Source organism: Streptomyces sp. NPDC096105, assembly GCF_044763335.1.
Taxonomy (GTDB): domain Bacteria; phylum Actinomycetota; class Actinomycetes; order Streptomycetales; family Streptomycetaceae; genus Streptomyces.
On sequence record NZ_JBIWGC010000007.1, the window covers coordinates 235,596 to 293,266 of the forward strand.

Sequence of the window (57,671 nt, forward strand, 5' to 3'; positions counted from 1 at the left end):
ACCCCACGGGTGGGGGTGGGGGGGCAAATCGTTCTCGGGGGTGTCCGCGGCGTGCCCGGGGGGGGGCCCGGGCCCCCCCCCGGCGGGGGGGGGGGCCCCGGGCCCCCGGGGCCGGGCGGACCGGCCGGGTCAGCCGGATCCCCCGCCGGAGGATCCGGCGGCGCCGGGCTCCGCGTCCTCCCCGCGCGCCAGCCGGCTGTGGCGGCGGCTGTAGAGGAAGTACACGACGACGCCGATCGCCATCCAGACGCCGAACCGGATCCAGGTCTCGGCGGGCAGGTTGAGCATCAGCCACAGCGAGGCCGCCACCGACACGATCGGCAGCACCGGCACCCACGGGGCGCGGAAGGCGCGGGGCAGGTCGGGCCGGGTGCGGCGGAGGATGAGCACGCTGATCGCGACGATGACGAAGGCGAACAGCGTGCCGATGTTCACCAGCGCGGCCAGTTCGTTGAGCGGGGTGAAGCCGGCCAGCACCGCGATGAGGACGCCGAGCAGGACGGTCGGCCGGTGCGGGGTCTTGAAGCGCGGGTGGACCCGGGAGAAGAAGCGGGGCAGCAGCCCGTCGCGGCTCATCGCGAAGAACACCCGGGTCTGGCCGAGCAGCAGGATCATGCAGACGGTCGTCAGGCCGACGGCGGCCCCGAAGCTGATGAAGCCGGCGAACCAGGGATGTCCGGTGGCCTTGAACGCGTCCGCGAGCGGGGCGTCCACGGACAGTTCGGTGTAGTGCTGCATGCCGGTGACGACGATCGACACCAGGACGTACAGCAGGGTGCAGATGAACAGCGAGCCGAGGATGCCGCGGGGCATGTCGCGCTGCGGGTTCTTGGTCTCCTCCGCGGCCGTGGCGACGATGTCGAAGCCGATGAAGGCGAAGAAGACCACCGAGGCGGCGGTGAAGATGCCCATCACGCCGAAGTTGGCCGGGGCCCAGCCGAACATCAGCTGGATCAGCGGGGAGTCGAGGCTCTGACCGGCCGGGACGGGCTGGGCGGGCGGGATGAACGGGTCGTAGTTGTCGGCGGTGATGAAGAAGGCGCCGGCGATGATCACGACCAGCACGACGGTCACCTTGACGGCGACGACGACCGAGGTGACCCGGGCGGACAGCTTCATGCCGAGGACGAGGATGCCGGTGAGCACCAGCACCAGGGCGGCGGCGAGGATGTCGAAGCCGAACACGTCGGAGCCCTCGCGGCTGCCGAGCACCGCGGGCATCTCCCACCCGGCGTTCTCCATGAGCGACTGGATGTAGCCCGACCAGCCGACGGCCACCACCGCCGTGCCGAGCGCGAACTCCAGGACCAGGTCCCAGCCGATGATCCAGGCCGGCAGCTCGCCCAGGGAGGCGTACGAGAACGTGTACGCGGAGCCCGCCACGGGGACGGTGGAGGCGAACTCGGCGTAGCAGAGCGCGGCGAGCGCGCAGACGACACCGGCCACCGCGAAGGCCACGGCGGTGGCCGGCCCGGCGTTGTCCTTGGCGACCGTACCGGTGAGGACGAAGATGCCGGTGCCGATGATGACGCCGACGCCGAAGACGGTGAGATCCAGCGCGGACAGGGACTTCTTGAGGGCGTGCTCGGGCTCCTCGGTGTCGCGGATGGACTCCTCCACCTTCTTCGTCCGGAAGAGGGGGCTTGTCACGGGTACCTCCCACGCTTGTCGTCCTCGACATGATCGAGAGGGGGCGTGGTGCGCATGCCCCGACGCGGGCGCCTTCACGCGAGCGGGCCGCGCGCGCCACTTTTCACAGTGGCACGCGCGGCCCGTCCGGACCACGTGAGCGCGACCGGCCCCGTGACGGCGTGCCGCGCGCGGACGGCGGGTCAGTCCCGGGCGGGCTCCACCGAGTCGACGGCGTCCGCGGAGGAGCGCTCGTACTTCCCGTCCAGCTTGGCCACGAGGCCGGTGACCTGGCGGGCGACGTCCGGGGCGGTCAGCCCGATCTCGGCGAGCACCTCGGCGCGCGAGGCGTGGTCGAGGAAGCGCGGCGGGATGCCGAAGTCGCGCAGCGGCATGTCCACCCCGGCGTCGCGCAGCGCCTGGGCGACGGCGGAGCCGACACCGCCGACGCGCGAGTTGTCCTCGACGGTGACGACGACGCGGTGCTTCGCGGCGAGCGGGGCCATGGCCTCGTCGACGGGCTTGACCCAGCGCGGGTCGACGACGGTGGTGGAGATGCCCTGCCGGTCCAGCAGCGACGCGACCTCCAGGCACATCGGCGCGAGCGCTCCCACGGAGACCAGCAGCACGTCGGGGGCGTCGGTGCCGGGCTCGCGCAGCACGTCCATGCCGCCGACGCGGCCCACCGCGGGCACGGCGGGGCCGACGGCGCCCTTGGAGAAGCGCACCACGGTGGGGGCGTCCTCGACGGCGACGGCCTCGCGGAGCTGGGCGCGCACCTGGTCGGCGTCGCGCGGGGCGGCGAGCCGGAGGCCGGGCACGACCTGGAGGATCGACATGTCCCACATGCCGTTGTGGGAGGCGCCGTCGGTGCCGGTGACGCCGGCCCGGTCCAGCACGAAGGTCACCCCGCACCGGTGCAGGGCCACGTCCATGAGCACCTGGTCGAAGGCGCGGTTCAGGAAGGTGGCGTACACGGCGAAGACGGGGTGGACGCCCGCGTGGGCGAGGCCGGCGGCGGAGACCGCGCCGTGCTGCTCGGCGATGCCGACGTCGTAGACCCGGTCGGGGAAGCGCTTGGCGAACTTGTCGAGGCCGACCGGCTGGAGCATGGCGGCGGTGATGGCCACGACGTCCTCGCGCTCCTCGCCGAGCTTGACCATCTCCTCGCCGAAGACGGACGTCCAGTCGGCGCCCGAGGTGGCGATCGGCAGGCCCGTGTCGGGGTGGATCTTGCCGACGGCGTGGAAGCGGTCCGCCTCGTCCTGGAGGGCGGGCTGGTAGCCGCGGCCCTTCTCGGTGATGCAGTGCACGATCACCGGGCCGTTGAACCGCTTGGCGCGGGCCAGCGCGGACTCCAGGGCCTCGATGTCGTGGCCGTCGATGGGGCCGACGTACTTCAGGCCGAGGTCCTCGAACATGCCCTGCGGGGCGATGAAGTCCTTCAGGCCCTTCTTCGCGCCGTGCAGGGTGTCGTAGAGGGCCTGGCCGACGACCGGGGTGCGCTCCAGGAGGTCCTTGGTGCGGGTCAGGAAGCGCTCGTAGCCGTCGGTGGTGCGCAGGGTCGCCAGGTGGTTGGCGAGGCCGCCGATGGTGGGCGAGTAGGAGCGCTCGTTGTCGTTGACGACGATGACCAGCGGGCGGTCCTTGGCGTCGGCGATGTTGTTGAGCGCCTCCCAGGCCATGCCGCCGGTGAGGGCTCCGTCGCCGATGACCGCGACGACGTGGCTGTCGTCGCGCTTCATGAGCTGGTTGGCCTTGGCGATGCCGTCGGCCCAGCCGAGGACGGTGGAGGCGTGGCTGTTCTCGATGACGTCGTGCTCGGACTCGGCCTGCGAGGGGTAGCCCGAGAGGCCGCCCTTCATCTTCAGCTTGGAGAAGTCCTGCCGGCCGGTCAGCAGTTTGTGCACGTAGGACTGGTGGCCGGTGTCCCAGAGGACCTTGTCCTTGGGGGACTCGAACACCCGGTGCAGGGCGATGGTGAGCTCCACCACGCCGAGGTTGGGGCCGAGGTGGCCGCCGGTCTTGGAGACCGCGTCGACGAGAAAGGTCCGGATCTCCCCGGCCAGCTGGTCGAGCTCCTCCAGGGTGAGCCGGTCCAGATCGCGCGGTCCCCTGATGCGGGTCAGCAGCGGCACCCGTGCCTCCTTGCAGTAGAGCTGATCGAGCTGTTGCCGGGCGGGTCGAGTCTAATCTTCCGCTCAACCGATCGTTCCCGGGGCGGTGCGTCGTACGTCACCCGTTCGGCAGTACCCCGCATCCCGTCCCCCGCGACACGACTGTGCCCGGCGCCTGAGGAGGCGCCGGGCACAGTCACGCCCCGAGGGGCGCGGCGCTCCGTCGGCGTGCGGCTTCGCCGCGTGGGCGCGAGCGGCCGTTGGCCGGCCCGCCGCCGACGGGCCGGGGCTAGGCCCGCCCCGCGGTCTTCTGCGTCTTCCGCGTCACCGCGTCGATGACGACGGTGGCGAGCAGCACACCACCGGTGATCATGTACTGCACCGGGGAGGCGATGCCCTCCAGCGCCAGTCCGTACTGGATGGACACGATGACCATCACACCGAGCAGCGCGTCCCACGTGCGGCCACGGCCGCCGAAGAGCGAGGTGCCGCCGATCACCGCCGCGGCGATGACGTTCATCAGGAACTCACCGGTACCGGCGCCCTGGTTCGCGGAGGCGATCTTCGAGGCGACGAACAGACCGCCCATCGCGGCGAAGGTGCCGGCGATCGCGAAGACCGAGATCCGGATCAGCTCCACGTTGATGCCGGCACGGCGGGACGCCTCGACGCTGCCGCCGAGCGCGAACACCTTGCGGCCGTAGGAGGTGCGGCGCAGCACGAAGTCCGTGAGGACCAGGAAGGCCAGGAAGATCACCACGGCCAGCGGCAGACCCTTGTACTGGTTGAACACGATCGCGACGGCGAAGGCCAGGATCGCGAGCAGCGCCGTCCGCACGATGATCTCGTTCAGCGGGCGGGAGGGCACCCCGGCGGCCTCACGGCGGCGGTTGTCGAAGAACGCGGCGAGGAAGTACGCCACGGTCGCGAACAGCGCCAGACCGTACGCGGCGGCCACGTCGGTGAAGTAGTAGCTGGTCAGCTTGACGACCAGGCCCTCGGAGTCCAGGTTGATGGTGCCGTTGTCGCCGAGGATCTGGAGCATGAAGCCCTGCCAGAACAGCAGGCCGGCCAGGGTGACGGCGAAGGCGGGCACGCCGATCCGGGCGAAGATGAAGCCGTGGATCGCACCGGCGACGGTGCCCGTGAGGATCGCCAGCACCAGGGCCAGGATCTCGTTCATGCCGTTCGTGATGTTCAGCACGGCGAACGTGGCGCCCGCGACGCCGCTGACGGAACCGACCGACAGGTCGATCTCGCCGAGCAGCAGGACGAAGACGATGCCGACGGCGATCATGCCGGTGCCGACCATGGCGACGGACATGTCGGAGAAGTTGCCGGCGGTGAGGAAGTTGCCGTTCAGGCTGGTGAAGATGGCCCAGATGACCAGCAGGCCGACCACCACGGGGAGGGAGCCGAGGTCACCCGCCTTCATCTTCCGCTTGAACTCGTTCCAGTAGCCCGCCAGCCCCTGTTCGCGCACCAGCAGCCGGGGGTCGACCGCGGTGACCGCCTTGGCGGCCGCGTCGGGGTTCGCCACGGAGTGGTCCTCGGCGGCGGGGGTGGAGGTCTTCTCGGTGCTCACTTCGTGATCTCCCCATTGGTGCGCGCCGCACGACGGGTCACGGCGTTGTCCGTGGCGCCCGTGATGGCGGAGATGATTTCTTCCTGCGAGGTCGACTTGACCTCGAAGACGCCGTTGTTGCGCCCGAGGCGCAGGACGGCGACCTTGTCCGCCACGGCCTTCACGTCCGCCATGTTGTGGCTGATGAGGATGACCGCGTGGCCGCGCTCGCGCAGCCGCTCGACCAGGTCGAGGACCTGCGCGGTCTGCTCGACGCCGAGGGCGGCGGTGGGCTCGTCCAGGATGACCAGCTTGGGCTCGCCGAGCATGGACCGGGCGATGGCGACCACCTGGCGCTGTCCACCGGACAGCGAGGCGATCGGGATGCGGACGCTGGGGATGCGGATCGACAGGGTGTCGAGGAGCTCGCGGGAGCGGCGCTCCATCTCCACCTCGTCCAGGACGCCGCGCCTGCGCAGCTCCCGGCCCAGGTAGAGGTTGCCGACGACGTCGATGTTGTCGCACAGCGCGAGGTCCTGGTACACCGTCGCGATGCCCAGGTTCTGGGCGTCGTGCGGCTTGCTGATCTGCACGGGCCTGCCGTCCCACTCGATGACGCCTTCATCGATGGGGTGCACGCCGGCGATCGTCTTGACCAGCGTGGACTTTCCGGCACCGTTGTCGCCCACCAGGGCGACCACTTCACCGGCGTGGACCTCAAGCTCGACGTCGGTGAGCGCCTGGACGGCACCGAACCGCTTGGAGACCCCGCGCAACGCCAGCACGGGCGTAGCGGACACGTGAACCATCTCCTTCGCCGCCTGACCCGGCGGGAGGTTGTGCAAGGGATTGGGGGGTGGTGTTCCGTCCGGCGCCCCGCGTAGCTTGCGGGGCTGATGTGTGCGGGGCGCCGGCGGAAGCGCGTGGCAGTCGTCCCGTCGGGGAGTCCGGGTCTGCGGACTCCCCTTGTCGACGGGCGGCGGGACTGCTTACTTGAGGCCGATCTTGTCGCAGGCGGCCTTGTACTTGCCGGCGCAGATCTCCTGGACGGTGTAGATGCCGTCCTTGATCACGGTGTCGTTGATGTTGTCCTGGGTCAGCGAGACGACCGGGACGATCACCGACGGGATCCCCTTGGTGGTGGGGCTGTCGACCTTGTCCTTGGCGATGGAGTCCAGCGACTTGCCCTGGGCCAGCGCGACGGCCATCTCCGCGGCGACCTCCGCCTCCTGCGGGTACGGCTTGTAGACGCTCATGTACTGCTCACCGGTCACGATGCGCTGCACGCCCGCGAGTTCGGCGTCCTGGCCGGTGACCGGGATGTTCTTCATGCCCGCGGCCTTGAGGGCGGTGATGATGCCGCCCGCCATGCCGTCGTTGGCGGAGTAGACGCCGACGATCTTGTCCTTGCCGAGGGCGGAGATGGCGCCCTCCATGTTGGCGTTGGCGTTCTCGGGCTTCCACTCCTTGGTGTCGTACTCGCGCCCGATCTTGACCTTGCCGTCGAGGACGGAGTGCGCGCCCTCCTTGAACATGGCGGCGTTCGGGTCGGTGGAGGAGCCGTTCATCATGACGATCTGACCGTCCTTGGCCTTGTCGCCCAGCGCCTCGAGCAGGGCCTCGCCCTGCGTCTTGCCGACGGTCACGTTGTCGAACGACGTGTAGGCGTCGATCGGGCCCTCGGCGAGGCGGTCGTAGGCGACGACGGGGATGCCCGCGTCCTTGGCCTTCTTCACGGAGCCGGCGATGGCCTTGGAGTCCACCGCGTCCACGATGAGCACGTCGACCTTGTTGGTCACCATCGTGTCGACCTGCTGGTTCTGCAGGCTGGCGTCCTGCTTGGCGTTGGCGTAGACCACCTCGCCCTTGTTGTTCGTGAGCTCCTTGACCTTCTTCTCGATCAAGGGCTTGTCGAGCTTCTCGTACCGCGCGGTCTGGTTCTCCGGCAGGAGCAGACCGACCTTGATGTCGTCGCCCTTGGCGGCGGCGGATTCACCCGAGTCGCTCTTGTCGCCGGACTCCGCGGCGCTGCCACAGGCGGCGAGCGAGACGGCCATCGCACCCGCGGCGATGGCGAAGGCGGCACGACGCATACGCGTGTTCACTTCTACAAAACCTCCCTGACGAGGCCGCGTCGTTGCGGCCGAGGTGGCTGGAAGTCAACTCGGCCACACGTGCGACGTCAAGAAGTAAATCCTTAACGAGATGGCAACGGTGCCATCCGTTCTCTAAGTGAAGGCAGGGGCGGACGCGGCGAGGGTCCCCGTCGCAGTTCCGTCCAGAAGGGTCGAATCGCCCATCTCGCTCAGCGCCAGGGCGAGGGCGCCCAGCACCTCCGCGCGGCCCCCGAGTGCCCCTGGAAGAACGGAGAGTTGACGCGCCGCACTGGGGATGGCGTAGCGTCCCACGGACTCCCTTATGGGGCCCAGGACCAGCTCGCCGGCCTCGGCCAGATCGCCGCCGAGCACGACCCGGCTCGGGTTCAGGAGATTGCACAGATTGGCGACACCGCTGCCGATGTGACGGCCCACGTCGGCGATCACCCGGCGGCATCCCGGGTCGCCGTCCCGGGCCAGCCGTACGACGCCCTCCATGGTCAAGTCCGTGCCGTGGCTGGGCTGGAGGAGCGGCAGCACGTAGCGCGCGGCCGTGAAGGTCTCCAGGCAGCCGCGGTTGCCGCAGCGGCAGACCGGGCCGGACTCGTCGAGGGTGATGTGCCCGATCTCGCCCGCGGTGCCGCCCGGACCGCGGTAGATCTTCCCGCTGATCACCAGGCCTGCGCCGACACCGCTGGCGACCTTGATGTACGCCAGGTCGCGCACGCCCCGGCCGCTGCCCCACACCATCTCGCCTAGGGCGCCGAGGTTGGCGTCGTTGTCCACGTGCACCGGCACGCCGAGCCGCCCCCGCAGCTCCTCGGCGGGACGGGTCCCGGACCAGCCGGGCAGGATCGCGGTGGACCCGAGGGTGCCGGACTCGACGTCGATCGGGCCGGGCACGCCGAGCCCGACGCCCGCGACCTTGGACCGGTCCACCCCGGTGGCCTCGATCAGCCGGTTGACCAGCTGTTCCGCCCGGCCGAAGCCCTGGGACGAGGAGGCGTCCACGTCCAGCGGCTCGGACTCCTCCGCCAGCACCTGGTGAGCGAGGTTCCCCACCGCGACCCGCAGGTGGGTGTGGCCGAAGTCGACCCCGATGACGATGCCGGCGTCCCCGCTGAGCGACACGCTGCGGGCCCGGCGTCCCCCCGCCGACGTGGGGGTCACCTCGACCGTGCCGCCGTCCTTGAGCTCCCGGACGATGTTGGAGACCGTGGCCGCGGACAGTCCGGTCGTCCTCGCGATCTCCGCCTGGGTGAGGGACCCCGCCAGACGTACTGCCCGGACGACCCGCTCCAGGTTGGCTCGGTGCAGCGACGACTGCGACCCCGGAGTCTCCACGACGACCTCCTGCGCGCGGGGCCGCTTCGGCGGGGCCCCGTTCATGTCCAACTAGTGAACTCTAAGCTGAGCCGTTCGGGTCGCCTCCCGTCAAGAGGTTGAACCGTTTCCGGGTGCATGGACACACGCGCACACGCCGCTCCCTGGGGCGGGAGCGGCGTGTGAACGGTGGATTCCGCTGCGTTACTTCAAGGTGGCGGAGGTGAGGCCGGCCTGCACCTGCCGCTGGAAGGACAGGTAGACCACCAGCATGGGCACCATGGCGATGGTCACGCCGGCGAAGAGCACCGGCAGGTCGGAGGCGTAGCCCTGCTGCTGCTGGAGCTGGATGAGGCCCTGGGTGAGCACGTAGCGCTCCGGGTCGTCACCGCTCTGCGGCTGCATCAGCACGGTCGGCAGGATGTACTGGTTCCACTGGCCGAGCGTGTTGAAGATCCCGACGCTGATCAGTCCGGGCTTGGCCATCGGCAGCATGACCTGGAAGAACGTCCGGGTGTGCGAGGCGCCGTCCAGGATCGCCGCCTCGAAGACCGCCGTGGGCAGGGTCCGGAAGAAGGCGTGCATGAAGAACACCGTGAACGGCAGCGAGTAGGCCACGTACACCAGGGCCAGGCCGTGGTAGGTGTTCAGCATGTCGAGCCGCTTGACCATGAAGAACAGCGGCACGAGGGCGAGGAAGACGGGGAACATCGCGCCCGCGACGAAGAAGTAGTACAGCAGGCGGTTGCCCCGGAACTCGTAGCGGGCCAGCACGTAGGCGGCCATCGAGCCGAACAGCATGGTCAGCGGCACCGAGATCACCAGCACGATCACGGTGCTGGTGAAGTAGTCGCCGATGCCCTTCTCCCAGGCGCGGGAGAAGACGCCGAGGTCCCAGTTCTGCGGCCAGCCGAAGGCCGAGGCGCCGATCTGCGCGTCGGTCTTGAAACTGCTCAGCACCAGCCACAGCAGCGGCAGCACGATCAGCACCGCCCACACGGCGAGGAAGCCGTGCGAGAAGACGTTCAGCACCACGCCCTCGCCGCGCCGGTCACCGGGGCGGACGGCGCCCTTGCTCACCGGGGGCGGGGGCGGGGTGGAGTCGCCGGCGGGGGCGGTTTCCTTCAGGGGTGCGCTCATCGTCGTTGCTCCGCCCTCAGAACTCGATGCGCTCGCGACGGGTGGCGCGCAGCATGACCACGGACACGATCAGGGTGAGGAGCAGCATGACCACGCCCATGGCGCAGGCGTAGCCGCTGCGGCCGTACAGCAGGAAGTTGCGCATCATCACGGTGGACATGACCTCGCTGTGGTGGTCGGGTCCGCCGCCGTAGTCGCCGGCGGTCATGGTGGAGACCAGGATGAACATGTCCATCGCCGCGATGCCGAGGTAGACCCAGGCGGTCTGCACGGAGTCCCAGAGCAGCGGCAGGGTGATGCGGAAGAACGACTGGGTGCGGCTCGCCCCGTCGATCAGGGCGGCCTCGTAGATGTCCTTGGGAATGGACTGCATGGCCGCGGAGAAAAGCACCAGATAGAAGCCGACGCCGTGCCAGACGACGACCGCCATGAGGGCCCACAGCACGACGTTCGGCTCGTTGAGCCATTCCACCGGATTGCTCGCGTCGACCAGTCCGAGTTCGATCAGGAGGCCGTTCAGCATGCCGCCGCCGTCGCTGCGGTAGACGGCGCCGAAGAGGACGGCGAGGATCGCCAGCGACAGCACCTGCGGGAAGAAATAGATCACCCGGTAGTACTTCGATCCGGCGACTCCGGAGACCCCTCCGGAACGGCCGCGTCCGCCCGCGTTCAGCATGAACGCGAAGAACAGCGCGAGCAGAATGGTGATCACCGGGATGAACACCAGGAACAGGATGTTGTGCCAGATGGCACCCATGAAGATGTCGTCCTCGAACAACGCCGTGTAGTTGTCCAGGCCGATGAACTCGAAGGTCTGCGACTGTCCCTTCCAGTCGGTCAGCGAATAGCCGAAGGTCTGGATGTACGGCCAGATCACGAAGATCAGATAGAGCGCCACGGGAAAGAGGAGAAATCCCGCGACGAACCGGTGCTGCCCTGTGCGCATGGTGTCCCTGCCCCTGGGTGTGGCCGCCGCGGACCGGGATCCCTTCCCGGCCCGCGGCGGTCGTCGGTCGAGCGAGATCAGTCGCGGCGGTTCTTCTTCGAGGCCGGGTCCTTGGCCTGCTTGTCGACCGCGGCCTGGGCCCGCTTGAGCCATTCCTTGGGCTGGATGCGCCGGGCCATCAGCTCGTTGGAGGCGTTCTCGATGGCGGCGCCCATCTCGCTGTACCACTCGGTGTACAGGTAGCGGAAGGTGTTGTCGCCGGCCGCCTTGGTCGCCTCGACCGTGGACTGGGTGCCCGGCCGCAGCTCGACGCCGGGGTCGACGCCGTCCTTGAGGATGGTCAGCGAGTTGGCCTCCTTGGCGAACAGCGTCGACCACTCCCTGGAGAGCATCATCCGCATGAACTCCTTGGCCGCGGGCTGGTTCTTGGCCTTGGACGGGATGATGAAGGGCTCGCCGGAGCCGGCCCGGATCGCCTCGAACGGCAGGGCGCTGCCGGGCAGCAGCGGCATCGGCAGGAACTTCATGTCGAAGTCGTCCGGCGTCGTCTTGAGCTGCTCGTTCTCGAGCCAGGAGCCGCTGGTGATGAACGCGGCCTTGTACTGGTTCCAGCGGGTCTGCGACTCGGTGTGGGTCAGGCCGTTGGTGCCGGGCATCAAATAGCCCTTCTCCACGACCTCGTAGATCGCCTCGATGGCCTCCGTGGCGGCGTCGGAGCCGACGAACGCCTTGGGGTCGAGGTTGTCGATCGCCTTCATGGCGTCCAGGCCGCCCTTCTTGGCGATCAGGTCCATGATGGCGACGTTGATGTAGTACGGGAACTTGCCCTGGTGGGCGAGGCCGCCGATGCCCTGCGCCTTGGCGTCCGCGCAGACGGCGAGGAAGTCCGCCCAGGTCTTCGGCGGCTCCCAGCCCTTCTCCTGGAAGAGCTTGCCGGAGTACCACAGGCCCCACACCGTGTAGATGTAGTTGAGGGCGACGACCTTGCCCTCCTGCATGCCGGTGTCGAGCGTGCCGGGGATGAGGGTGTCGCGCACCTTGGTGCCGGGGTCGTCGATCGACGGGGCGTCCAGCACCTCGGCGAGGTCCAGGAGCTGGCCGTTCCTGTACAGCACGTCGATCGGGATCTGCTGGGCGCCGGAGTCGTCGACGATGTCCGGCGGGTTGCCGGCGTTGAAGCGGGGCTGGAGCTTGCCCGTGATCTCCTGGGTGCCGGTGTGGACCGACGTCACTCCCCATTTCTTCTCGAACGAGGCTTCCCAGGCTTTCGCGTAGTCGTCGCCGTAACCGCCCTTGAAGATGACGATGTCGAGTTTGCTGCCTTCCTTGACGCCGAAGGGGTTGGATTCGGTCGTCTCGCCCTTGTTGTCACCGGAGTCGCCCTCCCCGCCGCCGCCACTGGCACAGGCGGACAGGAAGCTCATCGTGGGGACGGACAGCAGGCCGAGTGCGGCGGACCGTTTGATCAGGTCACGGCGCCCCACACCACTCGTGTCACCGGTGCCGTTGCTGCCGACGGAAGTGGATCCCATGCTCAAGTCCTCGCCTTCTCCAGGACTCAGGCGGTGAACCGGATCCTTCCCGGCACCGCGTTCGGGTCAAGCTGGGTCGTGCAGGAAGTGCGGCTGGTACGGGTCGGGTGCGGTGAAGATTGCCCCGGAGTGCCGACAGGTATAGTCCACTTCACGCCGACGGAGCAAGATCGAATGCAAGGTTCCCCTTACGTCTTTTCCGAGTTGAGACCTCACGGAAATAAGAGCCTCGGATGCCTTGCGCAGCGGAAAAGTCCGCGCCATCGTCGGCGAATGCGCCCATCAACCCCCTTGACATCATCGGTCACCTGACCCACTACTGGTCCTTGCGTACTGCAATTGACAACGTTGTCCAACGCAGGGAGGGTGCTCGCGCATGCAACAGAGGGTTCGGCACAGATGGGGAACGGCGGTCGTCGCGACGACCGCCTTCGCCTTGGCCGCGGGCTCACAGGGCGTCGCCGTGGCGCTCCCCGAGGCGCCGCCGAGGACCGACCGGGAGTTCTCCTCGTCGTTCGAGTCCGGGGACCCCGCCCCGGACTGGCTGAACACCGTGGAGACCACGCGCGGCGGCGCACGCGCCTCCGGCGTCGACGGCGGCTACAGCGCCGGCATACCCGGCAACATCACCGACGACGTCACGAAGGTCCGCGCGAGCGCGGAGAACACCAGCGGCCGGGAGGTGAAGGAGCACCTCGTCGACAGCCTGGCCGGCACCAAGTGGCTGGCCTTCGAGCCCACCGCCTGGCTGGAGTTCGACTTCGACGCGCCGGTCGAGGTGCTGCGCTACGCGCTCACCTCCGCCAACGACCACGAGGAGCGCGACCCGCGCGACTGGACCCTCAAGGGCTCCGCCGACGGCGAGAACTGGACGACCCTCGACACCCGCTCGGGCGAGACGTTCGAGGAGCGCTTCCAGACGAAGACGTACCCGCTGGACGCGTCGGCCGTCGGCGCGTACCGGCACTTCCGGCTGGAGATCACCAGGAACGGCAGCGGCAACCTGGTGCAGCTCGCCGACGTGCAGTTCGCGGCCGGCGGCGAGGACGAACCGGTCCCCGGGAACATGCTGTCGCTGGTCGACCACGGCCCGACCGGCTCCCCGACCGCGAAGGCCCGGGCGGGCTTCACCGGCCTGCGGGCGCTGCGCTACGCCGGCCGGCACCTCGCCGACGGGCGGGCGTACTCGTACAACAAGGTGTTCGACGTCGACGTGAAGGTCGAGCGGGACACCCAGCTGTCCTACCGGGTGTTCCCGTCGATGGCGGACGGCGACCTCGACTACGACGCCACGAACGTCGCCGTCGACCTCGCCTTCACCGACGGCACCTATCTGAGCGACCTGCGCGCCACCGACCAGCACGGCTTCCCGCTCACCCCGCGTGGCCAGGGCGACGCCAAGGTGCTGTACGTCAACCAGTGGAACAACGTGGTCTCCCGGATCGGCTCGGTGGCCAGGGGCAAGACGGTCGACCGGATCCTGGTGGCGTACGACTCCCCCAAGGGCCCGGCGAAGTTCCGCGGCTGGCTGGACGACGTGGCGCTGAAGCGGGTGCGGCCCGAGCCGCCGAAGGCGCATCTGTCGGACTACGCGGTGACCACCCGCGGCACCCACTCCAGCGGCAGCTTCTCGCGCGGCAACACCTTCCCCGCGACGGCGGTGCCGCACGGTTTCAACTTCTGGACCCCGGTGACCAACGCCGGGTCGGACAGCTGGCTCTACGAGTACGCGGCGGGCAACAACGACGACAACCTGCCCACGATCCAGGCGTTCAGCGCGAGCCACGAGCCGAGCCCGTGGATGGGCGACCGGCAGACCTTCCAGGTGATGCCGTCGGCCGCGAAGGGCGCGCCGGAGACCGGCCGTGACGCGCGCGAGCTGGCCTTCCGTCACGAGAACGAGACCGCCCGGCCGTACTACTACGGGGTGCGCTTCGAGAACGGCGTGAAGGCCGAGATGGCGCCGACGGACCACGCGGCGATGATGCGCTTCACCTACCCCGGTGACGACGCGAGCGTGATCTTCGACAACGTCACGGACCAGGCGGGGCTGACGCTGAACGAGGAGGACTCCTCCTTCACCGGCTACTCGGACGTGAAGTCCGGCCTGTCCACCGGCGCGACCCGGCTTTTCGTCTACGGCGAGTTCGACAAGAAGGCCATCGACGGCGACAGCGAGGGCGAGCGCGGCCACCTGCGCTTCGACGCGGGCAAGGACCGCACGGTCACCCTCCGCCTGGCCACCTCGCTGATCAGCGTCGACCAGGCGAAGGACAACCTGCGCCAGGAGATCGGGCGCAAGACCTCCTTCGAGAAGGTCAAGCGGGACGCGCAGCGCCAGTGGGACCGCATCCTCGGCAAGGTCGAGGTCGAGGGCGCCACGCCCGACCAGCTGACCACGCTCTACTCCAGCCTCTACCGGCTGTACCTGTACCCGAACTCGGGCTTCGAGAAGGTCGACGGAAAGTACAAGTACGCCTCGCCGTTCTCGAGGATGCCGGAGCCGGACACGCCGACCCACACGGGCGCGAAGATCGTGGACGGCAAGGTGTACGTCAACAACGGCTTCTGGGACACCTACCGGACGACCTGGCCGGCGTACTCCTTCCTGACCCCGTCCAAGGCCGGTGAGCTGGTCGACGGGTTCGTGCAGCACTACAAGGACGGCGGCTGGACCTCGCGCTGGTCCTCCCCCGGCTACGCGGACCTGATGACCGGCACCTCCTCGGACGTCGCCTTCGCGGACGCCTACGTCAAGGGCGTCGACACCTTCGACGCGAAGGCCGCGTACGACGCCGCGGTGAAGAACGCCACCGTGGTGCCCCCGTCGTCCGGTGTGGGCCGCAAGGGCATGGCGACCTCGCCGTTCCTCGGCTACACCAGCACCGAGACCCACGAGGGCCTGTCCTGGGCCCTGGAGGGCTACCTCAACGACTACGGCATCGCCAGGATGGGCGAGGCGCTGTACGAGAAGACGGGTGACAAGCGCTACCAGGAGGAGTCCGCGTACTTCCTCGACCGGGCGCAGGACTACGTCAACCTGTTCGACTCCGAGGCGGGCTTCTTCCAGGGCCGCGACCTCGAGGGCGACTGGCGGGTGAAGTCCTCCGCGTACGACCCCCGGGTGTGGGGCTACGACTACACGGAGACCAACGGCTGGGGCTACGCGTTCACCGCCGCCCAGGACAGCCGGGGCCTCGCCAACCTGTACGGCGGGCGCAAGGGCCTCGCCGACAAGCTGGACGAGTACCTCTCCACGCCCGAGACGGCCTCCCCGGACCTCAAGGGCTCCTACGGCGGCGTCATCCACGAGATGATCGAGGCGCGCGACGTGCGGATGGGCATGTACGGCCACTCCAACCAGGTGGCCCACCACGCCCTGTACATGTACGACGCGGCCGGGCAGCCCTGGAAGACGCAGAAGAACGTGCGCGAGGTGCTGTCCCGTCTCTACACCGGCAGTGAGATCGGGCAGGGCTACCACGGCGACGAGGACAACGGCGAGCAGTCCGCCTGGTACCTGTTCTCCTCGCTCGGCTTCTACCCGCTGGTGATGGGCAGCGGCGAGTACGCCATCGGCTCCCCGCTGTTCACGAAGATGACCGTGCACCTGGAGAACGGCCGCGACCTGGTCGTCAAGGCGCCGAGGAACAGCGCCGAGAACGTGTACGTGCAGGGGCTGAAGGTCAACGGCAAGCGGTGGAACTCCACGGCGCTGCCGCACTCGGTGATCGCCAGGGGCGGCGTGCTGGAGTTCGACATGGGCCCGCGCCCGTCGGCGTGGGGCACCGGCGAGAACGCGGCGCCGGTGTCGATCACCCAGGACGACGAGGTGCCCACGCCCCGCTCGGACGCGCTGAAGGGCGACGGCGCCCTGTTCGACAACACCTCGGCGACCGGCGCCACGGTCACCGCGGTCGACCTGCCGGTCGAGAAGGCCGCGAAGGCGGTGCAGTACACGCTGACCTCCTCCGACCGCACCAGGGCGCCCACCGGCTGGGTGCTCCAGGGCTCGGCGGACGGCACGGCGTGGCGGGACCTGGACCGGCGCACGGACGAGTCCTTCCGCTGGGACCGGCAGACCCGCGCCTTCTCGGTCGCCGAACCGAAGGCGTACGCGCACTACCGGCTGGTGCTGACCGGTGAGGCGACACTGGCGGAGGTGGAACTGCTGAGCTGACCCCCGCTCACCTGGCGGGCCCGGACCTGGTCCGGGCCCGCCTTCTCCTTGGGCCCACTCCTGGGTTTTCCGCCGGCCACGGGTACCTCCGGAGCACCCGGTGCACCAGAATGGAGCCATGACGGACTCGGGGGACTTCGACGCCGCCTGGCTGCCCGCCGCCGCGTTCCGCGCGGTCGGCATCCGGCGTTCGGTGCTGCGGGGCGTCACGGACCCCCTGGCGGACACGGTGCACGGTGAACTCGCCGACGCCTGCGCGCGGTTCGGCGGCGAGGTGACTCGGGACGGCCACGCGGTGGACGCCAACCTGGTCCTCGAACTCACCGGCGGCGAACCGGCCGACGAGGGTTACACACTCCAACGCGGCGGCGGTACCACGACACTGACCGCGTCCGGCGGGCGCGGGCTGCTGTACGGGCTGTTCCACGTCGTGCGGCTCGGCGAGGACGCCTTCGCCGGGGACCTTCCGCCGCGCACCCACCGGCCCGCGCTCGCCACCCGCATGCTGGACCACTGGGACAACGTGGCCGTGCACCCGGTGATGGGGCAGGTCGAGCGCGGCTACGCCGGCGGCTCCCTGTTCTGGGCGGACGGCCGGGCGCGCGGGGACCTCGGCCGGGTGCGGGCGTACGGCAGGCTGCTGGCCGCGTGCGGGATCAACGCCGTCGCCGTCAACAACGTCAACGTGCACGCCACGGAGGCACGGCTGCTGACCGACCGGATCGGCGACGTGGCCGCGATCGCCGGCGCCCTGCGCCCGTACGGCATCCGCACGCACCTGTCGGTCAGCTTCGCCGCGCCGATGCCGCTGGGCGGGCTGCCCACCGCCGACCCGCTGGACGAGGCCGTACGCGACTGGTGGGCGGGGGCGACCGCCCGCGTGTACGAGGCGATCCCGGACTTCGGCGGGTACGTGGTCAAGGCCGACTCCGAGGGACAGCCCGGCCCCTTCGCCTACGGCCGCTCGCACGCCGACGGGGTGAACGCGCTGGCCGCCGCGCTGGAGCCGTACGGCGGCACGGTGCACTGGCGGGCCTTCGTCTACGACCACCGCCAGGACTGGCGGGACCGCTCGACCGACCGGGCGCGGGCCGCGTACGACCACTTCACCCCGCTGGACAGGGAGTTCGCGGACAACGCGGTGCTCCAGGTGAAGCACGGGCCGATGGACTTCCAGGTGCGCGAGCCGGTCTCCCCGCTGATCGGCGCGATGCCGGGGACCCGGCTCGCGGTGGAGCTCCAGGTGACCCAGGAGTACACCGGGCAGCAGCGGCACGTGTGCTGGCTGGGCCCGATGTGGAGCGAGGCGCTGCGGTTCCGCCCGGACGGCGAGGTGGCCGCCGGGCGGCTCGCGGACGGGCTGGTCGCGGTGTCCAACGCCGGCGACGACCGGTTCTGGACCGGGCACCCGCTCGCCCAGGCGAACCTGTACACCTTCGGGCGGCTGGCGTGGGACCCGGCGGCGGATCCGGGGGCCGTCCTCGACGAGTGGACCGCCCTCACCCACCCCGGCGCCCCGGGCCGGCTGGCCGACGGGCTGCACGCGATCCTGGACGGCTCCTGGGCGACGTACGAGAAGTACACCGCGCCGCTCGGCGTGGGCTTCATGGTGCAGCCGGGCCACCACTACGGGCCGAGCGTGGACGGCTACGAGTACAGCCCGTGGGGCACCTACCACTTCGCCGACCGGGACGGCATCGGCGTCGACCGCTCCACCGCGACGGGCACCGGCTTCGCCGGGCAGTACGCCGAGCCGTGGGCGAAGCTCTACGAGTCCCCCGGCACCTGCCCCGACGAGCTGCTGCTGTTCTTCCACCACGTGCCCTACGGCCATGTGCTGCACAGCGGGAAGACGGTGATCCAGCACATCTACGACACCCACTTCGAGGGCGTGGAGGAGGCCGAGGAGGCCCGCCGGGTGTGGGCGGGCCTCGTGGACCTGGTGGAGCCGGAGCGGCACGCGCGGGTGGCCGAGCGGTTCGAGGAGCAGCTGCGCTGCGCCCGCGAGTGGCGGGACCAGATCAACAGCTACTTCCTGCGCAAGTCCGGGGTGCCGGACGCGCACGGGCGCACCATCCACTGAGGGCGGGGGCGGCCTCAGACCGTGAAGTGGTCCCGGGTCTCCTCGATCACCGGGCGGCTGCCGCGCAGCAGCGACAGCAGCAGCGGCGCGGCGAGCAGGGCGGGCAGCGCCTCGGTGAGCAGGGCGGTGCCGGCGGCCGTGAGGACCAGCAGCGACAGGGCGCCCGCGGTGGTCCGGGGGCGCCGCGCCAGGAAGTACGCGGCGAGGCGGGCGGTGTCGCGGGCGCGGAAGGCGAACAGGGCGGTCAGCACCAGCGCGTGGGCGCCCCACAGCAGGCTCCCGACGCCGATGACGGCGAGCAGGAACGCCCACCAGCCGGGCAGCCCGGTGGCCGGGAAGTGGGTGAGGGTGAACGCGATGACCGTGAGCCAGCCGAGCAGCGGCGTCCACAGCTTCAGCGCGGGGACGGCGTTGATCCGCCAGCCGCGCAGGAAGGCGCGGGCCGGGCGGAGTTCGGTGAGGTCGCCGCTGCGGTGGTGCAGGGCGTAGAGGGCCGCGGCGGCGGACGGGCCGAGGGGCAGCAGACAGAGGGCGGCGAGCGGCAGGTTGGCGGGGTCGGGGGCGAGCAGGAAGAGACCGGCGAGGCCCGGCGCCGCGGTGAGCAGCAGCAGGGCCTCGACGGTGACGAGCGTGTGGATCAGCGCGGCGGCCCGGGAGAGCGGGCCGGTGCCGAAGGCGTCGGCGCGTACCGTGCTCACGGCGCCTCCCCGCCGAGCAGCCGCCGCTCGTCCCACCAGGGCGGGGTCTCGTCGTCCACCGGGGTCAGCTCGACGAGGGTGATCTCGTGGCGGGCGAGGGTGACGGTGAGGTCCGTCCGGCCGTCCTCGACGGGCAGCCGGCCGTGGCCGCGGGCGGGCTCGGCGGCCTCGTGCAGCACGTCGAGCTGACCGGGCCGCGGGGAGTGCGGGGAGCCCATGTGCCGCCAGGCGGTGTACGCGTTGCCGCGCTCCTCGTCGACGGAGGACCGGCGCGCGAACACCTCGCCGCGCCCCTCGCCGCCCACCGGGAGGGACAGGCGCAGGGTGTGCCGGTCCGGGCCCGGGGTGCGTCCCGTGGGGTCGACGGGGGCCCAGGCGAGGACGGTGATCCGTCCGTCGGGGTGCCGGGTCACCACGTGGTCGTCGCCGCGCGCGAGCCGTTCCTCCCCCATCCGGGCCATGAACGCGTACAGGTGGTAGGTGGGTTTGCGGATCTGGCGGTGGGTGAGCAGGCCGAACCCGCCGTGGAACAGGGCGGTGGGGACGCCGGTCTCCTCGAAGACGTCGCTGAACGTCCAGTAGGAGAAGGAGTCGGCGTGGTCGCCGCCCGCCGCCACCACCGGAGCGAGGTAGGCGGCGTGGAAGGCGGTGTCGTGGATCAGGTTGTCGGGCCGGTAGGAGGAGTTGAACTCGGTGATGTGCACGGGCAGTCCGGCCAGGCGCGTTCCTCGGAGCGCCTTGCGCGGCTGGGCGAACTGGTCGAGCAGGGTGCTCGCCGGGGCCAGGGTCTGGTGGGTGCCGAACGGGACGTGCTGCGCGGGCCCGGAGGCGTAGGCGTGGCGGGACACGAAGTCCACGGGCACGTCACGGCGTTCGGCGAACTCGGCGAACCGCTCCAGCCAGCCGTCCGCGGCCGGCGACAGCGCGGGCCCGCCGACCGCGAGCTCCGCGTCCACCTCCTTCACGGTGTGCGCCGTCGCCTCGTACAGCCGGTGGTAGGCCGTCTCGTCGGCGTCCTGCCAGAACTGCGGCAGGTCCGGCTCGTTCCACACCTCGACGGGCCAGGTGCGCACCTCGGCGAGGCCGTAGCGGGCGATCAGGTGGGTGAGGACCGCGCGCACCAGGCGGGTCCACTCCTTCTCGTCGGCGGGCGGGGTGACGTTCCCCTCCCACCAGAACACCGTCTGCGTCCCCGAGGCCATCTCCCGGGGCATGAAACCGAGTTCGAGGAACGGGCGGATGCCGGCGGCGAGGCAGGCGTCGAGCGCCTGGTCGAGGTAGGTGAACGAGTGGCGGGTGCGGCGGGCGCCCTGCCACGCGTAGGGGCGGTGGACGCCCATGCCGTCGCTGAGCAGGCCGTGGCCGCGCAGATGACGGAAGCCGATCTCGCGCTGGATCAGGGCGAGGGAGTCCTGGTGGTCGCGGCGCAGGGCGAGGTCGAGCCGGCCGGTGCCGACGCAGGCGCGCCAGGCGCCGGACAGCCGGCCGGCCGGCTCCGCGGGCACGCGGATCACGCGTTCTCCTTCTGGAACCGCTGGTACGCCTGGTTGTGCAGCTCGATGTACCGGTCCATGTTCTTGGCCTTGAGCTCCTTGACGTAGTCGTCCCACTCGGACAGCGGGCGCTTGCCGAGCACGAAGCGCAGGGCGTTCTGGGTGACGTGGTCCTTCAGCGGGGTGTCCCAGAGGGTGGCCTGCTCCTGCTCCTCGGCGCGCAGCGGGTGCGGCGGGTCGGTGGACAGCTCCTTGCGCGCGGCCATCGCGTCGGTGAACTTCTTCTCGTCCGGCCCGAAGGAGGAGGACACCAGGGCCCAGCTGCCGCCGTAGGTGAACACGCCGTTGTGGAAGCCGAAGTCCTTCTGCAGGTCCTTCGGGGCGTCCGGGTCGGAGCCCATGAGGGAGATGCCGGGCCTGAGTGCGTAGCCCGCGGCGCCGGAGCGGGTGAACGTGGTGTTCTCCACGCCCCACTTGCAGAACTCCTGGCCGGCGTCGGAGTACCAGAGCCAGTCCACGAACTGCATCAGGGCGACGAAGTCGTCCCGCTCCAGCGCCTTGCTGGAGATCATCATGCCGTTCTCCAGGCGCGCGCCGCCCATGACGACCGGACCCGCCGGGCCGAGCGGCACCGGGATCATCTCGATGGTGGCGCCCTTGACCTGCCGCTGGAGGTTGTAGCGGTAGTTCTGCACCAGTTCCTGCGCGTTGGCGCTGATCGCGAAGGACCTCTCCCCCAGCAGCTTCTCGACCGCCTCCTCGTCGGTCTGGGTGAAGCTCTCCGGGTCCATCAGCTTCTCGGCGACCAGCGTGCGCAGGTACTCCACGACCCGGCGGAAGGCGTCCGTGGCGCCGGTGAAGACGAACTGCTCCGCCTTGGCGTCCCAGGTGGTGTTCAGGTACGACCAGCCGGCCCGGACGCCGTGCGCCTGGCCGAGGTACTGGAACAGCGCGCCCGCCGGGAACGGGGTGTTGGTGCTCCAGCGGTCGGTGAACGGGTAGCGGTCCGGGTACTCCTCACGGAGCGCCTTGAGAGTCGTGTACACCTCGTCCCAGGTGGCCGGCAGGGCCAGTCCGTGCCTGGCGAGGACGTCGGTGCGGAAGGACAGCGAGTACTGCTGGCGCACCTTCTCGTGGAGTCCGGGGAGCAGGTAGTAGCGGCCGTCGGACTGGCGCAGCGAGTCGACCTCCGGCTGGAGGTTCCATCTCTTGACCTTCTCCTGGAAGTTGGGCATCAGGTCGGCGTACTCGCTGACCGGCAGGACGGCTCCGGAGGAGACGAACGCGGTCTCCGCGCCCGGGTAGGTCTTGGGGATCAGCAGCGGGGCGTCGCCCGCGCCGATGAGGAGGCTGCGCTTCTTCTCGTAGTCGCTCAGCGGGACCGGGGTGGCGTCCAGGGTGACGCCGGTGCGCCGGGTGAGCTCTTTCCAGAACAGCCAGCTCTCCTTCATCGGGTAGACCGGGTTGTCGTTGTGCAGGACGGTGAAGGTGAGCGGCTCGGTGGCCTTGAACTGCTGTCCGGCGCGGTAGTTCCTCATGGCGCCCGTGCGCTTCTTCGACAGGTCCTTGGCGTCCTCGCCGTCGCCGCCGCTGCCGCAGCCGGTGAGCGTGGCGAGGCCGATGAAGCCCGCGGCGGCGAGGATCTGGCGCCGGGAGAGCTGTCCGGTGTTCTTCACGGGGACTCCTGGGGGGTGGAGGGGGGTGCGGACGGCCGTCAGCCCTTGACCGCGCCGAGCATCACGCCGGAGACGAAGTAGCGCTGCACGAACGGGTACACGCAGAGGATCGGCAGCGAGGTGAGCACGATCGTCACCGCCTGGATGTTGGCGTTGACCTGGGTGAGGTTCTCGGTGGTGGCGCCGGCGCCGGTGCCGCCGGTGGCGCCCGCGAGGAGGTTGCGCAGATACACCGTGACCGGCATCAGCTCGGTGCGGTCCATGTAGAGGAACGCCGAGAACCAGGAGTTCCAGAAGGACACCGAGTAGAAGAGCACCATGGTGGCGACGACCGCCTTGGACAGCGGCAGCACGATCCGCAGCAGGATGCCGTAGGTGCTCAGGCCGTCGATCTGCGCGGCCTCCTCCAGCTCCGACGGCAGGCTCTCGAAGAAGGCCTTCATCACCAGCAGGTTGAAGACGCTGATCGCGTTCGGCAGGGCGATGGCCCACACGCTGTTCTTCAGTCCGAGGCTGGTGACCAGGACGTAGTTCGGGATGAGGCCGCCGGTGAAGAACATGGTGAACACGGCGATCCCGACCAGCGCGCCGCGGCCCTTGAGGTGGTGCTTGGACAGGACGTAGGCGTAGCAGGTGGTCAGCACCATGGCGACGGCGGTGGCGACGACCGTGTAGAGGACGGTGTTGCCGTAGTTCCGCCAGAACATCGAGTCGGAGAAGACGATCTCGTAGGTGGTGAGGTTGAAGCCCTTGGGCCACAGTGTCACGTCACCGGCGCGGATCTCCCGCTCGCCGCTGAACGACCGGGCGACGATGTTGACGAACGGGTACAGCGTGATCAGCACGACCAGGGTGAGGACGACGCCGTTCACGCCCTGGAAGACGCGGTGGCCCCGGGAGGGGCGGATGGTGCTCACCACAGGCTCGTCCCCACCGTGCGGCGCGAGAGCTGGTTGGCCGAGGTGATCAGCACCAGGCCGATGACCGCCTCGAACAGGCCGATGGCGGCGGCGTAGCTGAAGCTGTTGGACTCCACACCGGTCCGGTAGAGGTAGGTGGAGATGACGTCGGCGGTGGGATACGTCAGCGGGTTGTACAGCAACAGGACCTTCTCGAAACCGACGGCCAGGAACGTGCCGATGTTGAGGATCAGCAGCGTGATCATGGTGGGACGGATGCCGGGCAGGGTGACGTGCCAGATCTGCCGCCAGCGGTTCGCGCCGTCGATCCGGGCGGCCTCGTACAGGTCCTCGTCGATGGTGGTGAGCGCGGCGAGGTAGAGGATGGTGCCCCAGCCCGCGGTCTGCCAGATCTCGGAGCCGACGTAGATGGTGCGGAACCACTCGGGCTCCTGGATGAACCGGATCGGGTCGTGCCCGAACCAGCCGAGCACGTGGTTGACCGGGCCGTCCGTGGCGAGCATCTGCATCGTGATGCCGGCGACGATCACGACGGACAGGAAGTGCGGCAGGTAGGACACCGACTGCACGAATCGTTTCAGTGACCTGCGGCGGACCTCGTTGAGCAGCAGGGCGAGCACGATCGGGACCGGGAAGCAGAAGAGGAGCGTCAGCCCGCCGATCCACAGGGTGTTCCGGAAGACCTGCCAGAAGGTCGGGTCGGACAGGAACATCTCGACGTACCGCAGTCCCACCCAGTACTCGCCGAGGATCGACCCGCCCGGCTCGAACCGGCGGAACGCGATCACGTTGCCGATCATCGGCAGATAGCGGAACACCAGGAAGAACAGCAGCGGCAGCACGGCCAGCGAGTAGAGCTGCCAGTCCTTGCGCAGCGCACGCCGCCAGCCGGTGGGCGAGGGCGACCGGGTGCGGCGGCGGGGCGGGGGCGCCGGCGGCGGGCCCTGGAGGCCCGGGGGTGGAGCCGACGTGGTGGAGCTGCTCATGGGCCGGGCCTCCCGTGCCTGACACAGACCGAAACTTTCGAGCATCTACCGGTAACTCCGCGGCAACTTATGAGTCACGGTCAGTGGTGTCAATGGGTGGCGCGCAGGCGGTTTTTCCCGCTTCACGGCGCGTGGAAGTCCGGAACGGACCGCTGCGGAACCCGGTCAAGACCTGTTACCGTCCACCGAAATTTCCTGCGGCACGCCCGCAACGATCGGGGGTGCCGTCCGTCCGGATCTGCGAGGTGCCGCGTGCCCGCGTTCGACCTGCCCCCGGCTGAACTGGAGCGTCATCGCCCGGACCTCGCCGAACCCGCGGACTTCGACGCGTTCTGGAAGCGCACGCTGGAGGAGGCGTCGGGCGCGGGGGACGTTCTGGTCTCCGCCGACCCGGCGGACAGCGGGCTGCGGCTGACCGAGACCTGGGACGTCGCCTTCCGCGGCTTCGCGGGCGACCCGGTGCGCGCGTGGTTCAGCCGCCCCGCGGGGGCGGCCGAACCGCTCCCGGCCGTGGTGGAGTTCGCCGGGTACGGACGCGGACGCGGCCTCCCCCACGAGCGGCTGACCTGGGTGAACGCCGGGTACGCGCATCTGCTGATGGACAACCGCGGGCAGGGCGACCAGTACGGCTGCGGGGGCGACACCCCCGACCCGCACGCCGGTGCGCCGGGCGGCCCCGGACCGGCGGCGCGCGGGCTGCTCGACCCGCACGACTATCACTACCGCCGCCTGATCACCGACGCGGTGCGCGCGGTGGAGGCCGTGCGCGCACTGCCCGGCACCGACGCCTCCCGGGTCGCGGCGGCGGGCAACAGCCAGGGCGGGGGCCTGGCGCTGGCGGTCGCGGGACTGGTCCCGGACCTCGCGGCGGTCCTGGTCACCGCCCCCTTCCTGTGCGGGATCCGCCGCGCGCTGGACCTCACGGACGCGGCGCCGTACGGCGAGATCAGCGCCTACCTCGCCGTCCACCGGGGCGCGGAGGAGGCGGCCCACCGCACCCTGGCCCACGTCGAGGGCGTCTCCTTCGCCCGCCGCGCGCAGGCGCCCGTCCACTTCGGCGTGGGCCTCCGCGACACGGTGTGCCCACCGAGCGGCGCGTACGCGGCGTACAACCGCTACGCGGAGCTGACGGGCGGGCAGGAGGAGAAGGTGCTGCACGCCTACCCGTACAACGGGCACGAGGGCGGGGACGCGGTGCATGTGCGGCGGCAACTGGGATGGCTGCGAGGGGTGTTGGGAGCATAAGGGCACGGGTGGCGACGGAGCGCGGGCGCGCCGCCAGGTGGCGGGGACCTGGGACGGGGCGCGGCCCTGCCGCCCGGAGGCGGAGACCTGCGGCAAGGCGCGGCCCTGCCGCCCGGAGGCGGCCGAGACGGGGGGCGCGTGACCGCACCGGCCCGGGGTGGAGGGCAGCCGGCCCGGAACGGAGGTCAACCGGCCCGGCATGACAGGGCCGTTCCGGCGTGGGCGGTCCGCCGGGAGGCGAGCGAGGCCGCCCGGAGGTCGCAGGCCGCGGGCATCAGGCGCACGATGCCGTCGGCGCGGTCCGGGGCGCCGGCGGCGGGCGTCGTGCCCGCCCGGCAGAGCAGGCCGGGGAGTTCGGGGCGCGGCAGCGTGTCGGGGCGGGCGTGGGTGACGGCGCCCGAGGTCAGGGCCAGGCCGGCCGCCGGCACCGCGGCCAGCAGGCAGACCAGGGCGAGGAACAGCACCCTGCTGCCGGTGCGCAGCGCCGGCCGGACGCCGGCACGAGGCTCGATTGGCGCGATCATGACGCTCCCGTCCGCGGCTGTGGGGGTCGACGGGTGACAAGGACGCGGGGCGGACGAGGTGGCCGCGCCCCGGCGACGGGTTCCGGTCCGCCACGCTCATGGGAGCGCTCCCACCTCGTCCGTGAGGGCGACGGTATCGCCGGGGGACGGGGTTGTAAACGGTTGCCGCGCATACCGGGCCGCGCGGGGCCGCGGTCCGCGAACGCCGAGGGCCGCATCCCCGCGCGGGGATGCGGCCCTCGGTCGTCCTGCCCGGCCCTTACTTGCGGATCAGGCTGCGCAGCACGTACTGCAGGATGCCGCCGTTGCGGTAGTAGTCGGCCTCACCGGGGGTGTCGATGCGGACGACCGCGTCGAACTCGACACCGGTGTCGGTGGTGACCTTCACCGTGCGGGGCGTGGTGCCGTTGTTCAGCTCGGTCACGCCGGAGACGGAGAAGGTCTCCTCGCCGGTCAGACCGAGGGACTCGGCGGTGTGGCCCTCGGGGAACTGCAGCGGCAGGACGCCCATGCCGATGAGGTTCGAGCGGTGGATGCGCTCGTACGACTCGGCGATGACGGCCTTGACGCCGAGGAGCGCGGTGCCCTTGGCCGCCCAGTCGCGGGACGAGCCGGAGCCGTACTCCTTGCCGGCCAGGACGACCAGCGGGATGCCGGCGGCCTGGTAGTTCCGCGAGGCGTCGTAGATGAAGGAGACCGGGCCGCCCTCCTGCGTGAAGTCACGCGTGTAGCCGCCCTCGGTGCCCGGCGCGATCTGGTTGCGCAGGCGGATGTTGGCGAACGTACCGCGGATCATGACCTCGTGGTTGCCGCGGCGCGAGCCGTAGCTGTTGAAGTCGCGGCGCTCGATGCCGTGCTCCGTGAGGTACTTGCCGGCCGGGGTGTCGGCCTTGATGGCGCCGGCCGGGGAGATGTGGTCGGTGGTGACCGAGTCGCCCAGCTTGGCCAGCACGCGGGCGCCGCTGATGTCCTCGACCGGGGCCGGCTCCATCTGCATGCCCTCGAAGTACGGGGGCTTGCGGACGTAGGTGGACTCCGCGTCCCACTCGAAGGTGTCGCCGGTCGGGATCGGCAGCGCCTGCCACTGGGCGTCGCCGGCGAAGACGTCGGAGTAGGACTTGGAGAACATGTCCTCGCCGATGGCGTTCGCCACGACGTCGTTCACCTCGGCCTCGGAGGGCCAGATGTCCTTCAGGAAGACCGGGTTGCCGTCCTGGTCGTGGCCGAGGGCCTCGCGGGTGATGTCCACCTTCATGGAACCGGCGATCGCGTAGGCGACCACCAGCGGCGGGGACGCCAGGTAGTTCATCTTGACGTCGGGGTTGATCCGGCCCTCGAAGTTGCGGTTGCCGGACAGCACCGAGGTGACGGCCAGGTCGTGCTCGTTGACGGCCTTGGAGACCTCCTCCGGCAGCGGGCCGGAGTTGCCGATGCAGGTGGTGCAGCCGTAACCGACCAGGTTGAAGCCGACCTTGTCGAGGTACGGGGTGAGGCCCGCCTTCTCGAAGTAGTCGGTGACGACCTTGGAGCCCGGGGCGAGGGTGGTCTTGACCCACGGCTTGCGGGTCAGGCCCTTCTCCACCGCCTTCTTGGCCACCAGCGCGGCGGCGACCATGACGTACGGGTTGGAGGTGTTGGTGCAGGAGGTGATGGCCGCGACCGTCACCGCGCCGTGGTCCAGCGTGTAGGTGGTGCCGTCGGGGGCGGTCACCTCGACCGGGTTGGACGGGCCGGTACCGGCCGCCGCGGCGGGGTGCTGCGGGGCGCCGGCACCGTTGTCGTCGTGGCCGTAGGCCGGGGCGTCGCTGGCGGGGAAGGACTCGGCGCTCGCCTCGTCGACCGGGGAGGCGACACCGTGCGGCTGCTCCTGCTGCGGGACGCCCGGCTTGCGGTCGTCGCCGCCGGTGACACCGGCGGCCACGTAGTCGAGCACGTCGGCGTTGAACTGCTCGGCGGCGCGGGTCAGTTCGATGCGGTCCTGCGGGCGCTTCGGGCCGGCGATGGACGGGACGACCGTGGACAGGTCCAGCTCGAGCTTCTCGGAGAAGTCCGGCTCGGCCTGCGGGTCCAGCCAGAGGCCCTGCTCCTTGGCGTAGGCCTCGACCAGGGCGACCTGCTGCTCGGAGCGGCCGGTCAGGCGCAGGTAGCTCAGCGTCTCGTCGTCGATCGGGAAGATCGCGGCGGTGGAGCCGAACTCCGGCGACATGTTGCCGATGGTGGCGCGGTTGGCCAGCGAGGTGGCGGCGACGCCCTCGCCGTAGAACTCGACGAACTTGCCGACGACGCCGTGCTTGCGCAGCATCTCGGTGATGGTGAGCACCAGGTCGGTGGCGGTGGTGCCGGGCTGCAGCTCACCGGTGAGCTTGAAGCCGACGACGCGCGGGATCAGCATGGAGACCGGCTGGCCGAGCATGGCGGCCTCGGCCTCGATGCCGCCGACGCCCCAGCCGAGGACGCCGAGGCCGTTGACCATCGTGGTGTGCGAGTCGGTGCCGACCAGGGTGTCGGGGTACGCCTTGCCGTCGCGGGTCATGACGACGCGGGCCAGGTGCTCGATGTTCACCTGGTGGACGATGCCGGTGCCGGGCGGGACGACCTTGAACTCGTCGAAGGCGGTCTGGCCCCAGCGCAGGAACTGGTAGCGCTCCTTGTTGCGGCCGTACTCCAGGTCGACGTTCTGCTTGAAGGCGTCGTTGGTGCCGAACTTGTCGGCGATCACGGAGTGGTCGATGACCAGCTCGGCCGGGGCCAGCGGGTTGATCTTCGCCGGGTCGCCGCCGAGCTCCTTCACGGCCTCACGCATCGTGGCGAGGTCGACGACACAGGGCACGCCGGTGAAGTCCTGCATGATCACGCGGGCCGGCGTGAACTGGATCTCCTGCGACGGCTGCGCCTGGGAGTCCCAGCCGCCCAGGGCGCGGATGTGGTCGGCGGTGATGTTCGCGCCGTCCTCGGTGCGGAGGAGGTTCTCCAGCAGCACCTTCAGGCTGTAGGGAAGGCGCGCGGAGCCCTCGACCTTGTCCAGCCGGAAGATCTCGTACGACTCGTCGCCCACCTGCAGCGTGCTGCGGGCGTCGAAGCTGTTCGCCGACACGACAGTCTCCTTCATTGATGTGCGCGTACCACCGTCAATCGTGCCGCCACGCCGGCTTGGCCGTTCCGGTGAGGTCAGGCTAAGTTAGGTATGCCTAAGTCGCGTGGCGACCGCGGTGCGCCTCGGCAGATATCTCGATGTCGAGATAATCCTAGTACACGGGCGCGGAATGGTCATGCCCGGGACCCGGTGACCGCTCCCGTCGCCTGGAGGCGTTCGCCTGGCGAACCCGGTCGTTCGGCCTTCCGTCCCGGTGGACCAGCCGTACGGGTCGATCGCGCCGGGGCGCCGGCGGCCGTACCGGCCGGGGTGCGTCTCGCAGGGCGCCACGGCAGGACGCCCCGGCAAGGACGGCGCCCCGACCGGCCCGGACAAGGAGCACGCCGGGTGCGCCGACCGGCCGGATCAGCGCACTCGGTCGTAGACCACGGCGATCTCGCCCAGATCGCCGGTCTCCTGATGGGCGAGCTTCCATCGCGAGCTCGGCAGGCCGTCCTCGAACAGCCGCTGCCCGCCCCCGACGATCTCGGGGAAGATCATGAGATACAGCCGGTCCAGCAGATCCGCCGGGAGAAGCGCCTTGATGACGCTGGCGCTGCTGTTGACGAGGATGTCGCCCTCGCCGGTGGTCTTGAGGTCGGCGACGACGTCCGCGGCGGGGGCGTTCACCACGCGGGTGCGTTCCCACGGCGCCTCGGCCAAGGTGGCCGAGAAGACCACCTTCTCGGCGCCGACCAGCCACCTCGCATATCCACGATCACGCGGATCGGCGTTCTCGTCCGCGGCGACCGACGGCCAGTACCCCAGGAATCCCTCGGCGTTGACCCTGCCGAGCAGCGCCGTCGTCGCGCCCTCCCAGATGCGGGTGAGGTGGTTCCGCGCGACCTCGGTGGTCACGTACGGGGCGAACGCGCCGAAATCTCCGGCCCCGCCGGGACCGTTGTAACGTCCGTCGAGGCTGAGGGCCAGGTTCGCGGTCACCCTGCGGCCGGTCGAATCGGTCATCTCGCGCTCCTCGTGTCGGCACTGTCGGTGTCGTGCGGGTCCGCGGCGAGGGCCGCCACGAGCTTGTCGAGGCTCTGGCCGAAGCCGATCTCGATGCCTGCGACGAAGTCGGCGGAGTCGACGGTGCTGTCGGTGATCCGCCAGTGGACGTCGAGGTCCGTGCCCGTACCGGTGGGCTTCAGGCCGATGCCGACGTGGGCGGTGAAGGCGACGCCCCCGTCGGGCAGCACGGGAGAGAGCCGGTAGCCGAGGTGCTCACCGGGGCGCACGTCCTCGACGACTCCCTCCGCGCGACCGGCGACCGGGTCGGAGCCGTCGGAGTCCTCGGCATCGCGGTACTCCTGGACCACCCGCCCACCCGGTCGCGCCTCGAAGACGAGTTCGGAGACGCGAAGGTCGTCCGGCGTCCACCAGCGGGCGAGCAGGGATGCCTCGGTGAGGTGGCGCCAGACCAGTTCGGGGCGCCCCGCCAGCGACCGGTGGAACCTGAACGAGCGGCCGTCGGCCCACCCCGGCTCCTCCGCGGCGAGCCGCTCCGCGCGGAGACTCCGTCCGTAGCGGTCGTAGGTCGCCCGCGGGCCGCCCTCCTGGTCCGCGGTGTCGGCGAGCCGGCTGAGCGCACCTGCCAGGTCCCGCAAAGGGGCGGACCGGAGCGCGTAGACACGGCGCCGGCCGCTGCGCTGCGAGGTGACGACGCCGGCGCGTTCAAGGGTCTGCAGGTGCTTGGTCGTCTGCGGCTGGCGCGCCTCGGCGAGCTGGGCGAGAACGCCGACCGGGCGGGGCCGCTCGGCCAGCAGCCCCACGAGCCGCCAGCGGACCGGGTCGGCCAGTGCGGTGAGGAGTGCGTCCATGGGCGCGATCATTCCCCGAAGAGAATATTCCCGTCAAGGAATATGTCGAGGGGACGCTCCGGGTGCGCCGGACTCGCTCTCCTGCGGGGCGCACGCTTCCCTCCGCCCCTCCACCCCCCGCCCTCCCGCCGGCCTCGTACGAACCCGGCCCCGGGTGCCATCACCGCCGAGGACCGGGGTATCCGACTGAGACACAGTCAGTCACGGCAGGACCGACCAGGGAGGCGAGGATGCCCCTCACGTTCCGCAAGAGTTTCCGGATCCTTCCGGGGGTGCGGCTGAACATCAACAAGCGGTCGTGGTCCATCACCACCGGCAGCAGGAACGGCCCCCGGTACACCCGCAGCAGCACCGGACGTCGTACGACATCGATGGATCTGCCCGGACCTTTCGGATGGCGGCGCACCACCCACAGCCGCCGGAGCAGGGGATACTGACGTCACATCACCCGACCATCACCCGAATGGACCCCCCAAGAGGCGCCATCTCATATCTGAGATAGCCTCAACCTCATGGCAGACGACTACCTCGTACGCATCGGCAAGCTCATCCGTGACGCCAGGCAGCACCGCGGCTGGACACAGGCCCAGCTCGCCGAGGCGCTCGGCACCAGCCAGAGCGCCGTCAACCGGATCGAGCGCGGCAACCAGAACATCAGCCTTGAGATGATCGCCCGTATCGGCGAGGCGCTGGACAGTGAGATCGTCTCCCTGGGCTACGCCGGCCCGATGCATCTGCGGGTGGTGGGCGGCCGCCGGCTCTCCGGCGCCATCGACGTCAAGACGAGCAAGAACGCGTGCGTGGCACTGCTGTGCGCCTCGCTGCTCAACAGCGGGCGCACGGTGCTGCGCCGCGTGGCCCGCATCGAGGAGGTGTACCGCCTTCTGGAGGTGCTGCACTCCATCGGCGTGCGCACCCGCTGGATCAACGACGGCGTCGACCTGGAGATCGTGCCGCCGGCCGAGCTGGACCTGGCGGCGATCGACGCGGACGCGGCCCGCCGCACCCGCTCCATCATCATGTTCCTCGGCCCGCTGCTGCACCGCCTGGACCGCTTCATGCTGCCGTACGCCGGAGGCTGCGACCTCGGCACGCGCACCGTGGAGCCGCACATGATCGCGCTGCGCCGCTTCGGCCTGGACATCGCCGCGACGGAGGGCCAGTACCACGCAGTGGTCGACCGGACCGTCGCCCCCGACCGCCCGATCGTGCTGACCGAGCGCGGGGACACGGTCACCGAGAACGCGCTGCTGGCCGCCGCGCGGCACGACGGCACGACCGTCATCCGCAACGCGTCCTCCAACTACATGGTCCAGGACCTGTGCTTCTTCCTGGAGGCACTGGGCGTCAAGGTGGACGGCATCGGCACGACGACGCTCACCGTGCACGGTGTACCCACCATCGACGTGGACGTGGACTACTCCCCCTCCGAGGACCCGGTCGAGGCGATGAGCCTGGTGGCGGCCGCGGTGGTGACGGAGTCGGAGCTGACGGTCCGCCGGGTGCCGATCGAGTTCCTGGAGATCGAGCTGGCGGTCCTGGAGGAGATGGGCCTCGACCACGACCGCACGCCGGAGTACTTCGCGGACAACGGCCGGACGCGGCTGGTGGACCTGACGGTGCGGCCCTCCAAGCTGGAGGCGCCGATCGACAAGATCCACCCGATGCCGTTCCCGGGCCTGAACATCGACAACGTGCCGTTCTTTGCGGCGATCGCGGCGGTGGCGCAGGGTCAGACCCTCATCCACGACTGGGTCTACGACAACCGCGCGATCTACCTGACCGACCTGAACCGCCTCGGCGGCCGGCTCCAGCTCCTCGACCCGCACCGCGTCCTGGTCGAGGGCCCGACCCGCTGGCGCGCGGCCGAGATGATGTGCCCGCCGGCCCTGCGCCCCGCGGTGGTCGTCCTGCTGGCGATGATGGCGGCGGAGGGCACGTCCGTCCTGCGCAACGTGTACGTCATCAACCGCGGTTACGAGGACCTGGCGGAGCGGCTGAACTCGATCGGGGCGCAGATCGAGATCTTCCGGGACATCTGAAAGCTCTAAGAAAAGGTAACGCGAATCCCCTTCCTGACCTGCACGCATGCGAGCCAGGAGGGGGCTCGGCTTCGCCTGTGGGACTTCTCAGGGACATTTAGGCCAGGCCGGGATACTGCCGATGTAAGGGGCAGGCGGGCGAATTCCCCGGCACTGCCCCTTACCGCTCCCCGGCCGTCATAATGGAGGCATGTCCTCCAGCCCACAGCACCCGGCACCCGCGCCGAGCGGCCTCTCGGACGCGGTCGCCGAGGATCTCGCGCTGTACCGGGAGAAGTTCCGCCGCCGTCTGCCGAAGTCGCTGGACGAGCTGCGCGGGCCGACGCACGGTGTCGTGGATCTGCCGCTGCACGTGGCCTGGTCGGGGATAACCTCGTACGACCTGAACAAACCGCGCCAGCGCATGGGCCTGTACCGCGCCGTCCTACACGAGGGCCTGTACGACGACCTGCCCCGCTACCTCAACCAGGACCTGCTCCTCGAGCTGTGGCCGGTACTGCGAACCCTCGTCGGCCGCAGCGTGCGCGCCGTATGGGAAGACGCCTTCCCTCAGCTTGCCTCCCGCACCCGGGCAGCCGCGTGACGGACATGCCCGAGCTGCACACGCGGCTTCTGGCGGATGTGATCGCCCTCGGCTCCCGGTACCCGCTGGTTCTCACCGGCGGGTACGCCGTGCGGGCGCACCACCTTGTCAACCGCCCCAGCCAGGACCTCGACGTCGCCACTGAGAACCCGGCGCCGATGGCCGACATCGCCACCACGCTCCGCGCCGGCCTGGAAGCCCGCGGCTGGGAAGTGCACGCGTTGGAAATTGCCCCGCTGTCCGCCCGCTTCACCGTGTCCGACCCGGCCACCGGGCAGGACTGCGAGGTCGACATCCTCAAGGAGAATTTCTGGCGGCCCGTCGCCCAGAGCCCGTACGGGCCCGTCCTCGCGGAGGAGGACGTGGTCGGAACCAAGGTCCGTGCCCTCGCCGACCGCGGAGCGCCCCGCGATCTGATCGACGTGTTCGCCGCCTCCCGCCGCTGGACCAATGCCGAGCTCGAGGAGTTCGGCCACCGCCACGCCCGCGGCCGCTTCGAGCGCGAGGACCTGCAAGCGAACCTCACGGGCGCCGAGTGGACCGACGACGAAGCCTTCTCCGCCTACGGCCTCGATGACGCCGCCATCACCGCCCTCCGCGCCTGGGCCTTGAAGTGGGCCGATGACCTCGCGGCCCGCCTCCTCGAAGGGGCCAACGATGTGGACATCGAATAGTCGGGTCCGAGTCCGTCCGCAGCCGCGGGGTGAACGCGGCGGCGCCGCAGCAGTTCCTGGGCGAGTTTGAGGCCGGTGCGCTCGCGCTGGAGGGCGCCCGAGAGGTCGACGAGGACGTTGAAGTCGCTGGCGTGGACGTCTTCCTTGATCTCGATGACGTCCTTCAGCAGGGGCTCACTCGTGGGCATCAGGCGGTCATTCCCTCTCTCGGCTCGCGGCCCAGCCGCACGACGCGCGCCCTTCTCAGTGCCTCCCCACCCTGCCAGGCGGCACCGACACGTATGTCCCTCGGTGCGGAATCTTCCGTACCGCACGGTGCCCACAGGATCACCCACAGCTTCCGCTGGGTAGGGTCGGCGCGGGTTCTGTCGGCGGTACGGGGAGCGGGGGCGACGACGGGTGGGGTGGCGCGAGGAGATCGCCGCGGCCTTGGGCGAACTGGTGACGATCATGGGCGGCACCGGCAGGCAGCCGCGCTGGCACCGGGTGGGGAGGGCAACCCGCACCAAGGAGGCCGGCTGGTACGCGGTGGACCTGCGCGGCTCCGACATCGGGCCGGACCAGCTGGACGCGCTGCGTCTCGCGGGGCCCGAGTCCGACGGTGTCGAGACGGAGGGCTTCACCGTCTCGGAGACGGTGCAGAACGGCTCCCTGCTCACGTTGAAGGTCGCCGAGTTCGCCGACCTCTCGGACGCGTATCTGTGGCTGCTCAAGCAGCCGCCGACCTTCCTCGTCACCGCTCTGCGCGACGGCATCGCCGGACTGGGCGAGGCGCCGCTGGCGGGTGCTCTGGCCGCGGGTTCGATCGGCGGCACGTCCGCTCCCCTCCCGGACCCTCCGGGGTTCCACCCGGCACAGGGGGACGCCTACCGTGCGTGCCTGGGCCAGGGCACGCATCTGGTGTGGGGTCCGCCGGGCACCGGCAAGACGACGGTACTGAAGCGTGCCATCGGCGACCTGATCGCACGCGGCGACCGGGTGCTGCTGGTGTCCGCCACCAACATCGCCGTGGACAACGCCCTGTTGGGGGTGATGAAGGAGAGCAGGCACGGTCCGGGTGACATCGTCCGGGTGGGGCCGCCCCAGTTGCGGGAGGTCGCTGACGACCCTGGGGTGTCACTGCCGCTCATGGTGCGCGAGCGCCTGGCCGAGACGGCGGAGCGCAGGCGCGGGATCGAGGCTGCGCTGGTCGGCGTCCGGGCCCGCACGGCGGAGCTGGCCGCGCTGGAAGCCTCCCTCGTCCGCTTCGATCCTGCCGCGTACTTCGACGCGCTGAAGCTGCTGCGCACGCCCGGCCAGGATCCGGTGTCCGTGCGGACGCGGGCGGAGACGGCGGCGGCCCTGCTGGAGGAGGCCGTGGCGGCCCGGGACGCGGTGCAGCAGGCCGCCGTGGCGGCCCAGCGTCGCCGGGACGCGGCGGAGGAGTCGCTCCGGAAGTGGGCCGAAGTGGAACGGCTGCGCCAGGAGCAGTCCCGCGTCCTCAAGGCCGCGGAGCGCAAGCAGGCCGACGCCCTGACGGCCGAGGACTACCTTCGCGACCTGCGCGAAGAACTGGAGGAACTGGACGCCCAACGGTCGGTGGCCCGGTGGCGCGCCCGGGAGAAACGACAGGAGCTGCGTGAGCGGCTGGCCGACACTGAGGAGGACGTCGCCCGTACCCGCCGGGCGGCCCAGGCCGCACTCGTCACGGCTGAGGCACACGTCGTCGCGCTGGAGCGGGAAGTGGCGGACCTCGTTACCGGCATCACCCACACTCCCGAGCAGATCGCGGCCCTGCAACAGGCGCTGGCCGCGGCACAATCCGCGTACAGGTCGGCTCTGGAACTGGTGGCCGCCCGTCGCGAGGAGGCCACTCAGCTGGAACGGGCCGTCGTCCGCGCCCTGGACGCCGCGGAACTCACCGCCCGCGCCGAACAGCAGGACTGGCCCGCCCACCATGCCCGCGCCGAGCGATTACGGCCCCGGGTGACGGCCGACACCGCCCGTCGGGCCGCGCTGGAGGAGGAGTTCCAGCAGGTCCAGGAGGAGTACGAACGCCTCGCCCGCAACGCCGAGGGCGAGATCATCGAGAGCGCGAAACTGGTCGCGACCACCCTCGCCCGGTTCCGTACCAACAAGGCGGTCTTCGACGGCCCCTACGACGTGGTCCTGGTCGACGAGGCGGGTGCGGCGACTCTGCCCGAGGTGATCCTCGCGACGGCGAAGGCGACCCGGACGGCCGTCCTGCTCGGCGATTTCATGCAGCTCGGCCCGGTCGTCGAGGAGCGGCTGAAGGATCTCGACCGCTCGGACGTCAGGCGCTGGCTCCTCTCGGACGTCTTCCGGCACTGCGGCATCCAGGACCCCGAGGACGCCCGGCGGCACCCGGCCTGCGTCACCCTGACCGAGCAGCACCGCTTCGGCCCGGCGGTGATGGGCCTGGCGAACTCGCTGGCGTACGGGGGAATGCTCCGGGGCGGCAAGCAGGCCGCGGCACCGCGGCCCCCCGACGACCCGGAGATCGTCCTTGTCGACACCGACGGCCTGCATGAACTGGCCCGGCCCCACCTGACCGGACGCCGCAGCGGCTGGTGGCCGGCCGGGGCCCTGATCTCCAGAGCCCTGGTGGACTACCACCGCGCGAGTGGCGAGGACACCGGCATCGTCACCCCCTACGGCGTCCAGGCGGAGGCGACCTTGGAGGCGCTGCGGGACGTGGAGAGCGGTGGCGGCCCGCTCGCGGAGGTGGGCACGGCGCACCGCTTCCAGGGCCGCGAGTTCCCCATCGTCGTCTTCGACACGGTCGAGGGCGCCGACGGCAGGGAACTGTGGATGTCGTTGGCGCACCGGGAGCCGGGCGCGTCGGACTGGGCGCGCAGCGGCGTGCGCCTGTTCAACGTGGCGGCCACCCGCGTCCAGACCCGCCTGTACGTCATCGGCAGCTGGGAGCGCATCAGCTCCGCGAAGAAGGGCACGGCCTTCTCCCACCTGGCCGCCCTGGTCGGCACGCCGGGCGTACGGCGTCTACGGGCCGGCCATCTGATCACGCCGCCGCACGAGGACGCGCCGAGCCGCGGGGAGTTCGGTGCCGCCCTCGCCGACGTACTCGCCCGGCATGTCGAGATCACGGGCATCGACGACGAGACGACGTTCTTCAGCACCTTCGAGGACGAGATCCGCACGGCCCGCACCTCGGTCTGGCTGTGGGCGCCGTGGGTCGCGAACCGGGTGCGCGGCATCCTTCCGTTGCTGCGCGAGGCTGCCGGTCGGGGCGTGCGCGTGAGCGTGTTCATCCGCGACGACACGGACCATCTCCAGGCCCGCCCGGACAGTCAGAGCCTCATCGCGGACCTCCGGGCCGTCGTCCACACGGTCATTCCCGTCAACGTCATGCACCAGAAGATCGCGGTGATCGACGAGCGGACGGTGATGCTCGGCAGCCTCAACACTCTGTCCCAGTCGTGGACCCGCGAGGTCATGCTGACGATCCGCGGCGGCCACTTCGCCCGCAAGCTCCTGGAGCACGAGCACGCCGAGCTGTTCACCCGCCCGCCGAAGTGCGGCCGCTGTGGCGGCATGAGCATCGAGCTGCGCCGCCGCAGGAACGGCGTCTGGTTCTGGCGCTGCTACGACACCGTCTGCAAGACGGGGCGGAACGGCCGGAGCAACGCCTGGAACCAGGACATCAGGGTGGGTGGGGGGAGACGCTGAGTCTTGCGCGTTTCGGCGGCACTGTGCGGACGCGCAGTCCGCAGGCGGGTGGTCAGCGCAGCCGGCTACAGGTGAAGTCCGACGTGGTTCACGATGAACCGCTTCCCGTCGGGATCGAGGGCGAAGTAAATCCGTCCGACCTCGTTGGGCGGCACGTTGTCCCGGACCTTGATGTGCCCCAGTCCATCCCAGCGCGGGTTGCCGTCGAACGCGAAGTAGCGCTTATCTTTGTCCTTGCTGAGCTTCTCGTCGTTGGGCGCGTACTTCAGCCCGTGGTTATCGCAGAACCATTGGGTCAGCCTCGGCATCCTGCCGGGCTTGGTGTAGAGAGCCATCGCGGCCTGCGCGAGAGCGGTCAACTGGTCGGTCATCTCCTGGCGGTACGGGTAACGAGACTCCTTCCACGCGCGTGCCGCTCTCGGCGTGAACACGATGTGCTGCTCCGACGCCTCGGTGAGGGCCTCGAACGTGGGTCGCGCGTCCGTGGCCCCCAGGATCGGGATCGCGCTCCAGACGTCGAGCGCCGCCTTCTGTCCGCTCCCGCCCTTCGACAGGTCCAAGTACTGGCCCTTCCAGTAGTCGCGGTCCTGGCGCAGTGTCTTGGCGTCAGCGGCCTCGGACTGGGCCTTGTCGCGATCCTCCACGTAGCTCTGCGCGAGGTCCTGCCAGGTCTTGACCTGCTTCAGAAGATCCTGCACCCGGTCGTTCAGCACGCTGAGCTGACCGGCCTTGTCGTCGGCGGCCTGCGCGCGGGACAGCTGCTCCGCCGCCCGGCGTGCAGCCGCCCGGTATGAGGCTTGCCGGGCCCGCTCCCACGCGCTGTCGGTACCCCGGGCAATCACGGAGAGGTGACCGAGCGAGGGCATCAGCCGACCTTCCACGAAGGACGCTTCGCACACCTCCTCACGCGAGTACGTGGGATGCTCGAGACCGAGGTCGGGCCAGACCAGCACGGCGCCGCCGCTGGGGACGGCCAGTTGGCCGTGCACCCGGCGGACCGCTTGCACGGTCAGGTAGTTCAGGGTCACCACCTGGGCGAGTCCGGCGAGTTGGCCCGAGGCATCGGCCGCCGTGTTCCATGTCGCCTGGTCCCGGGGTTGTACCAGGAGGATGGGCAGGCGCGTGCTGAGCGCGAGGGAGTCGAGGAGCACGGCCGCGCTCTGTTCGTCCCGGATTCGCTCGTACCGCCCGGTGGCGACCTGGCCCAGCACCCGTACCTCAAGTCCGGGATCCCTGAGCACCTCCCGCAGCAGGTTGGGGCGCTTGAGCCGCGGGTCCCGCACCGGAGCGATCCAGCCGTCGGGTATCTCCCGGCCCATGACGACCCTGAGTCCGCCACCGCCCTCCTCCGCCCGGGAGACCGTGATGCGCGTAACGAACTCGGCCGGGCTGCCGTCGGACAGCGGCTGGCGGATGGTCGTGCGCAGGGCGTGTGTGCGCTCATCCCCCAGCACCTCCCAGCTCACCGTGCGATCACCGTGGCCGGGGATCCTTCCGGGGAGCACCGCCCGGCCGTCCCGGTCGAGATCGGCCAGGGACGGCGCCGGGGCGCGTCCGCGGTCACAGAGCCAGTCGGCGAGATGACGACGCAGACGCTGATAGACGTGGTCCGGTTGCTCCTGGGCGGATTGGGCGTCGAAACTGACGGCATACAGCGGCTGCACGGTGGCTCCCCTCACCCCGGATGCCCTGTGCAGCGGACCGGGTCCCCCACCGAACACGGTCAGGGCACCGCTCGGAGAGCCACCGTAATACCGCCCCGACGAAGTTCCCAAGGTCCTGGGTGCGCTCCGATCCGGGCGTTCGGGCAGCCGAACGCTGCCTGTTCAGGTTCAGACGGCCCCGGCGGCCGATCTTGTGCCGTCAGGTCCGGGGAGCTGTCGCGCACTCGGCCCAGACCGTCTTGCCGGGGCCGAGGCGGTCGCGTACGCCCCAGTCCGCGGCGAGCGCGTCGACGAGGAGCAGGCCGCGACCGCTGTTGTCGTCCGTATCGGGGGTGCGGCTGCGTCGGCTGGGCGGAATGGGTGTCGGTCACCTCGATCCGGACGACGCCCCGGTTCTCGTCGTGGGAGAGGAAGAGGGCGAAGTCCCGCCCCGGAACGCGGCCGTGGAGTACGGCGTTCGCCGCGAGTTCGGCGACGACGAGGATGACGGTGTCGTGTGCCTCGGTGCCGTGCGGGTGACCCCACTCGGTGAGCTGGTACGCGGTGAGCAGCCGGGCGAGGCGGGCGCCGCGGCGGGTGGCGGAGAAGCGCTGGGTGAACGTGCGGGCCGGGTGGGGCTCTGGGTGCGGGGGACTGACATGGCGGCCACCCTGCCGAGAGGTGACGGACCGTCGGCAGGTCCGGCACCGATACAGATCGCGTTCCCAAACCCACCCGCAGTCCTCCGCCTCGCGACCGCGGGCCTCGCCGAACTCCACGACGAATGGCCTTCTCCCGCCGTTACGTCTCCAACGAGAGCATGGACGCCCTCTACCCCCGACACCCCGACCGTCCTGCCGACCACATCCAACGACTGATCGCCTACACCACCAGAAGGACATCACCCAGCCCACGGCCGCGTAGATCATAGGCCGACGCCAGTCACCCGGCTCCCAAGCCGCGTGATCTCACTGGCTGCGAACCCGCTCGTGAAACGCGCGTTTCCCTTCACACAGGGCAGACCACCGATGCGCGCACATCAGCCCACACCGCGCTCGTACGCCGTGCGCTAGCCGAAAGAGTCCCTACGAGCAGTGGTAGCCCTCTGGGACTTTTCTGGGACTTTCGGCTTCATCAACCAGCACGAACGTGAAACAACTGAAAGACCATTCTCCCAGGTCAGCGACCGAATCCCTCTCATCGCCGCAGGTCACCGCGCTGGCCGGTCTCTCCCGGGACATCTGAAAGCCTCCGGAAGAAGCGCCGCCACCCCCTGCTGACCTGCGTAGAAGCGAAGTGAGGGGAGGTGGCGGCGCCTCTGAGACTTTGTGGCCGGTGCTGCGCACCCTCGTCGGCCGCACCGTGCGCGCCGTACGGGAAGACGCCTTCCCCCGGCTCGCCTCCCGCGCCCGGGCAGCCGCGTGACGGACGTGCCGGAGCTGCGCACACGGCTCCTGGCAGATATGGTCACGCCCGGCTCCCCGTATCCGCCGGTCCCCACCGGTGGGTACGCCGTGCGGGCACACCGCCTCGTGAACCGCCCCGGCCAGGACCTCGATGACGCCGCCATCGCCGCTCTCCGCTCCTGGGCCGTGGAGCGGGCCGACGGCCTCGCGGCCCGCATCCCCGAAGAGGCCGATGTCCCGGACATCGAATGCCAGCGCGGGCATTCGAGAACGTCCGACCGTCGAGCTGGAACACGAAAACGCGCACCGGGCATAAGACTTCACCTTCTCGACGGCGTTCAGGAAACGTCAAGTAAAGGATGCCGTCCGGTAGTTGCAGAAGACGGTCCACCCATTGACGACCGCCTCCGCAGCGGCCACCTTGATGGCGAAACGAATCCCGTTCGATCTCGAAAGCTGGAATGCCCATGAGAAGAACGAGGCACAGGGTCGCCTTCGTCGCGGTTGTCGCGGCTGTCACCGCAGCAGTCTCCGTCTGGCCCGCGCCGGAATCCGCGCAGGCGTTTCCCCCTGCCCCGAAGCAGACGGTGCTGAACTATCTCCGCTCCATTTCCGGAAACCACATCGTCTCCGGTCAGCACAACAAAGAGCCGGCTTCCGCACCCGGGCAGTACACGCAGCAGGTCAAGGACGTGACCGGGCAGTACCCCGGTCTGTGGGGCGGTGACCTGATGTTCGACGCCGCCGATGTGGCCAACCGCCAGCGGGTGGTCGACCAGGCGAGGACCGAGTGGGCGAACGGCTCGCTGGTCACCCTCACTTGGCACGTCTGCCCTCCGACAGGCGGGAGCAGTTGCGCGTTCGAGGGCGGTGTGAAGTCGAACATTTCCCACGCCCAGTTCTCGCAGATCCTCACCGAGGGAAGCGCCCTGAACAACGCCTGGAAGCGACGCCTCGACGAAGTCGTCCCCTATCTGCAGCAGTTGAAGAACGCGGGCGTTCCGGTGCTCTTCCGGCCGCTGCACGAGATGAACGAGTCGTGGAACTGGTGGGGAAACCGTCCCGGAGCGAACGGCAGTGCGCGCCTCTACCAGATCACCCGTGACTACCTCGCCGGGGCCAAGGGGCTGGACAATCTGATCTGGGTGTGGAACGTGCAGGACAATCCGGCGGGCGGCTGGAGCGACTACTACCCGGGCAACCAGTACGTGGATGTCGTCTCGCTGGACGTCTGGTACAAGAATCACCCCAGTTCCGCCGACTACCAGCAGATGCAGAGCATTGCAGGGACAAAACCCATGGCCATTGCGGAGATGGGCAAAGTACCGAACGCCGCACTGCTCAACAGTCAGACCAGGTGGGCGTGGTTCATGATGTGGTCGGAACAACTGCGGGGGAACAACACGAACGCCGAGATCCAGGCGGCGTACTTCCACCCCCGTGTGCTGAACCAGGGTGAGGTCGTGCTGCCCTGACGCCCGGAGCGGGCGCTGCGCGGCCGAGCCTGCCGGGGGTGCGCCGGTCACAGCCAGCCGTGAAGCGCCCGGAGGAACCCGGCTGGATCATCACGGTGGACGGTGTGCCCAGCACCGTCCACCGTGCGTACATGCCAGCCGCGGCGGCTCAGCGTCATGGCGTGAGTCGCCGAGATCCGGACACCTCAACAAGACCAAGACCGTCCCACGCCAACCGAAGAAGAGCGCGGCCATGAAGCCGAGACAGCTACCGGTGGGTTACTTGTTCCCTGGTGTCCGGGCTAGGACTCCGGCGCCAAGCAGTGACGGAGTCGGCTCACGACGAGTCGCCCGTTCCCAAGGAGGTCCCGTGCAGTCAGGACACCGGTACGGCACCGCCGCCCGGCCCTTCCCCACCGCCGTCCTCGTGCTGGTCGTCGCCAGTGCCGCCCGGTGGGCGCCGAGGCCGTCGCGGCCCCGGTCACGCCACCGGCGGGACCCGTCGGCGTGCCGTGCGACGGCGAGAAGATGACCAGGAGGAGACGCGCGGGGGCCGGTGGGGTGACGTCCCGGACGCCTTGCCGGTCATCTGACCCCACTACGGTGTCGCAGTGGCCGTGAACCGATCCGATTCCGTCGCCGTGGAGGCGAGGACGCGGCGCCCCGCGCGCTGAGGTGCTCGGCGGGAACGGGGCCGGCACGGGGCCGGCCCATCCGTTCCCCTGCGGCCCGGAGCCGTACCTCCCCGGCCGGGCGGACAGCCGACCGCCGGGCGCTGAGGGGGCGATCGCCCCGGACCGTGTCGTGCCCGTCCCGCCGGGGGAGGCCCGGGGCGGTCCGCACCCGGCACCGCGCCCCGGCCGCAGGGCGCCGCGAGTGTGCGGCCGCCATGCGGCAGACAACCGTGAGACCGAAGGAGAACGAGCAATGTCACGGCAGAACAGGCCGGTCGGCGGCGAGTCCGCCCGTCCGGCCGGCACCGACGGCGGGTCACCGGTCCGTCGCGCGGTGGTGCTGTCCCCGGTGGGCGACGACGTGGAGCAGGCCGTGCTGCGGCCCGCCCCGCGCCGCGACGCGGCCACCGCGAGCGCCACCGCCGCCGCCGAAGGCGCCGCGAGGGCCGACGGGACCGGCCGGGGCGGGACGGAAACCCCCTCCACCGCCACCGCCACCGCCACGGCCGGGGCCGGGGCCGGGGCCGGGGCCGGGACGGCCTCGGCCGCGAACGGGCCGGAGGCGCGGGAAGGGGCCGCGGAACCGGGCACGGACCGCGGGGAACGGCCGGAGACGGCGGCGAGCACCGCCACGTCGGCCCGCACCGCAGCCTCCTCGTCCGGACTGGCTGCCGCACTCGGCGGCGCCCGCGGGGCCGGGAGGGAAAGCGGCGACGGCGACGGCGCGCCGGGACGGCCGAAGGCCCCCGTGCTGGCCGCCGCGGGGATTGCCGGGGTGATCCTGCTCGCCGTACCGCTGCTGGTCATGGCCGGTGACGACCGCGACGAGCGCCCCGGGGGACGAGCCGACGCGGCTGCCGACTCCCGGGCGCTGCTCGACGGTCAGGAGGAACAGCAGCAGCCGGGCGTCTATGCCGCGGAGCCCTCGAAGGACGACGCTCCGGCGGACTCGTCGAAGGGCGGGGAAGGCGGCGACGAGAAGGACGGGAGGAAGACGGAGGACGGGAGGAGGGCGGAGGACGGCAAGGAGGAGGCGAAGGACGACGGCAAGGCGTCCCCGGACGGCTCCGGCTCCGTCACCGGCGCAAGCCCGCAGGCCGTCACGGAGGGGAGGAAGGAGGAGGACGCGGCGAAGGAGCCGGTCCGGCAGGCCGAGAGGAAGGCGGACACGACGGTCACCGTCGCCACCGCCCGGATCGTCAGCGCCGACACCGGCAAGTGCCTCACCGCGAGCTCCCGCAGGGCCGGGGCGGAGCTGGCCATCCAGCCCTGTGGAGCCTCGGCAGGCACCCAGACCTGGTCCTTCCACGACACCGACAGGACCCTGCGCATCGGTGAGGACCTGTGCATGGGGCTGGACGGCGGGTCGGTGGAGAAGGAAACGGCCGTCCTGCTGCAGCGGTGCGACGGGTCGAGCGGACAGAAGTTCAAGATCAACAGCACCGAGGACCTGGTGTCGCTCAAGGCCGGCGACAAGTGCGTCGACGTGTGGTGGGGCAAGGAGGCCGACGGCACGCCGGTCAAGCTGTGGCCCTGCACCGGCACCGCCAACCAGACCTGGCGGCGCGGCTGATCCCGTCCCCCGGGCGCTCCCGCGCCGGTGACTCCTCACCGCCGCGGACCGGCGCCGTACGGGGTGCCGTGAGGCACCCTCCGGCTGCGGGGAGACGGATGCACGTCCGTGGCGCGACCGGGTCGTTCCGGACGGGGGCACCCGGAGGCGCCGGCCGAACCACCAGGAACGAACAGAGTCCGACGAGGTCATTGCTTCGTTTGTGTCCGAGTCCCAGGGTGTGGCTGACTTGGTAGTCGCTCCGTCACCAGCAGTTGTGATCCCCTCCTGCCGCGACGCCGTTCCTTCGGCGGCGCGTCGAGGAGGAGTCCGACGTGCTCTCAGTCCGTGCAGTGCTCTGTCGTACCGAGGAAGGCCACGGTCATGCCGCACCCGCACACGTCCCCCGCCGGCCGGTCCCCCCACGGGGGACCGCCGGTCGTCAGCCGCCGGCGCCTCCTGGAGTCCGGCGCCGCCGTGCTCGGCGCCCTCGCCCTGTCCGCTTCGCCCGTCGTCGCGCACGCGGCCGGCCGGCCGGCGGGCAGCGGCCGACGCGCCCCCGGAGTGGAACGGCTTCGGCGTCTTCCGGCTCGGCACCCAGCCGCCGCACACCACGCTCATGCCGTACGCGGACGTGCGCCAGGCCCTCGCCGCCGACCGCACCCGCTCGCCCTACCGGATCGGCCTCGACGGCACCTGGAAGTTCGCCTACGCGGCCCCGTAGTCCTAGCTCGGACACCAGGGAGCAAGTAACCCACCGGTAGCTTTCAGTGGATCACATCTCTTGAAGCCCTGGCGAAGTAGCCCAGCCTCAGCAAGATCAATCTCAGCGGCGCTTTCTGTACCGCAACCACTCACACCCGGACCTCCGACGGGAGCTGACGTACGACGGGACGCGGGCCGCCGAGGCCAGGGGCAGCAGGGGCGGGCGCCGCCCCGCCGTGGCGGCCGAGAAGACCGAAGCCGTACGCACCGCGTACCTGGAGGGGCGCCGGCGTCGGTCAGCGAGAAACGCCTCAGCAGGTCGTCCGCGATCTCGCCCGGGTTCTCGAGGTGGCGCAGCCTGGCGACGAGCACGAGGTTCTCGCGACCGCTGAGGATCTCGTCGACGGCCGCGAACTGTCCGGTGAGGCTGATGGACTCCCGCACCTCGGCCGGTTGCGCGGCGACGTCGAAGCCATGGACGGTGGCCGTTCCCCGGCCGGCCTTCAGAAGTGTGGCGAGGATCTTCACGGTCGTGGTTTTGCCCGCCCCGTTGGAGCCGAGCAGGGCGAAGACGCTGCCCCGCGCCACGTCGAAGTCCACGCCGCGCAGCACGTCGAGCTTCCCGTAGGACTTCTCGAGCCCCTGCACGCGCATCGCCGGATCGATGAGGGATCGAGCTGTCATGGTCGTCCGCCTCCTCCTCCGTGAAGCTGTTCCCGGCGGCTGCCGGGAAGCTCCTGCCGGAAGGATGGAGGGTTGACCCGGCGTCAAGGTCAAGCCTGCCGCGACCACAGCGCTCCGAGCGCTGACGCGGGCCGTGCCGTGCTCCGTGCCGCCGGGGACATCGCAGCACTGCCGAGGCCGGTGTCCGGCCGCGGCTGCACGCCGCCCCGCTGGCCGGACCGCGCCGCGCCGATCTGCTGGACCTGGACGGCTGCACCGTGGACGGGTCCCACGTCCGGGGCGTCAGGGGGACCGCATGGGGCCCTCGCCCGCCGATCGTGCCCGCCCCGGCTCCGGGCATCACCTGATCGTCGACCGTCACGGGACCCCGCTCACCGATGGCAACCGGCATGACGTCACCCAGCTCCTGCCGCTGCCGGACGCGGTCCCGCCCATCAGGGGCCTGCGGGGCTCCCCCGCCACAAGCCCCGGTCCCGGCGCCGGCTGTCCTCGGCCCTCTCGGCGGCTCCGTGCCCCGCCGTCCGGGCGCGGCAGGCAGCCGGCGCCGACCGGTTCTGTCGGCTCAGCGCCGCTGCTGGGCGCCCTGAAGGGCCTGGTCGGTCATGTCGGCCACCTGGCCGGCCGGCGGGGCCTCGGCATCGACCTCGGTGCCGAAGTCCGAGAACTCCAGCACCGTTTTCATCTTGAGCTGCTGGGCCGCCGCGCTGCTGCCCGCCTGGGCCGAGGCGGAGGCCGGGGCCTTGACGGTCATGTCGATCTGCTGGCGGCGCAGCCGGCCCTCGTCGTCGAGCCAGACCTGCATCGGCAGCGTCGGGCCGAGCTGCTTGCTCATCTGCGCACCGTTCGGCAGCTTGGACACGTCCACGGAGACCTTGTAGTGCGTCGTGTCGGTCCCGCCGATCTCCTCGGTGCCCACCTTGGTGACGCCCTTGTCGGTGATCGCCTTGGCGTAGGCGGCGGTCTGGGCCGGGTCGCCGATCTGCTGGTTGCCCAGGTCCTGCTGTGCGGCGACCTTCTCCAGGTCGATCTTGATCCAGGGCTTGCCGCCCGGCGCTTCCTGGCCGGGCATCTTCTGGTAGAGAACCTGGTCGACCACGCGTTGCTCGATGCTCTTGTCCTGCGCGGTGACGGTCATGACGCTGTCGCCTTCGTCCAGAGCGATGACGCCCTTGCCCTGGGTGGTGACCGTCCTGCCCTCCGCCGAGAGCTGCGTCCTGATCGTCATCCGCGCCGACTCGGCCTCGGCCGTCTTGTCGTAGGCCGCTCGCACCTCCGCCGTGCCCTGCTCCTGGGCGCCGGCGCTCCTGCTCGCGTTCGGCGACTTGCCGTCCCCTCCGGCCTCCGCATCGCTGCCGCCACCACAGCCCGACAGGACAACGCTCCCTGTCACCGCGGCAACCACGACCACGCTGGTCCTCGTCCCCCTGAATCGCATGCGAGTCCTCTCTCTCCTCAACGAGTGCCGGCCACTGTCACACCGCGCCGGTTCACTGAGCCGAGTGTCCCGACGGTCCGTCAACACACCTGTTTATGAGGCAAGTTGCGGATGAGTGACGAATCCTGCCGGGCGAGACCGCGCCGGCGCCGCTGTCCGACCGAGCCGTGTGCGGCACGGCCGGCCCCTCGGTCCGGCCGTGGACGGCTCAGCCGTCGGGCAGACTCCGCACGACGTACGTCATGTGCTGGAGGTTCCCCGCTCGCAGCCACTCCGTGAACCCGCCCACACCCTTGCCGGTGGTCAGCGGGCCGTTCGCGCAGTCCCTCAGCCAGGCCTCGCCCGCCCCGGCTCCTGCTCCCCTGAACTCGGGCAGCTCGGTGATCCGGCGGGCCGCGGCGCGGTTGACGGCGATCCGGTCCGGCCCGTGTGCCAGCGTCTTGACGACGACGTACGAGCTCCCGGTGGTGTAACGGAGCGTTCCCCAGGACGGACCGCCCTTCCTGCCGGGCTCCAGGGGCTGCGCGAGGGCGGCGGGTCGCTGCACACCGTAGTCGCCGTGGCCGAGCCGCGGGACGTACGCCCGTCCCGTCGCGCGCGCCTCGTGCCACATGCGCCATTCCGCCCGCGAGACCTCGACCGGCCCGTCCTCCAGCATGCCGGCACCGACCCGTGCGCATCCCTCCCCTCAGGGTCCGTTCCTCCCGGAACGCTTGGAAAGAGGGCCGTTTCGGCCCGCGTGGCCGATGCGGCACGTCCGGGGGCGGCTCCTGTGGTTGTGTGCCGGCCCGGCACCCGGACCGGAGGAGGAGCCGATGGGCAGCGCGCCCGTTCCCCTCCAGGCGTACGAGGCAGGCACGTACCTGCACGGCACGGAGGCGGACCTCGCTCCGGGGGATCCGTCGGTCCCCGGCCTCCGCCGCCGGGCGTCGCCACGATCCTGGACCGACACGCGTCCGGCAGTGCTCCGTCACCGTTCCCCGCGCCTCTGATTGGGCGCGGGAACAGTCCCGCCCTGCGCCCCCTCCGCCTCTGGTTGACTCCGCGGCCACCCGTGTCGGCCTGTGTGAGCGGAGTTGTCTTGGAGTCTTACGGAGCGGAGCCGTGGCGGCAGGAGCCGCCGGTGCAGGTGGAGGAGGCGCGGCTGGGGGTGGGGCTGCGGGTCGGGCTCCGGGTCGCGGGGGTGTGGCTGCTGTACGTGGCGGGCGGTGCGCTCCTGCCCGGCCCGTACGGCACCGACGTCCTCGGGGGCGTGACTCTCGGGGCCGTGCTGGCCCTGGTGCCGCTCGGCGTCGGCCTGCACGGGGTCGTCGCGCACGGGCGGCGGGCCGACCGGGTCGCCGTGGACACGGACGACCGGAGGTGGTCATGAGCACGCTGCTCGACTCCTCCTCGCGCTCCCTCGTCTTCGCCGTGTTCTCGGTGTTCGTCGTCATCTGCCTGATGCTGTGCGTGATCACGGGGGCCGACGAGGACGACCGCGCCCTCATCCGGTCCGACAGCCGGCGGCTGCGGTCCTGGCAGCAGGGCATCGCGATGGGCGGCGACACCACCACCGTGGCGACCGTCACCGTGCTGGTGGGCATGGTCGCCACGACCGGGTTCGACGGGCTCGGCGTCATGCTGGGCAGCCTGGTCGGCGTCCTCCTCTTCCTCGTGCTCGTCATCGAACCGCTCCGTGCGCACGCCACGCTGACCACGCCGGACCTGCTGGACGCGCGCGGCAGCGGCGGGTCCGCGGTGCGGACGGCATGGGGTGCGGTGACGCTGCTGGTCTGTTTCCCGCTGCTCGTGGTGCAGTTGGTGGTGGTCGGGAACGTGGCCGCCGCCCTGCTCGGGCAGCCCGGCACCCGTACCGGCTGCATCGTCGTCATCGGGTGTGTGATGACCGCGCTGGCCGTCAGCGGCGGCATCCGGGGCACGGGGGTGGTGATGATCGCCAAGTCGGTGATCGCGCTGCCCGTGCTGCTGGTCGCCGCGGCCCTGGTCGTGTACCGCTTCGGCGGGGACCTCGGCCGGCTGCTCGACGCGGCCGCGCTCGGCTCGGGGACGGGCGAGGCGTTCCTGCGCCCGGGCGGCTACACCGGTGACGGGTGGGTCGGGGCGGTGAACCGGGTCGGGCAGACCTTCGGCATGACGATGGCCACGCTGGCCATGCCCGCCGTGCTCATGCGGGCCATCGCGACGAAGAGCCCGCGCGGGGCGCGGACGGCCGGCCGCTGGATGCTCGGCGAGCTCGTGGTGCTCTACGGGGCTCTCGCCGTCGTCGGTCTCGGCGCCGCGGCGCTGGCCGGCGGGGCGCTGCGGGAGGCGGGTCCGGCGGCGCAGGTGTTCACGCCGCTGCTGCTCGGGCGCGCGCTGGACGGCGGCGGCGTCCTCGTCGCGGCCCTCGCCTGCGTCCTCTTCCTCACCGCGCTGGCCGCCGTCGTGGACGTCACCCTCGCCGCCGGCATCACCCTGGGCCGTGACGTGCTGGCCGCCTCCGGCCGGCGACGGGAGGGGCGGGTGGACGGCACCGCGTCGCGGTGGGCCGCCGCGCTGACCGGGCTGGCCGCCGCGGCCGTGGCCGTCGTCTGCGCCGACTGGAACCTGGTCGTCGTCTCCACGCTCTGGCTCGCCCTCTGCGGCGCCGCCCTCGCACCGGTCCTGCTGTACGCCCTGTACTGGCCCGGATTCACCGCCCGCGGCGCGCTGTGGTGCCTGTGGGGGGCCACGGCGGTGACCGTCGCGGCGCTCGCTCTGTCGCCGTACGCGTCCGGCACGCCGGAGTCGATCGTGCCGGGGCACGACTTCCGGCTCTGGGACGTGACGATCCCGGGCCTGGTGACGATCCCGGCCGGATTCCTGCTGGGCTGGCTGGGCAGCGTCACGGACCGCCGGCGGCGCCCGGCGGGCGACGACACCGTTCGGACGTCCTCGCCGCGCGCCGCCCACCGATGATTTCCGGCGGACGGCACGGTCATACCCGGTACACGGACCGACACCCGAGGAGGACCCCATGTCCCGGAAGATCGTCGCCAGCCTGTTCATCTCGCTCGACGGCGTCGTCGAGGCTCCCGACCAGTGGCACTTCCCGTACTTCAACGACGAGATGGGCGCGGCCGTCGACGCGGGTCTGCGCACCGCGGACACCATGCTCTTCGGCCGCGTGACGTACGACAGCTTCGCCGGCGCCTGGCCGGAGCGGGAGGCGGCGGGCGCCGAGGACGCGGGCTTCGCCAAGCAGCTCGGCGACATGCGGAAGATCGTGTTCTCGCGCAGCCCGCTCGACTTCCGGTGGCGCAACAGCGAGCAGGCGCGGGGCGACGTCGCCGAGGTCGCCGCCGCGCTGAAGGACGAGCCGGGCGGGGACATCGCGCTGAGCGGCTCCGTCTCGATCGTCCGGCAGCTGCTGGCCGCGGGCCTCCTCGACGAACTGCACCTCCTCGTCCACCCCATCGCCGTCCGCAAGGGCATGCGCCTGTTCGACGAGGGCGAGCCGTCGGTCCCGCTGCGGCTGCTGACGTCGGAGACGTTCGGCACGGGGGTGCTGCATCTGGTGTACGGGCCGGACGCGGCGCCGCCGACGGGGGGTTACGAGGAGGCGGTCGCCGCGCTCGGGGAGTGAGGGGGGCGTGGTGTCACCAGTTCTTGTACCGGACGTCGCCGAGGCCGCAGAAGGCGCATCCGGGGCTCAGGAAGTCCTGGGTGCGGCGGAACTCCTCGTCGGCCAGATGCCACCGGAGCCAGGCGGTGATGACGTGCCGGCCGTTGCGGGTGGCGAGGATGTGGTCGGTGTCGTCGAGGACGGTGAACCACACCGGCACGTCGGTGCCCGCGTAGTCGCGTTCCATGTTCGCGGTGGCGAAGTCCTCGTCACCGCCGATGTAGAGGGCCGGGTTGCGGAGGCTGTCGGGGCCGTTGCCGTCGAACGAGCCGCCGGCCACGTGGACGGTGGTCTCCAGCCGCGGCTCGTCGGCCACGTCGAACGTGCCGAGGGACCCGCGGGAGTGGCCGCCGAAAGCGACCTCGGAGAGGTCGAGGTCTCCGTACAGCGGGCCGGCCGGACTGGCGTTCCGGTCCTCCAGCCAGTCGAGGGCGTCGATCATGTAGGCGCCGTTGCTGGAGGAGGCCTCGCTGTAGACGACGAACCCGTGCGAGGCCCACAGGCGCAGCATGTCCTCGTAGTCGGCGGGGTCGGATCCCGCGCCCGGGCCCCAGACGAAGACCGGATGGTCCACGCCGTCGCGGCCGGCGTCGGCCGGGTACACCAGCCAGCCGTCGTCGTCGGGACCGGCGGACTCGTCGACGGTCACCGCGTACGGACCGGGCTCGGTGACGTCGTCCACCGGGGGCAGCGACCCGGTCGGCGGGTCGGTCGGGCCCCCGCCGTCTTCGGCCTCGATCAGCACGTCGTCGACGGTCAGGGTCTCCAGGAGGCTGTTCGCGTCCAGCGAGAACCTCAGCCGCAGGTCACCGTTCTCGGCGGAGTCCGGCAGGGGGAACGACACCGCGCCCGCGGCGGTGCGCGCCGATTCCAGCGTGGTGAACGGGCCGCCGCCGACCGAGTAGGCCACGGTGAAGGTCTCACCGAGGTCCAGCCCCGATGCCACCCGGGTGTAGGACAGGGTCAGGTCGTCGTATCCGGTCGGGTCGATGGGTGCGGACACGATGGACGAGTCCGAGGACAGTGACCCGCTGAGGCGGGCCCCGTACGTTCCGGTCCTGACGGAACCGGAAGCGGTGAAAGTGCCGAGCCCGTCGGAGAAGTCCTCGCTGTAGACGGGCGTGGCGGCGGAGGCGGGGGCTGTCGTCACACCCGCGGTTCCCAGGGCCATGACGCCGACGGCCGCGGCGCCGCATAAACGCAGGCGCCCGCTGACATGAGACATGTCCGATATCCCTTCTGGTCACGCCGGTCGACCACGTCGGCACACCGTGCCGGTCGCGCGCGTCACAGCCGCTCCCGGTCCTGGTCCCGGTCGATCCCTGCGGTCGTCGCAGGACCGGCTCGTACCGAGTCAAGCGAGCAACCGGGCAGGGGGCATCGGTGAAATCACCGGCCTGGCCGAAGCGTGCGGACGGGGCCGGTGCGCGGGCGGGCCAGTCGGCACGGCCGGCGCACCGGCCCTCCGGTCATGGGCCCGGGAGGCCGAACGCCGGTGTCCGGTCCTGGAGCGATCCCCGCTCGCAAGACCCCACGCCCCGAGAGCCACAGTGGCTGTGCTTGGCTGGTGGCCTCCCTCAGTGGCCACCAGGAGCAGGCCACCGCTCAACCTAGGAACAACGCACCCGTGCGTGATCTCGGCGACCGTTTCATCAACCGCGCGGCCCTCGGCTACGGCCCCACGAACGAGACCAAGGACTCCCGGACGCGGTGAGGGCGTGCCGTCCGTTGCTCCAGCGGACGGCACCCCCTCAAGCCGCTCAGTGTTCCGACGCGAACCGTACGAACTGTCCCCAGCCTTCGCGGCCGACGGCGAAGGCGGGGCGGGCCACGTCCTTGGAGTCCCGTACGTGGATGACCTGCTCAGTGACGGCGACCTCCACACAGTCGTCGCCCGAGCTGCCGCTGTAGCTGGACTTGAACCAGGCGAGTTCCGTCGTCCTCATGCCTCTCCTCGCAGTCGCTCTAGCAAGGCCCGGGAGTCTTGGGGATGCAAGGCCTGCGACCGCAGTGTGTCATAGCGCTGTTGGAGAACTCTCACCTCTTTCGGGTCACCGATCAGCCGCCCGCTCTCCTGCCCCTCCGAGTAGGCGAGTCGGCGCCCTTCCGGGGTCTCCAGTAGGCGCAGGGGCCCGTCAACGCACGAGTGATACTCGGCCGCCAACGGCATGATCTGCAAGGTCACATGGCGAGGCACCGTGTGCTCCAGAACGTGGTCCAGTTGTTCGCGCCACACGTCGGCACCGCCCAGCCTTCGCCGCAGGACCGCTTCCTCGACGATGAAGTGAAATGGAACTGTGGGGCGCTCATGCAGCATCCGCTGACGCTCCATCCTTGCCTCGACCTGAGCCTCCAACTGCTCATCCGTCAGCAGCGGAATACGGTTCTCGAAGAGCGCCCGCGCATACCCCTCCGACTGCAACAGCCCTGGCACCAGCCGGCACTCGTACGTGCACAGGCTCACCGCCTCCCGCTCCAGCCGGGCCCATCGCCGGAACCACGCCGCCAGCCCCGCCTCCCCCCGCGTCAGATGCCGCGCGGCCCTCCGCAGCGCGCCCGTGTTGCCCAGCGCCTCCTCCGCGCGCTCCACGAACGCCTCGTCCGGCATGCGGCGTCCCAACTCCACCGACTCGACCGTGTGTTTGGAGTACTGGACGAGGGCGGCCAGCTCGGCCCTGCTGAGCCCGGCGTGTTCCCGCAGCGCCTGGACGAACGCCCCGAACGTCCGCAGGCTGTCCGACGGATGCGGCTCCCGCTCCCACTCCCCCGCCGCGACCGCCCGCGTGCCGGAGCTCCCGGCCGCCTCCCCCTCGACCTCGACCACGTCCATCCGCCGCCCCTTTCCTCGCCTCCGGACCGCGCTCCAGGGCGGCTCCTCACACCGCCCGCGCACGCCCTCAGCCTGACGGATCATCAGACGTACCGTCCACTCTTCGTGTCCGTACGCTGACTCAGCGTACGGGGTGCCAGACTCGTCCCCGCCCCCGTCCGACCGTCACCCTGAGGTCACGGAGAGCCGGGAGGAACCGCCCGTGTCCACCGCTGACCTGAGGAAACGCCTGGACGGTCACCTCCCCTCCCGTGCACTCCCGCCCGCCGCGGGCGGCGGCGGCCGGACCCGGCCGTATCGGACGAGCTGGAAGGTGCAGTCATGCAGAACGGAACCAACCTGTACGCGCTCGACATCAGCGGGGCCTCCTTCACGAAGGCGTGCGGCGGCCCCTGCACCGAGGGGTGCGTGACGCTGGCACGGATCGGTGAGGACGCCTGGGCGCTGGGCGACAGCAAGCGGCCGGAAGCGCAGCCGCTGCGGTTCACCACGGAGGAGTTGGACGCCGCCGGTATCGACCCGGCGCGCTTCGGCCTCGGCGCCTGACCTCTCCCTCCCCTCCCTTCCCACCGCCGGCCGGACCGGGCCCGCCCGTGTCCGGCCGGCGCTTCTCGAAGCGGGAACAGCCATGCACCACCACGCCTACCTCTGGACCGGCCCGAAGGCGCGCTTCGACGACGAGGCGCTGCGGCGGCCCCCGCACCCCGATCCGCCCCCGGCCGGGAGCAGGCCGGAACTGATCGAGCGCTACCGCCTGGTGGCCGCGGAGTTCCGCACGTCGGACCTCCCGCCCCTGGAGACGGCGTACTGGCTCGTCAAGCCGCGCTCGATGGTGCGGGGCACCTGGGAGGAGGCGAAGGAGGCGGCGGCCTGGCTGGGTGAGCGGCTGGCCGAGTACGCCCCCCGGTTCGCCGCGGAGCACGACCGGGACACCGCGCGTCTGTCCCGGCTGGTGGACGCCGCCATCGAACGTCTGCACGCGGGCGGCGATGTGTCGTACGGCCGCTACCTCGAACGGCCCTCGTACCTCACCCTGGCCGTGGTCACGTGCTCCCCGAACCGCGCGGTTCCCGAACTGGCGTGCCCGGTGGCGTAGTCGGCGGTCCGGACGCGTCGCCGGATCCCGTGGGCGCCGGTCACCACGCGGCGACCGGTGCGTCGCTTCCGTGCCGCCGCCAGGCCTCGTCGAGACGCGCGAGCCGGTCCGCGGCGGCGATGCCGCACAGGGACGCGACCCTGCCGTCCCTGACGTCGAACGCCACGGTGCCCACGACCCGGTCGTCGACCACGGCCAGGACCGCCGGGGAGCCGTTGACCACCGCGATGTGGAACACGGGCGAGCCGCCGGCCAGCCGTCGCTTCACCGGCGTGGGCCTGAACCCCGCCCGCACGTAGGAGGCGACGCGCTCGCGCGTCGTGAACCGCAGCAGCCGCTTGGCCCGCCCTGCACCGTCCGAGACCGCCGTCACGTCGTCGGTGAGCAGCGCGACCAGCCGCTCGGTGCGCCCCGACGTGGCGGCGGCGAGGAACTCCTCGACGACCCGGCGCGCGGACGCGGGGTCCACCTCCTCGCTGCCGCGGCGGCGCCCGGCGGCGACCCGGACCCGGGCCCGGTGGGCATGCTGCTGGCTCGCGGACTCGGTGACGTCGAGGATCCGGGCGATCTCGGCATGGCTGTACGAGAAGGCCTCGCGCAGGACGTAGACGGCCCGCTCGACCGGTGAGAGGCGCTCCATGAGGGTCAGGACGGCCAGGGACACCGATGCGCGCTGCTCGACGAGGTCGGCGGGGCCGAGCATCGGGTCGCCCTCCAGGAGCGGTTCGGGCAGCCAGGCGCCGGCCGCGCGCTCGTGGCGCGCCTGCGCCGAGCGGAGCCGGTCGAGGCAGAGGTGGGTGACGACCTTGGTCAGCCACGCCTCCGGTACCTCGATCCGTTCGCGGTCCGCGTCCTGCCAGCGCAGGAACGCGTCCTGCACGACGTCCTCGGCGTCGGCGGCCGAGCCGAGCAGGCGGTACGCCAGCGAGGCCAGTCGGCCCCGGCCGGCCTCGAAGCGTTCGACGGCTGCGCTGTCCATGTGCGGCCGCCTAGGCGGCGGCCCTCGCGCCGGCGTGGTCGGACGCACCGGCCGGGTCGGGCACGGTGGCCAGGCGGCGCCTGCGCTTCGGCATGCCGAAGGTCGGGTGAGCGACGCCCCACCCGGCCCCCTTGAGCACGCCCGACTTGATCCGCGCGGCGGTCCGGCCGCCCAGGTACCAGGACTTCGGCCGGACGTCGCCGTCCACCACCTGGATGATCGCGTCCCGCCGCCCGAGACTGATGTGGTTGCCGTGGTACTTCAGGCCGGTGACCGGGATCTCGCCGCCCGTCAGGCGCGCGACGATCGCGGCGGTCGCCTGTGTGGCGGTGGCGCCGGCCGAGGCGCAGGACATCGGCAGCGGCCGGCCGTTCTCGCCGATCGCGTGGACGCAGTCGCCGGCGGCGTAGACGTCCGGGTGCGAGAGGGAGCGCATGGTGCGGTCGACGACGATCTGCCCGGTTCCGGCGATCTCCAGGCCGCTTGCGGCGGCGAGGGGGTGCACGGCGAACCCGGCCGACCACACGGTCACGTCGGCCGGGACGGACGTGCCGTCGGCGGCGATCACCCGCGTCGGCTCGACGGCTTCGACGGCGGTGTGCGCGTGGACGGTGACGCCGAGCCGGCCGAAGGCCCGGCGCAGGTGACAGCGGGCCTTCGGGGAGAGCCGGGCGCCCGGCTCGCCGCGGGCGGCGAGCGCGACCGAGAGGTCGGGGCGGGACTCGGCGATCTCGGCGGCGGTCTCGATGCCGGTCAGCCCTTCGCCGACGACCAGCACGGTGCCGCCCGCGCGCAGACCGGCCAGGCGTTCGCGCAGCCGCAGCGCCGAGGACAGGCCGGTCACGTCGTGGGCGTGCTCGGCCGCGCCGGGGACGCCGTGGTGGGCGACGGAACTGCCGAGCGTGTAGAGGAGCGTGTCGTACGCGAGTTCGCCGTCGCCGTCCTCGCCGGTGACGGCGACGGTCCTGTGGTCGGGGTCGACACCGGTGACGCGGGCCAGGCGCAGCCGCACCCCGGTGCCCGCGAACAGGTCGGCGAGCTTGCGGGACCCGATGTCCTGGCCGCTCGCGAGCTGGTGGAGCCGCATCCGCTCGACGAAGTCGGGCGCGGCGTTGACGACGGTGATCTCGGTGTCCGCGGGGGAGAGCCGGCGGGCCAGGTTCCCGGCGGCGAAGGCCCCGGCGTATCCGGCGCCGAGGACGACGATGCGGTGCTTCATGGCGATGCTCCTGCCTGTCTCGTTCGCGTGCCCCTTGAACGGGACGGCGTCCCGGTTCCTGACAGCATTCGAGTGTGACGTGGGTCACCAAACTGGGACGGGCGGCCGGACCCCGGGCGGGCGCCCGGGCCCGTTCCGGGTGGCCACGACGGGGCGACGGCCGATCACGGATCGAGAGGACCCGCCCCCCGGTCGCCACCACACCCGTGCTCCCCGCCCGGTGCCGCGGAAGGCCCGGCGCACCGTCCACTCGTCGC

The 57,671-nt window shown here is 70.9% G+C and carries 42 protein-coding genes and 3 pseudogenes; 17 read left to right on the forward strand and 28 right to left on the reverse strand.

Annotated features, from left to right (window positions below; translation table 11 throughout):
* Window positions 1-129: 129 nt before the first annotated feature.
* From ACIQ8B_RS14660 to ngcE, 9 genes are all read right to left on the reverse strand, one after another.
* Window positions 130-1,650, reverse strand: a complete 1,521-nt coding sequence (locus ACIQ8B_RS14660) for an amino acid permease (RefSeq protein ID WP_403546985.1) — start codon at window positions 1,648-1,650, stop codon at window positions 130-132.
* Window positions 1,651-1,832: 182 nt separating this feature from the next.
* Window positions 1,833-3,767: a 1-deoxy-D-xylulose-5-phosphate synthase gene (dxs, locus tag ACIQ8B_RS14665; protein ID WP_403546987.1), complete on the reverse strand. Its 1,935-nt coding sequence runs from the start codon at window positions 3,765-3,767 to the stop codon at window positions 1,833-1,835.
* A 268-nt stretch (window positions 3,768-4,035) separates the two neighbouring features.
* Entirely contained in the window at window positions 4,036-5,331 is a 1,296-nt protein-coding gene (locus ACIQ8B_RS14670; RefSeq protein WP_403546989.1) for a sugar ABC transporter permease, read from the reverse strand.
* Window positions 5,328-6,119, reverse strand: coding sequence for an ATP-binding cassette domain-containing protein (locus ACIQ8B_RS14675; RefSeq protein ID WP_198602424.1), 792 nt, complete (start codon window positions 6,117-6,119; stop codon window positions 5,328-5,330). Before ACIQ8B_RS14675 ends, ACIQ8B_RS14670 begins: the two co-directional genes overlap by 4 nt.
* Window positions 6,120-6,299: 180 nt before the next feature.
* Entirely contained in the window at window positions 6,300-7,403 is a 1,104-nt protein-coding gene (locus ACIQ8B_RS14680) for a sugar ABC transporter substrate-binding protein (RefSeq protein WP_198602703.1), read from the reverse strand.
* A gap of 135 nt (window positions 7,404-7,538) precedes the next feature.
* The gene (locus ACIQ8B_RS14685) at window positions 7,539-8,750 is read right to left on the reverse strand and encodes an ROK family transcriptional regulator (protein ID WP_290007703.1); all 1,212 of its coding nucleotides are present in this window, start codon (window positions 8,748-8,750) and stop codon (window positions 7,539-7,541) included.
* Between the two features lie 183 nt (window positions 8,751-8,933).
* Window positions 8,934-9,869, reverse strand: a complete 936-nt coding sequence (locus ACIQ8B_RS14690) for a carbohydrate ABC transporter permease (protein WP_106411929.1) — start codon at window positions 9,867-9,869, stop codon at window positions 8,934-8,936.
* A 16-nt stretch (window positions 9,870-9,885) separates the two neighbouring features.
* Window positions 9,886-10,815: a carbohydrate ABC transporter permease gene (locus ACIQ8B_RS14695; RefSeq protein ID WP_290007656.1), complete on the reverse strand. Its 930-nt coding sequence runs from the start codon at window positions 10,813-10,815 to the stop codon at window positions 9,886-9,888.
* Between the two features lie 77 nt (window positions 10,816-10,892).
* Complete coding sequence (ngcE, locus tag ACIQ8B_RS14700) at window positions 10,893-12,347, reverse strand: N-acetylglucosamine/diacetylchitobiose ABC transporter substrate-binding protein (protein WP_290007657.1); 1,455 nt, start codon at window positions 12,345-12,347, stop codon at window positions 10,893-10,895.
* 376 nt (window positions 12,348-12,723) lie between these two features.
* On the opposite strand from ngcE, the gene ACIQ8B_RS14705 reads away from it, so the two are divergent.
* Window positions 12,724-16,527 (forward strand): GH92 family glycosyl hydrolase, encoded by a 3,804-nt coding sequence (locus tag ACIQ8B_RS14705; protein WP_403546992.1) that lies wholly within the window; start codon window positions 12,724-12,726, stop codon window positions 16,525-16,527.
* A 118-nt stretch (window positions 16,528-16,645) separates the two neighbouring features.
* A complete protein-coding gene (locus tag ACIQ8B_RS14710) occupies window positions 16,646-18,610 on the forward strand; it encodes an alpha-glucuronidase (protein ID WP_403546994.1) in 1,965 nt (654 codons plus the stop codon).
* A gap of 14 nt (window positions 18,611-18,624) precedes the next feature.
* On the opposite strand, the gene ACIQ8B_RS14715 is transcribed toward ACIQ8B_RS14710, so the two are convergent.
* From ACIQ8B_RS14715 to ACIQ8B_RS14735, 5 genes are read right to left on the reverse strand one after another with little or no spacing between them, the layout of a single operon-like run.
* Window positions 18,625-19,308 carry a hypothetical protein gene (locus ACIQ8B_RS14715; RefSeq protein ID WP_290007661.1) on the reverse strand — a complete coding sequence of 228 codons (684 nt, stop codon included), beginning with the start codon at window positions 19,306-19,308 and terminating at the stop codon, window positions 18,625-18,627.
* Window positions 19,305-20,822, reverse strand: coding sequence for a xylan 1,4-beta-xylosidase (locus ACIQ8B_RS14720; RefSeq protein ID WP_403546995.1), 1,518 nt, complete (start codon window positions 20,820-20,822; stop codon window positions 19,305-19,307). The genes ACIQ8B_RS14715 and ACIQ8B_RS14720 overlap by 4 nt, the downstream gene beginning before the upstream one ends.
* On the reverse strand, window positions 20,819-22,477 hold the full coding sequence (locus tag ACIQ8B_RS14725) for an extracellular solute-binding protein (RefSeq protein WP_403546997.1): 1,659 nt from the start codon (window positions 22,475-22,477) through the stop codon (window positions 20,819-20,821). The genes ACIQ8B_RS14720 and ACIQ8B_RS14725 overlap by 4 nt, the downstream gene beginning before the upstream one ends.
* A gap of 38 nt (window positions 22,478-22,515) precedes the next feature.
* A complete protein-coding gene (locus ACIQ8B_RS14730; RefSeq protein ID WP_106411936.1) occupies window positions 22,516-23,397 on the reverse strand; it encodes a carbohydrate ABC transporter permease in 882 nt (293 codons plus the stop codon).
* Window positions 23,391-24,383 (reverse strand): sugar ABC transporter permease, encoded by a 993-nt coding sequence (locus ACIQ8B_RS14735; RefSeq protein WP_290007668.1) that lies wholly within the window; start codon window positions 24,381-24,383, stop codon window positions 23,391-23,393. Before ACIQ8B_RS14735 ends, ACIQ8B_RS14730 begins: the two co-directional genes overlap by 7 nt.
* A 252-nt stretch (window positions 24,384-24,635) precedes the next feature.
* On the opposite strand from ACIQ8B_RS14735, the gene ACIQ8B_RS14740 reads away from it, so the two are divergent.
* Window positions 24,636-25,628 (forward strand): acetylxylan esterase, encoded by a 993-nt coding sequence (locus ACIQ8B_RS14740; RefSeq protein WP_403546999.1) that lies wholly within the window; start codon window positions 24,636-24,638, stop codon window positions 25,626-25,628.
* Window positions 25,629-25,813: 185 nt separating this feature from the next.
* On the opposite strand, the gene ACIQ8B_RS14745 is transcribed toward ACIQ8B_RS14740, so the two are convergent.
* From ACIQ8B_RS14745 to ACIQ8B_RS14760, 4 genes are all read right to left on the reverse strand, one after another.
* Window positions 25,814-26,152 (reverse strand): hypothetical protein, encoded by a 339-nt coding sequence (locus ACIQ8B_RS14745; RefSeq protein ID WP_290007671.1) that lies wholly within the window; start codon window positions 26,150-26,152, stop codon window positions 25,814-25,816.
* Window positions 26,153-26,411: 259 nt separating this feature from the next.
* On the reverse strand, window positions 26,412-29,246 hold the full coding sequence (locus ACIQ8B_RS14750) for an aconitate hydratase (RefSeq protein ID WP_403547001.1): 2,835 nt from the start codon (window positions 29,244-29,246) through the stop codon (window positions 26,412-26,414).
* Window positions 29,247-29,651: 405 nt separating this feature from the next.
* On the reverse strand, window positions 29,652-30,251 hold the full coding sequence (locus tag ACIQ8B_RS14755; protein WP_290007674.1) for a dihydrofolate reductase family protein: 600 nt from the start codon (window positions 30,249-30,251) through the stop codon (window positions 29,652-29,654).
* A complete protein-coding gene (locus ACIQ8B_RS14760; RefSeq protein ID WP_403547003.1) occupies window positions 30,248-31,102 on the reverse strand; it encodes a metalloregulator ArsR/SmtB family transcription factor in 855 nt (284 codons plus the stop codon). Before ACIQ8B_RS14760 ends, ACIQ8B_RS14755 begins: the two co-directional genes overlap by 4 nt.
* 230 nt (window positions 31,103-31,332) lie before the next feature.
* Between ACIQ8B_RS14760 and ACIQ8B_RS14765 the strand changes: the two genes are divergently transcribed.
* From ACIQ8B_RS14765 to ACIQ8B_RS14785, 5 genes are all read left to right on the forward strand, one after another.
* Window positions 31,333-31,539, forward strand: coding sequence for a DUF4236 domain-containing protein (locus tag ACIQ8B_RS14765; protein ID WP_290007677.1), 207 nt, complete (start codon window positions 31,333-31,335; stop codon window positions 31,537-31,539).
* 75 nt (window positions 31,540-31,614) lie between these two features.
* Window positions 31,615-33,144 carry a UDP-N-acetylglucosamine 1-carboxyvinyltransferase gene (locus tag ACIQ8B_RS14770; protein WP_106411943.1) on the forward strand — a complete coding sequence of 510 codons (1,530 nt, stop codon included), beginning with the start codon at window positions 31,615-31,617 and terminating at the stop codon, window positions 33,142-33,144.
* A gap of 190 nt (window positions 33,145-33,334) precedes the next feature.
* The gene (locus tag ACIQ8B_RS14775) at window positions 33,335-33,727 is read left to right on the forward strand and encodes a hypothetical protein (protein ID WP_403547006.1); all 393 of its coding nucleotides are present in this window, start codon (window positions 33,335-33,337) and stop codon (window positions 33,725-33,727) included.
* A 5-nt stretch (window positions 33,728-33,732) separates the two neighbouring features.
* Complete coding sequence (locus tag ACIQ8B_RS14780) at window positions 33,733-34,401, forward strand: nucleotidyl transferase AbiEii/AbiGii toxin family protein (RefSeq protein ID WP_290007681.1); 669 nt, start codon at window positions 33,733-33,735, stop codon at window positions 34,399-34,401.
* A 429-nt stretch (window positions 34,402-34,830) separates the two neighbouring features.
* Window positions 34,831-38,091, forward strand: coding sequence for an AAA domain-containing protein (locus ACIQ8B_RS14785; RefSeq protein ID WP_403547008.1), 3,261 nt, complete (start codon window positions 34,831-34,833; stop codon window positions 38,089-38,091).
* Window positions 38,092-38,156: 65 nt separating this feature from the next.
* Here ACIQ8B_RS14785 and ACIQ8B_RS14790 read toward each other — a convergent pair whose 3' ends face one another.
* Together ACIQ8B_RS14790 and ACIQ8B_RS14795 are read right to left on the reverse strand one after the other, a co-directional pair.
* Window positions 38,157-39,755 carry a hypothetical protein gene (locus ACIQ8B_RS14790; RefSeq protein ID WP_403547010.1) on the reverse strand — a complete coding sequence of 533 codons (1,599 nt, stop codon included), beginning with the start codon at window positions 39,753-39,755 and terminating at the stop codon, window positions 38,157-38,159.
* 199 nt (window positions 39,756-39,954) lie between these two features.
* Window positions 39,955-40,450: pseudogene (locus ACIQ8B_RS14795) on the reverse strand (ATP-binding protein).
* 1,277 nt (window positions 40,451-41,727) lie between these two features.
* Between ACIQ8B_RS14795 and ACIQ8B_RS14800 the strand changes: the two are divergent.
* The 3 genes and pseudogenes from ACIQ8B_RS14800 to ACIQ8B_RS14810 all read left to right on the forward strand — a co-directional run.
* Window positions 41,728-42,615, forward strand: a complete 888-nt coding sequence (locus tag ACIQ8B_RS14800; RefSeq protein WP_403547012.1) for a glycosyl hydrolase — start codon at window positions 41,728-41,730, stop codon at window positions 42,613-42,615.
* Window positions 42,616-43,521: 906 nt separating this feature from the next.
* On the forward strand, window positions 43,522-44,841 hold the full coding sequence (locus tag ACIQ8B_RS14805; RefSeq protein ID WP_403547014.1) for a ricin-type beta-trefoil lectin domain protein: 1,320 nt from the start codon (window positions 43,522-43,524) through the stop codon (window positions 44,839-44,841).
* 363 nt (window positions 44,842-45,204) lie between these two features.
* A pseudogene (locus tag ACIQ8B_RS14810) lies at window positions 45,205-45,535 on the forward strand (hypothetical protein); the annotation flags it as partial.
* A gap of 11 nt (window positions 45,536-45,546) precedes the next feature.
* Here the strand turns inward: ACIQ8B_RS14810 and ACIQ8B_RS14815 are convergent.
* Complete coding sequence (locus ACIQ8B_RS14815; protein WP_403547016.1) at window positions 45,547-46,209, reverse strand: ATP-binding cassette domain-containing protein; 663 nt, start codon at window positions 46,207-46,209, stop codon at window positions 45,547-45,549.
* 161 nt (window positions 46,210-46,370) lie between these two features.
* Between ACIQ8B_RS14815 and ACIQ8B_RS14820 the strand changes: the two are divergent.
* Window positions 46,371-46,678, forward strand: a pseudogene (locus tag ACIQ8B_RS14820) (IS5/IS1182 family transposase); the annotation flags it as partial.
* Window positions 46,679-46,771: 93 nt separating this feature from the next.
* Here the strand turns inward: ACIQ8B_RS14820 and ACIQ8B_RS14825 are convergent.
* Together ACIQ8B_RS14825 and ACIQ8B_RS14830 are read right to left on the reverse strand one after the other, a co-directional pair.
* Window positions 46,772-47,599, reverse strand: coding sequence for a hypothetical protein (locus ACIQ8B_RS14825; RefSeq protein WP_403547018.1), 828 nt, complete (start codon window positions 47,597-47,599; stop codon window positions 46,772-46,774).
* A 253-nt stretch (window positions 47,600-47,852) separates the two neighbouring features.
* Complete coding sequence (locus ACIQ8B_RS14830) at window positions 47,853-48,302, reverse strand: hypothetical protein (RefSeq protein WP_403547020.1); 450 nt, start codon at window positions 48,300-48,302, stop codon at window positions 47,853-47,855.
* A 423-nt stretch (window positions 48,303-48,725) separates the two neighbouring features.
* Here ACIQ8B_RS14830 and ACIQ8B_RS14835 point away from each other — a divergent pair, with 423 nt between their 5' ends.
* Genes ACIQ8B_RS14835 through ACIQ8B_RS14845 form a run of 3 tightly spaced genes read left to right on the forward strand, consistent with a single transcriptional unit; the run spans window position 48,726 to window position 51,251 of the window.
* On the forward strand, window positions 48,726-49,016 hold the full coding sequence (locus ACIQ8B_RS14835; RefSeq protein ID WP_290003876.1) for a hypothetical protein: 291 nt from the start codon (window positions 48,726-48,728) through the stop codon (window positions 49,014-49,016).
* The gene (locus ACIQ8B_RS14840; RefSeq protein ID WP_403547022.1) at window positions 49,013-50,584 is read left to right on the forward strand and encodes a transporter; all 1,572 of its coding nucleotides are present in this window, start codon (window positions 49,013-49,015) and stop codon (window positions 50,582-50,584) included. The genes ACIQ8B_RS14835 and ACIQ8B_RS14840 overlap by 4 nt, the downstream gene beginning before the upstream one ends.
* Window positions 50,585-50,642: 58 nt before the next feature.
* A complete protein-coding gene (locus ACIQ8B_RS14845; RefSeq protein WP_290003883.1) occupies window positions 50,643-51,251 on the forward strand; it encodes a dihydrofolate reductase family protein in 609 nt (202 codons plus the stop codon).
* 13 nt (window positions 51,252-51,264) lie between these two features.
* Here the strand turns inward: ACIQ8B_RS14845 and ACIQ8B_RS14850 are convergent, their stop codons facing one another.
* From ACIQ8B_RS14850 to ACIQ8B_RS14860, 3 genes are all read right to left on the reverse strand, one after another.
* A complete protein-coding gene (locus ACIQ8B_RS14850; protein ID WP_403547024.1) occupies window positions 51,265-52,440 on the reverse strand; it encodes a hypothetical protein in 1,176 nt (391 codons plus the stop codon).
* Between the two features lie 610 nt (window positions 52,441-53,050).
* Complete coding sequence (locus tag ACIQ8B_RS14855; protein ID WP_403547026.1) at window positions 53,051-53,236, reverse strand: DUF397 domain-containing protein; 186 nt, start codon at window positions 53,234-53,236, stop codon at window positions 53,051-53,053.
* Window positions 53,233-54,120: a helix-turn-helix transcriptional regulator gene (locus ACIQ8B_RS14860; protein ID WP_290003898.1), complete on the reverse strand. Its 888-nt coding sequence runs from the start codon at window positions 54,118-54,120 to the stop codon at window positions 53,233-53,235. The genes ACIQ8B_RS14855 and ACIQ8B_RS14860 overlap by 4 nt, the downstream gene beginning before the upstream one ends.
* A 321-nt stretch (window positions 54,121-54,441) precedes the next feature.
* Here ACIQ8B_RS14860 and ACIQ8B_RS14865 point away from each other — a divergent pair, with 321 nt between their 5' ends.
* Window positions 54,442-54,666, forward strand: a complete 225-nt coding sequence (locus tag ACIQ8B_RS14865; RefSeq protein ID WP_106411957.1) for a DUF397 domain-containing protein — start codon at window positions 54,442-54,444, stop codon at window positions 54,664-54,666.
* An 82-nt stretch (window positions 54,667-54,748) separates the two neighbouring features.
* Entirely contained in the window at window positions 54,749-55,216 is a 468-nt protein-coding gene (locus tag ACIQ8B_RS14870) for a hypothetical protein (protein ID WP_403547029.1), read from the forward strand.
* Window positions 55,217-55,256: 40 nt separating this feature from the next.
* Here ACIQ8B_RS14870 and ACIQ8B_RS14875 read toward each other — a convergent pair whose 3' ends face one another.
* The gene (locus tag ACIQ8B_RS14875; RefSeq protein ID WP_403547031.1) at window positions 55,257-56,195 is read right to left on the reverse strand and encodes a sigma-70 family RNA polymerase sigma factor; all 939 of its coding nucleotides are present in this window, start codon (window positions 56,193-56,195) and stop codon (window positions 55,257-55,259) included.
* Between the two features lie 10 nt (window positions 56,196-56,205).
* A complete protein-coding gene (locus tag ACIQ8B_RS14880) occupies window positions 56,206-57,414 on the reverse strand; it encodes an NAD(P)/FAD-dependent oxidoreductase (RefSeq protein ID WP_403547033.1) in 1,209 nt (402 codons plus the stop codon).
* Window positions 57,415-57,671: the final 257 nt, after the last annotated feature.

Coding starts and splice junctions, on each gene's coding strand:
- ACIQ8B_RS14675 (WP_198602424.1), bottom strand. CDS start 6,119: ATGGTTCACGTGTCCGCTACGCCCGTGCTGGCGTTGCGCGGGGTCTCC.
- ACIQ8B_RS14680 (WP_198602703.1), bottom strand. CDS start 7,403: ATGCGTCGTGCCGCCTTCGCCATCGCCGCGGGTGCGATGGCCGTCTCG.
- ACIQ8B_RS14690 (WP_106411929.1), bottom strand. CDS start 9,869: ATGAGCGCACCCCTGAAGGAAACCGCCCCCGCCGGCGACTCCACCCCG.
- ACIQ8B_RS14695 (WP_290007656.1), bottom strand. CDS start 10,815: ATGCGCACAGGGCAGCACCGGTTCGTCGCGGGATTTCTCCTCTTTCCC.
- ngcE (WP_290007657.1), bottom strand. CDS start 12,347: ATGGGATCCACTTCCGTCGGCAGCAACGGCACCGGTGACACGAGTGGT.
- ACIQ8B_RS14705 (WP_403546992.1), top strand. CDS start 12,724: ATGCAACAGAGGGTTCGGCACAGATGGGGAACGGCGGTCGTCGCGACG.
- ACIQ8B_RS14710 (WP_403546994.1), top strand. CDS start 16,646: ATGACGGACTCGGGGGACTTCGACGCCGCCTGGCTGCCCGCCGCCGCG.
- ACIQ8B_RS14735 (WP_290007668.1), bottom strand. CDS start 24,383: ATGAGCAGCTCCACCACGTCGGCTCCACCCCCGGGCCTCCAGGGCCCG.
- ACIQ8B_RS14745 (WP_290007671.1), bottom strand. CDS start 26,152: ATGATCGCGCCAATCGAGCCTCGTGCCGGCGTCCGGCCGGCGCTGCGC.
- ACIQ8B_RS14755 (WP_290007674.1), bottom strand. CDS start 30,251: ATGACCGATTCGACCGGCCGCAGGGTGACCGCGAACCTGGCCCTCAGC.
- ACIQ8B_RS14760 (WP_403547003.1), bottom strand. CDS start 31,102: ATGGACGCACTCCTCACCGCACTGGCCGACCCGGTCCGCTGGCGGCTC.
- ACIQ8B_RS14765 (WP_290007677.1), top strand. CDS start 31,333: ATGCCCCTCACGTTCCGCAAGAGTTTCCGGATCCTTCCGGGGGTGCGG.
- ACIQ8B_RS14770 (WP_106411943.1), top strand. CDS start 31,615: ATGGCAGACGACTACCTCGTACGCATCGGCAAGCTCATCCGTGACGCC.
- ACIQ8B_RS14775 (WP_403547006.1), top strand. CDS start 33,335: ATGTCCTCCAGCCCACAGCACCCGGCACCCGCGCCGAGCGGCCTCTCG.
- ACIQ8B_RS14780 (WP_290007681.1), top strand. CDS start 33,733: ATGCCCGAGCTGCACACGCGGCTTCTGGCGGATGTGATCGCCCTCGGC.
- ACIQ8B_RS14805 (WP_403547014.1), top strand. CDS start 43,522: ATGTCACGGCAGAACAGGCCGGTCGGCGGCGAGTCCGCCCGTCCGGCC.
- ACIQ8B_RS14815 (WP_403547016.1), bottom strand. CDS start 46,209: ATGACAGCTCGATCCCTCATCGATCCGGCGATGCGCGTGCAGGGGCTC.
- ACIQ8B_RS14830 (WP_403547020.1), bottom strand. CDS start 48,302: ATGCTGGAGGACGGGCCGGTCGAGGTCTCGCGGGCGGAATGGCGCATG.
- ACIQ8B_RS14840 (WP_403547022.1), top strand. CDS start 49,013: ATGAGCACGCTGCTCGACTCCTCCTCGCGCTCCCTCGTCTTCGCCGTG.
- ACIQ8B_RS14845 (WP_290003883.1), top strand. CDS start 50,643: ATGTCCCGGAAGATCGTCGCCAGCCTGTTCATCTCGCTCGACGGCGTC.
- ACIQ8B_RS14855 (WP_403547026.1), bottom strand. CDS start 53,236: ATGAGGACGACGGAACTCGCCTGGTTCAAGTCCAGCTACAGCGGCAGC.
- ACIQ8B_RS14860 (WP_290003898.1), bottom strand. CDS start 54,120: ATGGACGTGGTCGAGGTCGAGGGGGAGGCGGCCGGGAGCTCCGGCACG.
- ACIQ8B_RS14865 (WP_106411957.1), top strand. CDS start 54,442: ATGCAGAACGGAACCAACCTGTACGCGCTCGACATCAGCGGGGCCTCC.
- ACIQ8B_RS14870 (WP_403547029.1), top strand. CDS start 54,749: ATGCACCACCACGCCTACCTCTGGACCGGCCCGAAGGCGCGCTTCGAC.
- ACIQ8B_RS14875 (WP_403547031.1), bottom strand. CDS start 56,195: ATGGACAGCGCAGCCGTCGAACGCTTCGAGGCCGGCCGGGGCCGACTG.
- ACIQ8B_RS14880 (WP_403547033.1), bottom strand. CDS start 57,414: ATGAAGCACCGCATCGTCGTCCTCGGCGCCGGATACGCCGGGGCCTTC.